This is a genomic window from Micromonospora sp. NPDC049102 (assembly GCF_043197485.1).
Lineage (GTDB): Bacteria > Actinomycetota > Actinomycetes > Mycobacteriales > Micromonosporaceae > Micromonospora.
This window is the reverse complement of record NZ_JBICTE010000011.1, coordinates 1-55934: the sequence shown is the minus strand read 5'-3', so window position 1 is coordinate 55934 and position 55934 is coordinate 1. Positions and strand designations below refer to the sequence as shown.

Below are 55934 nucleotides of genomic sequence, written 5' to 3'. Positions count from 1 at the left end.
TATCCGACCGAGGACATCGCCACCCTGCGTGGTCTCTGGGACAGCGAGTTCGTCGGCGACGTGGCCCAAGCCGGCGACGAGTCGTTGGAACCGCTCAAGATCGGCTTCACGGGGGAGTACTTCTTCGTCGTCGACGGTCACCGGCGGCTCAGCGCCGCCCTGCAGAACGGCTTCTCCCTGGTGCCGGCCCAGCTGGTCGCCGAGGTCGACGAGCCGGTGGTCGGCGGGATGAGCGCCGTGGACTACTTCGCCGCCCAGGTGCGGCCGGGCCTGGTCTACGACTGGGAAGCGGCCCACAAGATCCACATGCCGCTGCCGGAGCCGGCGCTGCTCCGCGGCGACGCCGTGCTCGCCGCGGACACCGGCGTCGGCGCCTGAACGCCCGCCAGGGCGGACTTGATGAGGAGCGGTATGCCTCAGAGGAATGATCATTCCTCTGAGGCATACCGCTCCTCGCCACATCAGCAGGGCGGCCAGCCGTGTGCCGGGCCGACGCACGTGTTGCGCGCCGGCCCGACTGTCAGCCTGATTGCCCCTTCACTCGGAAGGTGTCAGCCCAGGACGACTCCGGAGGCACCGACGCCGGCCATGCCGGAGAAGATGTCCTCGTAGTAGAACCGCCGGGCGCACACCCGTCCGGCGTTGACGTATCCGGTGCACGCCGTCGTCGTGTTGGTGTCGTCGATGGCGGTGTTGGTGCCGGTCGCCCACACCTGGAGGGTGTTCGCCGCGTTCACGATCTCCACCGGGCCGCCGCTGTCACCCTGGCCGACGCCGTTGGTGTGGGTGGTGTTCTCGGCCTGGACCTGCCCGCAGACCGTGCCGAAGTCCCGCACGTTGATGCACAGGTTGCGGGCCTTGACCTGGATCGAACACCGGGTGCCGGAGTACGCGCCCGAGCTGCACACCCAGTTGCCGACCTGGCTGGCCTGCGCGCCGATCACCTGGTTGCTGAACTCGCTGACCACCGCGCCGGCCGCGTCGGTGCTGTTGTTGAAGACCCGGCCGCCGCCGCTGCCCGAGATGAGCAGGGTGTCGCTGCTGGCGTTGCGGCTGATGACGGTGCCGATGGTCTGCCCGGTCGGGTCGGCCGCCACGACGTTGAGGTTGGCGCAGTGCGCGGCGGAGAGCACCCGCGACACCCCGCCCGCAAAGACGCCGAAGCCGTTCGAGCAGCCGCCACCGGTGGAGGTGTTGCGCCACGCGGCGCCACCCCACCAGGGCGGACTGTCGTCCCACCGGGTGGCGGGAGCGGCGGCGACGCTGGTCTGCACGGTCACCGGGACACCGGCGAGAGCCGTCGCCCCGAGCAGCCCGCTCTGCGTACCCACGAGCAGGCCCGCGCCGTCGGCGCGCGGCCCCACGGTGGTGATCTTGTCGCCGGCCTTGGCCCGCAGCTTGTCGGCCGCGACCATCAGCTCCCGCTGCGAGTACGCGGCGGGCAGCACCGTCGTGGCGACGGTGGCCCGGGCGTTGGCCACCAGGCGGGCCGGCGCCTCGCCCTTCCAGTAGACCTGGAGGTGACGGGTGGTGGGATCGGCGACGACACCGGCGAAGCCGGAGTTCGCGCTGCGCTGCGCGGCGTTGGTGATCTGGGCGGCGGCGGTGTTCATCCGCTGCTGCAACTGCAGCAGCTCCGACCAGGAGGCGAAGCCGCCGGGCACCGCGGTGCTGTCGACGAACGATCCGGTGGTGGTGGCCTTGCCCTTCGGCGCGGCGGTGGCCGACGTGGCGGTCACGCCCGTGACGAGCAGCGTGAGGCCGCAGGCGGCCACGGCGGTGCGACGCAGCATCGACGCGGACCGTCGGGCGTTCGGGTGTGGACGGATCATCTGTACCCCTTCCCCAGGGTTCGTGGCGCGGGCCGAACCCGCACCAGGGACGGTGGCACGCGACGTCCGATCCGTACGGCGATCCTGGACGGGACTGGACACGGTCGGACACCGGTGGACGCCGGTGGACTCGTGCGACCGGGAAAGGTCTGATGTGGAACTGCCAGACATCGGCGATCTCCTATCTGAGCGCCGGTGGCCGCAACTAGCCTGCCCGTGTCGGCATCCGGGGCGGCCGGGTGACCGGGAGGGGGTGGGGGCCGCATGTCCGACCAGTGGGTTGCTCCCGGCGTTCGTCCCAGGCCGCAGGAGTCGCCCGAGGCGTGCGAGGTGGCGCGCCGCGCCGTCGCGGCGCAGACCCTGCCGGACCTGGCCGCACTGCTGCGCCAACTGCGTCGCCGCGAAGCACGGCAGCAGGGCGAGACCCGGCTGACGTACCGGCAGTTGGCGGCCAAGACGGGCTGGTCACGCGGCATCATCGGGGAGTACTTCGCCGGCAACGTCCTGCCCCCGCCGGAGCGGTTCGACGCGCTCATCCGACTGCTCGGTGCGAGTCCCACCGAGCAGGGTGTGCTGGCCACCGCACGGGACCGGATCGAGGAGCACCGTCGACGCCCGACCCGGGACCAGGCGGCCAGCGCGCCGGCGGGCGTCGGGGCCGTACGCGCCAGGGGCGGTGACGCACGGGTCGCCTCGACGCCGAACCGTCTCCCCGTACCCCGTCAACTGCCGCCGGCGCTGCCCGGATTCGTCGGACGTACCGCCCAACTCGCCCAGCTCGACGCCGCCTGCGCCGCCGCGGGCACCTCCGGTGACGGCGGCCTGGCGCCCGCCACGGTGGTGACGCTGTCCGGCACGGCCGGGGTCGGCAAGACCACCCTGGCGGTGCACTGGGCGCACCGGGTCGCCGATCGGTTCCCGGACGGGCAGCTCTACGTCGACCTGCGCGGATTCGACTCCACCGGGACGGTCGTGACGGCTGCCGAGGGGGTCCGGGGCTTTCTCGAAGCCCTCGAGGTGCCGCCCGAACGGATTCCCACCCACCTGAGCGCGCAGGTGGGTCTCTACCGCAGCCTGCTCGCCAAACGCCGGATGCTGGTGCTGCTCGACAACGCCCGCGACGCCGAGCAGGTCCGGCCGCTCCTGGCCGGCAGTCCGACCTGTCTGGTCCTGGTCACCAGCCGCAACCGGCTGGCCGGCCTGGTCGCCGCCGAGGGCGCCCGGCCGGTCGGCGTGGAGCTGCTCAGCGCCGCCGAGGCGTGGCAGTTGCTGGCCCGCCGGCTCGGCGCGGACCGCCTGACCTCCCAACCGCAGGCCGTGGACGAGATCATCGAGCGGTGCGCACGGTTGCCGCTGGCGCTGGCGGTGCTCGCCGCGCGGGGGGCGGCGAAACCCGGGTTCGCCCTGTCCAGCCTGGCCGCGGAGCTGCGGGGAGCGCTCCGTCCGCTGGACTCGTTCGACGCCGGTGACGCCAGCACCGACGTACAGGCCGTCTTCTCCTGGTCGTACCAGAGCCTCACGCCCGCGGCCGCGCGGCTGTTCCGGTTGTTCGGCTGCCACCCGGGCCCGGACATCGGTGTGGCGGCGGCGGCCAGCCTCGCCGGGCTGCCCCGGGAGCAGGCGCCCCGGCTGCTGGCGGAACTGGCTCACGCACACCTCGTCACCGAGCACGCCCCCGGGCGCTTCGGCGCGCACGACCTGCTCCGGGCGTACGCCGCACAGCAGGTCGAACGATGCGAACCGGCGCGGACCCGGCGGGACGCGATCCGGCGCGGACTGGACCACTACCTGCACACCGCCCACGCGGCCGCGCTGCTGTTGCAGCCGGGCCGGGATCCGGTCACCCTGGCCCCGGCCCCACCCGGTGTGGTGCCCGAGGAGATCACCGACCACGGTCAGGCGCTCGCCTGGTTCACGGTCGAGTACCCGGTGCTCCTGGCGGCGGTCGCGCACGCCAACCGCGTCGGGTTCGACGGCCACGCCTGGCAGCTGGCGTGGACGCTGTGTGGACTTCCTGCAACGGCGAGGGCGGTGGCCGGACCTCGCCGCCGCCCAGCGGACCGCCCTGGCCGGTGCCCGGCGGGCGGGTGACCGACTCGGGCAGGCGAACGCCCACCGCGACCTCGCCCGGGTGCTGTCGCGGCTGGGCCGGGTGGACGAGGCGGCGAGCAACTACCGGCACGCCCTGGAGATCTTCGGGGCGTTGGGTGACCACACCGGGCAGGCGCGCACCCACCGGGCGTTCGGCGCGATGTTCGACGGTCTCGGCCGGCACGCCGAGGCGTTGGAGCACGGCCAGCGGGCGCTGGCGCTGTACCGCGACGCCGGCCACCTGGCCGGTGAGGCGAGCGCCCGCAACGCGGTCGGTTGGGCGCACGCCCAGCTCGGCCAGTACGCCCCGGCGCTCGCGCACTGCGGGCAGGCGTTGGAGTTGCTGCGCCGCACCGGCGACCGGCACGGCGAGGCGAACACCTGGGACAGCCTCGGCTTCGTCCACGCGCGGCTGGGTGACCACCGGGAGGCGATCCGCTGTTACGGCCGGGCGCTGCGGCTGTACCGGCGGATCAGCGACCGCTACGACGAGGCGGACACCCTGTCCCGGCTCGGCGAGAGCCGGCAGGCAGCGGGGGACGCGGTCGGCGCGGCGCGGACCTGGCAGCGTTCCCTGCGCATCCTCGACGACCTCGGCCATCCCCACGGCGAGCGGGTCCGGGCCCTGCTGGCCCGGACCGCGGTTTCCGGAGCCGGCTCGGTGACGCTGGGCACACCGCCGGTGGTCGATCGAGGTACGCCGGCCGGCGCGCTGCCGGGCACTCCGTAGACTGGTACGGCACCGCTCGCCCGTCCGACGAAGGAGCCGTCCCGCGTGACCGTCCAGCCCATCCGTCTGTTTGGGGATCCGGTGCTGCGCACGCCGGCCGATCCGGTGGTCAACTTCGACGCCGAGCTACGTCGCCTCGTCGCCGACCTCACCGACACGATGCGTGAGCAGAACGGCGCCGGTCTGGCCGCGCCGCAGCTCGGCGTGAGTCTGCGGGTGTTCACCTTCGACGTCGACGACGTGCTCGGGCACCTGATCAACCCCGTGCTGGAGTTCCCCGACGAGGAGGAACAGGACGGCCCGGAGGGCTGCCTGTCGATCCCCGGGCTCTACTTCGACACCAAGCGTCGGCAGAACGTCGTCGCCAAGGGCTTCAGCTCGTTCGGCGACCCGATGCAGATCGTCGGCAGCGGTCTGATGGCGCGCTGCGTGCAGCACGAGACCGACCACCTCGACGGGGTGCTCTTCCTGGACCGACTGGACGCACAGGGGCGCAAGGAGGCCATGAAGGCGATCCGCCAGGCCGAGTGGTACGACGGTTCGGCCCCGCCCACGGTCAAGCTGAGCCCGCACATCAGCGACCCCTTCGGTCTGGGGCGCTGACCCGGATGCGCGTGATCTTCGCCGGCACCCCGGCGGTGGCCGTACCGGCCCTGGCCGCCGTCGCGGCCTCCCAGCACGAACTGGTCGCCGTCGTCACCCGACCCGACGCGCCCGCCGGACGGGGGAGGGGCCTGTCCCGGTCCCCGGTCGGCACGTGGGCCGACGAACACGGCGTGGAGGTGCTGACGCCGGCCCGGCCCCGTGACCCGGAGTTCCTCGACCGGCTGCGCGAGCTCTCGCCGGACTGCGTGCCGGTGGTGGCCTACGGCGCGCTGGTGCCGCCGTCCGCGCTGGAGATCCCTCGCCACGGCTGGATCAATCTGCACTTCTCGCTATTGCCGGCCTGGCGGGGCGCGGCGCCCGTGCAGCACGCCGTCCTGCACGGCGACGAGCTGACCGGAGCCAGCGTCTTCCAACTGGAGCAGGGCCTGGACACCGGGCCCGTCTACGGCATCCTGACCGACGAGATCCGCCCCGGCGACACGTCCGGCGACCTGCTGGAACGGCTCGCCGACGCCGGCGCGGGGCTGCTGGTGGCGGTGCTCGACGCCATCGCCGACGGCACCGCCCGCGCGGAGCCGCAGCCCGCCGACGGGGTGACTCTGGCGCCGAAGCTGACGGTGGAGGACGCCCGGGTCCGCTGGAGTGACCCGGGCTTCGCGGTGGACCGGCGGATCCGTGCCTGCACCCCGGCCCCCGGCGCGTGGACGACCTTCCGCGACGAGCGGGTGAAGCTCGGTCCGGTCGTCCCGGTGCCCGACGGCCCCGAGCTGAAGCCGGGGGAGTTGCTGGTGGAGAAGACGCGGGTGCTGGCCGGCACGGCGACCGTGCCGGTGCGACTCGGCGAGGTCCGCGCCGCGGGCAAGCGGGCCATGGGCGCGACCGACTGGGCGCGCGGCGTCCGGGTGGGCACTGGAGAGGAATTCGCGTGACGGCACCGGAGGGGACCCGCCCGACGCGCTCCGGCTCGTGGGCCGATCGGGGCGGGGATCGTCGACCGGTCCGCCCACCGATGGACCGACCGCGCCGCGCCGCGTACGAGGCGGTGGCGGCGGTGCACCGCGACGACGCGTTCGCCAACCTGGTGCTGCCCATCATCCTGCGCGAGGAGGGGTTGTACGGCCGCGACGCCGCCTTCGCCACCGAGCTGACCTACGGCACGCTGCGCCACCTGGGCACGCTGGACGCGATCCTCAGCGACGCGTCCGGCCGGGACGTGGCCCGGATCGACCCGCCGGCGCGCGACGCGTTGCGGATCGGCGCGTACCAGTTGCTGCACACGCGGGTGCCCCCGCACGCCGCCGTGTCGTCGACCGTGGACCTGGTCCGCTCGGTCGCTCCGGGTGCCGCCGGGTTCGCCAACGCGGTGCTGCGCGAGGTGTCGACCCGCGACATCGACGCGTGGGTGGCCAAGCTCGCCCCGCCCATGGAGACCGACCCGGTCGGGCACCTCGCGCTGGCGTACAGCCACCCGCAGTGGATCGTGCGGGCGTTCTCCGAGGCGCTCGGCGGTGACCTCGGTGAGACGGCCCGACTCCTGATCGAGGACAACGAGCGCCCCCCGGTGCATCTGTGTGCCCGGCCCGGCCTGATCGACCCGGTCGAGTTGGCCGACGAGGTCGGCGGAGCGCCCGGTGCCTTCTCGCCGTACGCCGTCTATCTGCCCGGCGGGTCGCCGGGCGACATCCCGGCGGTGGTCGACGGCCGTGCCCACGTGCAGGACGAGGGCTCCCAGCTGGTGGCCACCGCGCTCGCCGACGCGCCGCTGGACGGCCCGGACGGACGCTGGCTGGACCTCTGCGCCGGCCCCGGCGGCAAGGCCGGACTGCTCGGCGCGCTGGCCGCTCAGCGGGGCGCCCGCCTGACCGCCGTGGAGGTGGCCGAGCACCGGGCCCGGCTGGTCTCCCTGGCGACCCGGGACCTGCCGGTGACCGTGCTGACGATGGACGGCCGTGAGGTCGGCGGCGACCCGAAGCTGCCGGAGGGCCACTTCGACCGGGTGCTGGTGGACGCGCCGTGCACCGGGCTGGGCTCGCTGCGTCGCCGGCCCGAGTCGCGCTGGCGTCGCCAGCCGTCGGACCTGCCGCCGTTGACCCGGTTGCAGCGCGAGCTGCTGGGCGCGGCGCTGCGGGCGGTCCGGCCGGGCGGACTGGTCGCGTACGTCACCTGTTCGCCGCACACCGTGGAGACGCACGTGACGGTCACCGAGGCGGCCCGTCGCAGCGGCGCCACGGTGGACTTCGTCGACGCCCGGCCGCTGCTGCCCGCCGGTATGCCCGGACTGGGTGACGGCCCGACGGTGCAGCTGTGGCCACACCGGCACGGCACCGACGCGATGTTCCTCGCCGTCCTGCGCAAGGGCTGACACGACGACGCCCCCGGCCCGGGACGGGGCCGGGGGCGGTACGACGGACGGGTCAGGTGACCGGGAGACCCTTGTTGCCGGCGTTGCGCATGGAGCGGGTCAGGTTCCGGTCGCTGATCCACAGGAAGCACTGCACGCCGCGGTTGCCGTTCTTCCACTCCTGCTCGTACGGCTGGTAGTAGATCGTCCCGGCGCGAAAGTCGAGCTTGGAGTCGTCCGGCACCTTGGCGTACTTGGCGGTGACCGACTGGCACGCTTGGTGGGTGCGCTTGGTGGTGCGGTTGAATTCCGCGTAGCTGATGTCGGGGGCCTGCCAGATCCCGACGAACTCGGCGTGGTGCTTCGCGGTGCAGGACACCGCGACCATCTCCTCGATCTTGTCCTTGACCAGCTTCGGGTTGAAGCAGCGGTACGCCAGCGGCGCCGCGCCGCTCAGCGCGCCCCGCAGGCTGCCGGTGCGCAGGTCGACGGCGGTGTCGTCGATGCTGGCGATCTCGGTGACGTCACAGCGGTACCAGCGGGCGCCGCCGGCCCAGGCGGGCGCGGACGGCAGCACGACGGTCAGTCCGAGGCGTCCGGAGCGCCAGTCGCCGCCGACCGCCTTGGTGACCTCCTTGTCGCAGCCGGACTGGGCGGCCCGCATGCCCTCCGAGCCCGGAGGCGGGGTCGTGCCGCGCTCCGCCCCGGGGCCGGTGAGCGTGCCGACGTGGACGGTCTCCACCCGGTGCGCCTCACTGCACTCCATCGGGTTGTAGCCGCTGAGGAAGCCGACCTGCTGGGAGGAGTGGTGGCAGACACCCGCGGCGGGGACGAACTGCTGCGCCGCCACCGGCGCCGGCCAGTCGTCGACGAGGTTCCGGTCGACTCCGGCGGGCGCGCCACAGCCGCTGAGCGCCAGCGCCACCGCCGCGCTCCCGGCAACCGCCGTCAACCACCGTCGCATCGTTCGACCTCCCGCCGCTGGTGACCTCCGGCCGGCCCCAGCCGGCCGGTAGCGCCACGGCGCAGCAGCATACGGCACCATGGCTCAGATGGCGGGCAGTCCCTCGGGGCCGGCGCCGCGCATCGAACGGGTGAGTTCGCGATCGTCGCTCCACAGGAAACAGCGCACCCCGCGGTCGCCCTCCTCCCACTCCCGCTGCGACGGTGGGTAGTAGATGGACCCGGCCCGGTACGGCAGCTCGCTGTTGTTGGGCACTGCCACGTACGCGGCGATCAAGGCCATGCAGCGCCGGTGGGCCTGCTCGCCCGCGCGGGAGAAGGCCGCCCAGTTCATGTCCTTCTCCTCGTAGACGCCGACGAACTCGGCGCGGTGCGGCTCGGTGCAGAGGACCGGGGCCATGTAGTTGAGGTTGTCGCCGATGAGCTTGGGATCGAAGCAGCGGTGTGTCAGCGGGCTGTCGCCGATCAACGCGCCGCGCAGGCTGCCGACCCGGTTCACCGGCCGGGTGTTGTCGATGCTGTCGGTCTCGCTGAGGTCGCAACGGAACCACCGTGCGCCTCCGGTCCAGGCCGGTGCCGTGGGCAGCGAGAGGGTCAGGGTGAGCCGCGCCGCGTGCCAGTCGCCGCCGAGCACCTCCCGGGCCCGCTGGTCGCACTCGGAGCGGGCCGCGCGCAACGCGGTCGTGCCGGGGCCCGGCCGAGCCCCGGCGCGCGCCGCCGGGCCGGTGAACGTGCCGACGTGGATCGCCTCGGCGAGGTGGCTGCGGGCGCAGTCCACGGTCTCGTACGTGCTGGCCTGCACGACCGAGGTGATCCGGGGCAGGCAGGTGTCGGTGGCCGGGGTGAAGGGTCGTGGAACCCGCAGCTCCGGCCAGTCGTCGGTGAGATCACCGTCCGCGCCCCGCGCCGGCGCGCAGCCGGACAGCAGCATCGTCGTGACGCCGACCAGCGCCAGCGCTGCAAGCCACCGTCGCATCGTCCGCCCTCCCGGGAGCTGGCGACCGGTCGCCGCGCCCCGCGGCGCGACCCCGGCGGGCGTGGAGCCTACGGCACCGTCCCGCTTGGAGTGTCGCCGCGTTTGGGTCGATCGGCCAGCCACTGATGTCTGTTCGTCCGGAATCGATGGCCCGGACCGGCTCATTCTGTACTACTGGTAACTGCTGGATCACAGCGTGTCGGAGTTGGTGCCGTGCTGCGGGCGGCGGGTGGCCGCGTTCGTACACTGGCCCCGTGACCGTACCGCCGCCGATCGTCGCGCCGAGCATCCTGGCCGCCGATTTCGCTCACCTCGCCGAAGAGGTCCGTGCCGTCGAGGACGCCGCGGACTGGTTGCACGTGGACGTGATGGACAACCATTTCGTGCCCAACCTGACCATCGGACTGCCCGTGGTGCAGAGCCTGCGGGCTGCCACCACGATGCCGTTCGACGTGCACCTGATGATCTCCGACCCGCGCCGCTGGGCGCCCGGGTACGCCGACGCCGGGGCGTACAACGTCACCTTCCACGCGGAGGCGGCCGACGACCCGGTGGCCCTGGCCAAGGACCTGCGCTCGGCCGGCGCGAAGGCCGGACTGGCCATCGACCGGGACACCCCGATCGAGCCGTACCTGGACCTGCTGCCCAGCTTCGACACCCTGCTGATCATGACGATCAAGGCGGGCTTCGGCGGTCAGCGGTTCATCCCGCAACTGCTAAACAAGGTCCGCGCCGCCCGCCGGCACGTGAACGCCGGGCACCTGGAGCTGCGCATCGAGGTGGACGGGGGGATCGCCGCCGACACCATCGAGCAGGCGGCCGCCGCCGGTGCCGACGCGTTCGTGGCCGGGACCGCCGTCTACGGTGCCGCCGACCCGGCGGAGGCGGTCCGGCACCTGCGGGCACTGGCGGAACGCGCGGCGCCCGAGGCCTGAGGTGGAGCCCGAGGTCGATCGCAAGGACGTGATCCTCGTCGTGGACGACGACGAGGACATCGCCCGGTTCGTCGAGTTCAACCTGCGGTTGCACGGCTTCGAGGTGATCCACGCCAGCGACGGTCAGGAGGCGCTGGAGGTCATCGAGCGGCAACGGCCGGACCTCGCGGTGGTCGACCTTATGATGCCCCGTGTCGACGGTCTGGAACTGACCCGGCGGCTGCGTGCCGACCCGATGACCTCCGCCCTGCCGGTGATCATGTTGACCGCCAAGGGAATGACCGTGGACAAGGTCCACGGGCTCAGCGCGGGCGCGGACGACTACCTGGTCAAGCCCTTCGACACCGCCGAGTTGGTGGCCCGGGTCTCCTCGACGCTGCGGCGCAACAAGGAGTTCCGGGAGGTCTCCCCGCTCACCGGACTGCCCGGCAACAGCCGCATCCGTCGGGAGATCAGCGACCGGGTCCGCCAGGGGGTCGACTACGCGGTCGGCTACATCGACATCGACCGGTTCAAGAGCGTCAACGACCGGTACGGCTTCGTCCGGGGCGACGACTTCATCTCCGCGCTGGCCCGCAGCCTGCACCGTGCGGTGGTGGCGGTGGGTCTGCCGCCGGCCTTCCTCGGCCACGTCGGCGGCGACGACTTCGTGATCGTCTGCGCACCCGACCAGGTCCGCCCGCTCACCTCCCGGGCGGTGGTCGACTTCGAGAAGTCCGCCGACACGCTCTACGACCCGACCGACCGCGAGCGCGGATTCGTCGAGTTGAAGGACCGCCGCGGCAACATCCGCCGGGCGGCCCTGGTCACGCTCTCGATCGGCGTCTCCCTGTCCGACGCCGGCAAGCGCTTCACCGACCCGCTCGAGGCCATCGCGGTGGCCTCGGAGATGAAGACGGTCGCCAAGAGCCAGCCGGGGTCGTACGTCGCCGTGGACCGGCGGCGCGGTGTCCCCTGAGGCGTGATCCCGCTGTGAAGTAGCTCGCCTCGATAACGACACACCGGGTTCGGCGTGTAAGACTGCGAAGTACCCACCACGCGCTGGCGGGACTCGGTGAAATTCCGAACCGGCGGTGATCCACGGTCAGACCGTGGTCAGCCCGCGACCCGGACGGCTTCGGCCGCACGGTGGACCTGGTGAGAATCCGGGGCCGACGGTTGGGAGCGGTTGGTCCGCGCCCAGACAGTCCGGATGGGAGACAGCGCGCGGGACGGACGGGTCCGAGCCGGCCGCTGGCTTCAGCGTGCCTGCCGCCCTTCCCGGGGCGGCTGTGCCGTACCCGGAATCCGCCGCCGCCTGCCCGCGGTCCATGCCGCCTCCCCGACCCGCCCGCGCGCACCGGCGAGTGAGAGGGCAGGGCAGGGCGATGGCCAGCGTCTCCGTCGACGAGGCGATGCGACGTGCGATCGAGCTGGCGGCACGCGGGCTGGGTACCACCAGCCCGAACCCGGTTGTCGGGTGCGTGCTGCTCGACGAGGACGGCCAGGTCGTGGGCGAGGGCTTCCACGCCTACGCCGGCGGGCCGCACGCCGAGATCGTCGCCCTGGCGCAGGCCGGGCGGCGCGCGAAGGGCAGCACCGCGGTCGTCACTCTGGAACCCTGCGACCACACCGGCCGCACCGGCCCCTGTAGCACCGCGCTGGTCCAGGCCGGGGTGGCCCGCGTGGTCATCGCCGTGCCGGATCCGAACCCGGTGGCCTCCGGCGGCGCCGCCACCTTGCGCTCCGCCGGGGTCCAGGTGGACCTGGGGGTACGCGGTGACGAGGCCGAGGCCGGAAACGTGGCCTGGTTGACCTCGATGCGCCGGGGCTGGCCGTACGTCATCTGGAAGTACGCCGCCACCCTCGACGGCCGGTCCGCCGCAGCGGACGGCACCAGCATGTGGATCACCTCGGAGGCGGCCCGGATCGACGTGCACGCCCTGCGCGGCACTGTCGACGCGGTCATCGCCGGGGTGGGCACCGTGCTCGCCGACGACCCCCGCCTGACCGCCCGGAATCTGCGCGACGGCAGCCTCGCCATCCGGCAGCCGCTGCGGGTGGTGGTGGACAGCTCGGGACGTACCCCGGTCGACGCCCGGGTCCGCGACGGCGCCGCGCGGACGTGGATCGCGACCGCCGCCGAGGTCGGCGCGGGTCCGGACGGCCGGGTCGACCTGCCGGCGCTGCTCGCGGCGCTGCACCAGCGCGGCGTCCGCGCGGTGCTGCTGGAGGGTGGGCCACGGCTGGCCGGCGCGTTCCTCGCCGCCGGGCTGGTGGACAAGATCGTCGGGTACGTCGCGCCGCGGCTGCTCGGCGCCGGCCCCACCGCCCTCATCGACGCGGGAGTGACGACCATCGCCGAGGCCATCGATCTGGAGTTCGTCGACGTTACGCAGGTCGGTCCGGATCTCCGGATCACCGCTTTGCCCCGTAAGAGGGAGGCCTGACATGTTCACCGGCATTGTCGAGGAATTGGGCGAGATCGTGCGCGTCACGGCCACGGCGGGCGATTCGGCGCTTCTCGCCGTGCGCGGGCCGTTGGTCACGTCCGACGCCCGCCACGGTGATTCCATCGCCGTCAACGGTGTCTGCCTGACCGTCGTGGACGCGACGGACGGCGTCTTCACCGCCGACGTCATGGGCGAGACCCTGCGCCGCTCCGCGCTGGGCGCGCTGCGCCCCGGCGACCCGGTCAACCTGGAGCGGGCCGCGGCGCTGGGCAGCCGCCTCGGAGGGCACCTCGTGCAGGGCCACGTCGACGGCGTCGGCGAACTGATCTCCCGGGAGCCGGCCGAGCAGTGGGAGACCGTGCGGTTCCGGCTCCCCGCCGGCCTGTCCCGCTACGTCGTGGAAAAGGGCTCGATCACCATCGACGGCGTCTCGTTGACCGTCGCCGAGGTGGGCACGGACGAGTTCGCCGTCGGCTTGATCCCGACCACCCTGAAGCTGACCACCCTCGGTGCGAAGCACGTCGGCGACCCGGTCAACCTCGAGGTCGACGTGCTGGCCAAGTACGTCGAGCGGCTGCTCGGCGCCCGGCTCGCCGACGAGGCGTCCGGGGCGGCCCCGAGCAACGGTGAGGTGGTCTGATGGGCCCCCTCGGCTGGCTGCTCGACGCCCAGGTGCAGGTGTTCGGCTCGCCGGTGCTGGTCCGGGAGATCGTCGGCAACGCGTTCGGGCTGGTCTCCGCGCTGCTCGGGCTGCGCCGGCTGGTCTGGGCGTGGCCGGTCGGCATGATCGGCAACGCGCTGCTGTTCACCGTCTTCCTCGGCGGGGTGTTCGCCACCCCGCAGGCCCACGACCTGTACGGGCAGGCCGGCCGGCAGGTGTTCTTCTTCGCCGTCAGCGTCTACGGCTGGTGGCGGTGGCGACGCAACAGCCGCGTCGACGCCGACCACGCCGCGGTGCTGCCACGCTGGGCCACCGGCCGGGAGCGGCTGATCCTGCTGCTGGCCGCCGTGGTCGGCACCGCCGCCGCGTACCCGGTGCTCAAGGCGCTGGGCTCCTGGGGTCCGCTGCCGGACGCCTGGATCCTCACCGGCAGCCTGCTCGCCACCTACGGCATGGCCCGCGGCTGGGTCGAGTTCTGGCTGGTGTGGATCGCGGTGGACGCCGTCGGCGTGCCGCTGCTGCTGCGCGGCGGGTTCTACCCGTCGGCGGCCATGTACCTGGTCTACGGCGCGTTCTGCGCCTGGGGCTTCGCCGCCTGGTGGCGCACGTCGCGCGCCACCCGGCCGGCCACCGCACTCCCACCCACCTACACGGAGGCCGTCGCATGAGCGAGCCCAGCGAGCGAATCATCAGGTCAAGCGCCATGGTGCCTCATGACGCCACTGCTCACGGTCCGACCCCCGGCCGAGGCCGCGTGGCCCTCCCGGGCCAGACCGACCCGGCCGGGGCTCGGACCGTTCGGCGAAGCGGAGTGGCGGCATGAGCAGCTTCGCCGACATCGAGCAGGCGGTCGCCCAGATCGCGGCCGGACGGCCCGTCGTCGTGGTCGACGACGCGGACCGGGAGAACGAGGGCGACCTGATCTTCGCGGCCGAGCTGGCCACGCCGGAACTGATGGCGTTCATGGTGCGCTACACCTCGGGGTACGTCTGCGTGCCGTTGACCGAGAGCGAGGCCGACCGGCTCGACCTGCCGCCGATGCACCACACCAACCAGGACCGGCGCGGCACCGCGTACACGGTGACCGTGGACGCCCGGGAGGGGATCAGCACCGGCATCTCGGCGGCCGACCGGGCGCAGACGATCCGGCTGCTCGCCGCCGCCGCCACCGACCCGACCGACCTGGCGCGCCCCGGTCACGTCGTGCCGCTGCGCGCCCGCGAGGGTGGGGTGCTGCGCCGGCCCGGGCACACCGAGGCGGCGATCGACCTGACCCGGCTCGCCGGCCTGCGCCCGGCAGGCGTGCTCTGCGAGCTGGTCAACGACGACGGCACCATGATGCGGTTGCCGGATCTGGAGAAGTTCTCCGCCGAACACGGCCTCGTGCTGATCACCATCGCCGACCTGATCGCCTACCGGCGGCGTACCGAGAAGCAGGTCGAGCGGGTGGCCGAGGCGCGGATGCCCACCCGGCACGGGGTGTTCCGGGCGCTCGGCTACCGCGCCGAGCACGACCCGGCCGAGCACGTCGCCATGGTCATCGGTGACCTCGGCGACGGCCAGGACGTGCTGGTCCGGGTGCACTCCGAGTGCCTGACCGGGGACGTGTTCGGCTCGCTGCGCTGCGACTGCGGACCACAGTTGGACGCCGCGCTGGCCCGGGTCGCCCGCGAGGGCCGGGGCGTGGTCCTGTACGTGCGCGGCCACGAGGGGCGCGGCATCGGGCTGCTGCACAAGCTCCAGGCGTACCAGTTGCAGGACCAGGGCCGGGACACCGTCGACGCCAACCTGGACCTGGGTCTGCCGGCCGACGCGCGCGACTACGGCACCGGTGCGCAGATCCTCTACGACCTGGGCGTGCGCTCGATGCGGCTGTTGACCAACAACCCGGCCAAGCGGGCCGGGCTGGAGGGCTACGGGCTGACCATCACCGGCCGTGAGGGTCTGCCGGCCGGCGCGCACCCGGAGAACCTGCGCTACCTGCGCACCAAGCGGGACCGGATGGGTCACCTGCTGGACGAGTTGGACGAGATGTCCGAGGCGCCGCTGGGGCGTCCGGTCGCCAACGACGAGATCGGAGCATGACGATGGCGGGTTTCGGTGAGCCGGGAGTCGACGCGGTGGACGCCGCGGGGCTGACCGTCGGCGTGGTGGCCGCGCGCTGGCACGGCGACCTGACCGACCACATGCTGGAGCGCGCGGTCGCGGCCGCCGAGGCGTGCGGCGCGCGATCCGTGGTCGCCCGCGTCGCCGGCTCGGTCGAGCTGCCCGTCGTCGCCCAGGCTCTCGCGCGCCGCTGCGACGTGGTGGTCGCGCTCGGCGTGGTCGTGCGCGGCGCGACCGCCCACTTCGACTACGTGTGCCGTTCGGTCACCGACGGGCTGACCCGGGTGGCATTGGACGAGGGCAAGCCGGTCGCGCACGGTGTACTCACCGTGGAGACCATCGAGCAGGCCCGGGACCGGGCGGGGCTGCCCGGCTCGGCGGAGGACAAGGGCTGGGCGGCGACCGTCGCAGCGCTCGACGCCGCGCTGGCCGTGCGTACGGTCGCCGCCGGCAACGCCCAGCGGGTCGGTTTCGGCGGCTGACCGCCCCTCGGTCGGCCGTCCGCTCTCCGGCGGTGGCCGGGTCTTCGGCGGTGGCCGGGCTTGGGCGGTGGCCGGGCCTTCGGTGGCCGGCTCGTCAGAGTCGGCCGGCCTCGATGATCCGGCGCAGGAACTGGCGGGTCCGGGGCTGCGTCGGCTCGCCGAGCACCTGCTCCGGCGGGCCGCTCTCGACGACGTGCCCGGCGTCGAGGAAACATACCTCGTCGGCGACCTCGCGCGCGAAGCCCATCTCGTGGGTGGCCAGCACCATGGTCATGCCGTCGGCCTTCAGATCCCGGATCATCGTCAGCACCTCGCCGACGAGTTCCGGGTCCAACGCCGAGGTGACCTCGTCGAGCAGCATCAGCCGGGGCGAGTTGGCCAGCGCCCGGACGATCGCCACCCGCTGCTGCTGCCCACCGGAGAGCCCGTCCGGATAGGCGTGCGCCTTCGCGCCCAGACCCACCCGGTCGAGCAGGTCGCGGGCCTGGGCCTCGGCTTCGGCACGGGAACGTCGGTGCACGCGCCGGGGCGCGAGGGTGATGTTGTCCAGCACGCTCAGGTGCGGAAACAGGTTGTACGCCTGGAACACCATGCCGATCCGTCGACGTACCCGGTCGGCGTCGACACGCGGGTCGGAGATGTCCTCCCCATCCAGCTCGATGGTGCCGTCGTCCACCTCGTCGAGGAGGTTCACGCACCGCAGGAGAGTCGACTTGCCCGACCCGGACGCCCCGATCAGGGCCACCACCCGGTGCTCGGCTACCGTCAGGTCGAGCCCGTCCAGCACGACGTGGCCCCCGTACTCCTTGCGCAAGCCACGACAGCGCAGCAGCGTCACGGTCAGCCTCCCGACTGCCGACGGGCCGAGCGCAGCGTCACCCAGTCGGTGACCGCGATCAGCGGGATCGCGAGCAACACGAACAGCACGCCCGCCACGACGTACGGGGTGTAGTTGAACGACTGGGCGGTCGCGATCTGGGCGGCGCGTACCGCGTCGATCGGACCGGCGAGCGAGACCAGCCCGACGTCCTTCTGTAGGGCCACCACGTCGTTGAGCAGCGGTGGCGCCACCCGGCGGACGGCCTGCGGCAGCACCACGTGCCGCATCGTCTGCCGGTAGGTCAGACCCAGCGAACGAGCTGCGGCGAGTTGGCTGGGGTGCACCGACTCGATGCCGGCCCGGAACACCTCGGCCAGGTAGCCGCCGTAGGTGAGCACCAGCGCGATTCCGCCCAGCACCAGCACCGACGGCATGCCCCGCAGCCGCAACCCGGGCACGCCGAGGGTGAGCAGGTAGAGCACGATGATCAACGGCAGGCCGCGGAACGTGTACGTGTAGCCGGCGGCCAGCGCCCGTACCGGAAAGAAGATCGGGCCGCGCAGCGTCCGCAGCACGGCGATCACCAGCCCGAGCAGCAGCGCGCCGGCCGCGCAGCAGACCAGCAGCCGTACGTTGAGCCAGAGTCCGTCCAGTACGGCCGGCAACGCGTCGGCGGCGATCCTCGGGTCCAGGAACGATCGCCGTACCCGGCCCCAGCCCGGCGCGCCGGTCACCGCGACCACCAGCAACGTGCCGAGCGCCGCCGTGGAGGAGGCCGCGATCAGCACGCTGTAGATGGTCTGTCGACGCCGGTACGCCGACCGCCGCACCTGCGCCGCGGAGGGGGTGTGGTCCCGCGGCGTCACGTCAGCTCGGCCGCCCCCGCCACCTGCGCGAGCCACTTCTGTTCCAACTCCCTCAGCGTGCCGGCCTCGCTGAGCTGACCGACCGCGCCGCTCACACAGCGGGTCAGCGGTGAGTTCTTGTCCAGCAGCAGCCCGAACACCTCCGGCACGCCCACCTGCGGCACCTGCCCGACGATCACCGCGTCGGTGATCTCCACGCCGGTGATGTAGAAGGCCGTCGGCAGGTCCACCACGAGCCCGTCGATCTGCCCGTTCTGCAGGGCCTTCTTGGCGTCGTCGTTGCTGTTGTAGACCTGCGGCTTCGCCGTCGGCTTGATCACCTCGGTGATCGCCTGGTAGCTGGTCGTGCCCACCTGGGCGCCGAGCTTGGCGCCGCGCAGGTCGGCCAGGGAGGTCTTGCCGGCGATCTTCGACGACTTGAGCGCGATGACGGTCTGCCGTACCAGGTAGTACGGCGCGGAGAAGTCCACCGCCTGCTTGCGTTCCTCCGTGACGGAGAACTGGTTGATGTCGAAGTCGAAGGTCTTCGGACCGGGCGCGATCGCGGTGTCGAACTTGACCCGGGTCCAGGTGACGTCGCCCCGGGCGTAGCCCAGCTTCTCGGCCACCGCGTACGCGACGGCGGCCTCGAAGCCCTCCCCGTTGTCCGGCTTGTCCTGCCGGAACCACGGCTCGTAGGCCGGCTGGTCGGTGGCGATGGTGAGCTTGCCCGGCGTGCGGGTGGGCAGGCTGTCCTTGGCGCAGGACGGAGCGGCGGTGACGGTGGGGGTCGGTTCGTCCTGCGGCGCGCATCCGGCGATGGCGGCGACGACGGTGCCGGCGAGGGTGAGCGCGATGAGACGCGAGCGGCTGGCCATGGCGGACAGCGTAAAGCTCAACGCGCATCGATCGAAGATCTTCCCACCGCGATGGTAGGGAATTGTCCGCCTGCTGGGTTGGTCGGACCCGGACTCGGGGTGCCGGCCCTGCGGCTGGAAGAATCGTTCCCCGTGAAGACGTTCGAGGAGTTGTTCGCCGAGCTGCAGGCCAAGGCCGCCGCCGGCACCCCGGGCTCGGGCACCGTCGCCGCGCTGGACAAGGGCGTGCACTTCATCGGCAAGAAGGTCGTCGAAGAGGCGGCCGAGTCGTGGATGGCCGCCGAGCACGAGGGGCCCGAGCGCACCGCCGAGGAGATCTCCCAACTGCTCTACCAGGTCCAGGTGCTGATGCTCGCCAGCGGTCTCGAGTTGAAGGACGTCTACCGACATCTGTGAGTGCGCCCCGTCGTTGATCAGAATCGATCGAAGGAGCACTCCGTCATGTTGCGTGTCGCCATCCCCAACAAGGGCACCCTCGCCGAGCCGGCCGCCCAGATGCTGCGCGAGGCGGGCTACCGCCAGCGCACCGACCCCAAGGACCTCGTCTGCCGCGACGAGGGCAACGACGTCGAATTCTTCTACCTGCGTCCCAAGGACATCGCCACCTACGTCGGCTCCGGTGACCTCGACCTCGGCATCACCGGCCGCGATCTGCTGATCGACTCGGCCGCACCCGCCGAGGAGGTCGTCGACCTCGCCTTCGGCCGGGCCACCTTCCGCTTCGCCGCCCGCCCCGACGACATCGCCTCCGTGCAGGAGCTCGGGGGGCACCGGATCGCCACCGCGTACCCGGGGCTCGTCGAGCGGCACCTCGACGAGGCGGGCGTCAAGGCCGAGGTCATCCGCCTCGACGGCGCGGTGGAGAACGCCGTACGCCTCGGTGTCGCCGACGTGATCGCGGACGTGGTGGAGACCGGCGCGACGCTGCGTCAGGCGGGCCTCGTGGTGTTCGGCGAGCCGCTGCTGCTCTCGTCGGCGGTGCTGGTCCGCCGTGCCGGCGCGCCCGCCCACGCCCAGGCCGAGCAGCTGATGCGCCGCCTGCACGGCGTGCTGGTGGCCCGCCGCTACGTGATGCTCGCCTACGACGTGCCGGCCGGTCTGCTGGACCGGGCCAGTGGGCTGACCCCCGGCATCGAGTCACCCACCGTCTCGCCGCTGCACCGCGAGGGCTGGGTGGCCGTGCAGGCCATGGTGCTCAGCGACGACGTGCACCGGATCATGGACGAGCTGTACGACCTCGGGGCCCGCGCCATCCTGGTGACCAACATCCACGCCTGCCGCCTCTGACGGGTATCACCGCGGCCTCGGCGGGTGGTACGTCGGTGGAGCGGACGTGAGTGGCAGACTGATGGGGTGAGTGACACCGAACTGGTCCGCCTCAAGCCTCGCCGCATCCGGGTGGTGTGCTGGTCGGCGGCGATCGTGTTGGTGGTGGTGTTCGCCCTGGTGGCCACCTCGCTGACCGGGTCGACCGGCGACGGGTACGGCAGCTTCCAGCGCGGTGACCAGATCGCCATGATCGGCCTCGGCGTCTTCGGCGCGCTGGGTTTCCTGTTGTTCACCCGCCCCCGCGTGGAAGCGGACGGGCGGGGCATCCGGGTGCGTAACGTCATCAGCTCCTACGAGTTGCCCTGGGAGGTCGTCCGGGGCGTTCGCTTCGATCGTGGCGCGCCGTGGGCCAGTCTCGAGCTGTACGACGACGACCTGCTGCCGCTGGTCGCGCTCCAGGCGGCCGACAAGGAGTTGGCCGTCGACGGGGTGCGCGCCCTGCGCCGGCTGCACGAGGCCCACCTGGCCCGCCTCGCCGAACGCGCCGTCGGCACCTGAGCCGTCCCTCGCGCCCACGCCGCGCCGATTTCTCGCTCGGAGGCAGCAACTTCCCGGAATTTGCTGCCTCCGGCCGTCGGGAAGCAGCAACTTCCGGGAATCTGTGCAGATCTTGGGGTGCCAACGCAGGGTCACGAGCCCAGCGTGGCCCGAGCATCGTCGGCTGGGCGATGCCGGGTGGGTGTCCGGTTTGGGAGTGGGCGGGGCGACGGTGTAGTGTTGTCGAGTCGACCAGGCTGTCTCCGCGTGCGAGCAGGCAGCCTCGAAAGCGGAGCGCCTGCTCCCACCCGAGTCGCCGCTACGGTGGCCGGGTCCGGTCACCGGTTCCGGGCATGTCTCGGTCCCGGATGCGCGATCCTGTGATCGTGCCGACCGGTCGAGCGGGCCCTGGCATATGCCGGGGCCTTCTGTTTTCCGGGTCGGTTCCCATCCGGGAGCCGCAGGGGTCGGCACCTGAGCAGAAACGACTCGAGGAGGCCCCATCAGCGTCGAACCACGCGTGAACGAGCAGATCCGGGCACGTGAGGTCCGACTGGTCGGTCCCGAGGGTGAGCAGGTGGGCATCGTCCCGCTGGAGCGCGCCCTTCAGCTGGCCGCGGACGTCGATCTGGACCTGGTCGAGGTTGCGCCGATGGCGCGCCCGCCGGTGTGCAAGCTCATGGACTTCGGCAAGTTCAAGTACGAGAGCGCACTCAAGGCGCGCGAAGCGCGGCGTAACCAGCAGCAGACCGTCATCAAGGAAATGAAGCTTCGGCCGAAGATCGACCCGCACGACTACGAGACCAAGAAGGGTCACGTGGTGCGGTTCCTCAAGGCGGGCGACAAGGTCAAGGTGACGATCATGTTCCGCGGTCGCGAGCAGAGTCGCCCGGAGTTGGGTTACCGGCTCCTGCGTCGGCTCGAATCCGAGATCACGGACCTGGGATACGTCGAGGCCGCTCCGAAGCAGGACGGCCGAAACATGATCATGGTTCTCGCTCCGCTTCGGGCCGTCAAGGCCTCCGCGGTCGCCGCCACGGCGTCCCGCGGTGCACCTCGGGACCGGGCAGCGGACGAGTCGGCCGTTTCGGCAGCCGATGAGTCCGCGGCGGTCGGCGAGACCGCAACGGCCGGCGAGACCGCAACGGCCGGCGAGACCGCAACGGCCGGTGACACCGGCACCGCCGCCGAAACCAGCGGCAAGTAACAGGGAGAAGACGTTCCACATGCCGAAGATGAAGAGCCACACGGGTATGGGCAAGCGGGTCAAGGTGACCGGCCGTGGCAAGATCGTGGCCGAGCAGGCTGGCAAGCGCCACCTGCTGGAGGGTAAGTCCTCCACCCGTACGCGCCGGTTGACCGGCACGGTCGAGGTGGCCAAGGCTGACGTCAAGCGCATCAAGAAGCTGCTCGGCCGCTGACGCGCGCCACCTTACCTAACTAGGAGTTGAGATGGCACGCGTCAAGCGGGCTGTAAACGCCCAGAAGAAGCGTCGTACCCTGCTGGAGACCGCGAGTGGTTACCGCGGTCAGCGCTCCCGGCTGTACCGCAAGGCCAAGGAGCAGGTGCTGCACTCGATGCAGTACGCCTACCGGGACCGTCGCGACCGCAAGGGCGACTTCCGGCAGCTGTGGATCCAGCGGATCAACGCGGGCGCCCGGGCCAACGGGATGACCTACAACCGTCTGATCCAGGGCCTGCGTCTGGCCGGCATCGAGGTCGACCGCAAGATCCTGGCCGACATGGCCGTCAACGACGCCGCCTCGTTCGCGGCGATCGTCGAGCTGGCCCGGGCCGCGGTCACGGCCGAGGGCACCGGTGGCGCGGCGGCTCAGGCCGCCTGATCCCCACGCACCAGAGCGAGGCGTCTCCCGCGTCGGCACCGCCGTCCGGGGGGCGCCTCGATCGTGCCGAAGGAGCGCACATCATGGCCTTCACCCCGCGTACCCCCAGGGTTGTCGCCGCCCGCCGTCTGCAACGCCGCCGGGACCGCGATGCCAGCGGCCGTTTCCTGGCCGAGGGCCCGCAGGCGGTCCGCGAGGCCCTGGCGCGGCCGGGTGTGGTCACCGAACTCTTCGGTACGCCCGCAGCGCTGGACCGGCATCCGGAGTTGGCCGCCACGGCGGCCCGGGCCGACGTGCCGGTCTCCGAGGTGACCGATGACGCGGTCGCCGCGTTGGCCGAGACCGTCGCCCCGCAGGGGCTGGTCGCTGTCTGCCGGCACCTCGACGTGTCGTTGGAGCAGGCCCTCTCGGGTGCTCCCCGGCTGGTGGCGGTGCTCGCCGAGATCCGCGACCCGGGTAACGCCGGCACCGTGCTGCGCACCGCCGACGCCGCCGGCGCGGGTGCGGTGGTCTTCGCCGGGGACGCCGTCGACCCGTACAACGGCAAGTGTGTCCGCGCCTCGGCCGGCAGCCTGTTCCACGTCGACGTGGTCCGCGCGCCCGACCCGCTCGCGGTGGTCGACGCGCTCCGGGCCGCCGGCCTGTCGATCTTCGCCACCACCGGGTACGGCGACAGCGACCTGGACGACCTGACCGATTACGGTCGGCTCGTCGGGCCCACCGCCTGGCTGTTCGGTTCCGAGGCGCACGGGCTGCCCGAGGCGTTGACCGCCGCCGCCGACGCCCGGGTGCGGGTGCCGCTGTACGGGCGCGCGGAGAGCCTCAACCTGGCTGCCGCAGCGGCCGTCTGCCTGTACGCTTCAGCGAGAGCGCAGCGCTGAGGGTGTCCACACCCGGCGCGACTGACAGCAGGGGAGATTGTCCGTCCATGAACGCGCCACGGCGTTCGTTTAGCCAGCCCGCCGGTGTCGGCGGGCGGCGGGCCTGACCTGCTTCCTGCGCAACTCCTACCGGCGGGCTGCGGCACAGCCGCGCGTCCGTAGACTCGCTTCGCCGCCCCGATGAGGGCTGGCGCCGCCGTGAGGGAGTGCCCGTACGCCATGAGCTACCGCAACGATCCGTACGACCCGAAGCAGGTCGCCCTGCTCGACCCCGCCGCCCTGGCCGAGGCCGTCGCGGACGCCACGAAGGCGTTCGAGTCCGCTGCCGATCCGGACGCGTTGACCGCGCTGCGATCCGTGCACCTCGGTGACCGGTCCCCGGTCTCCCTCGCACGCCGGGAGATCGGCGCGTTGCCGCCGGCCGCGAAGTCCGACGCCGGCAAGCGGGTCAACGAGGCCCGCCGGGCGGTCGAGTCCGCGTACGCCGAGCGCGCCGAGGTGGTGGAGCGCGAGCAGGCCGAGCGGGTGCTGGTCGAGGAGCGGGTGGACGTCACCCTGCCGTACGACAGGCGTCCCCGGGGTGCCCGGCATCCGCTGAGCACCCTGATGGAGTCGATAAGCGACCTGTTCGTCGGGATGGGCTACGAGGTGGCCGAGGGGCCCGAGGTCGACCTGGAGTGGGTCAACTTCGACGCGTTGAACATTCCCGCCGACCACCCGGCGCGGGGTCTGATGGACACGTTCCACATCGCGCCGGAGGGCTCCGGCCTTGTCCTACGAACGCACACCTCGACGGTGCAGACCCGCACGATGCTCAGCCGCAAGCCGCCGATCTACGTGATCGTCCCCGGCCGGGTCTACCGCACCGACGAGATCGACGCCACGCACAGCCCGGTGTTCCACCAGGCCGAGGGGCTCGTCGTCGACAAGGGCATCACGATGGCGCACCTGCGGGGCACCCTCGACCACTTCGCGCGGGCGATGTTCGGCCCGGAGGCGAAGACCCGGTGGCGTCCGCACTACTTTCCGTTCACCGAGCCGTCGGCGGAGTTCGACGTGTGGTTCCCGGAGCACCGCGACGGCCCGCAGTGGGTCGAGTGGGGTGGCTGCGGGATGGTCAACCCGCGGGTGCTGCGCGCCTGCGGCGTCGATCCGGAGGTCTACTCCGGCTTCGCCTTCGGGATGGGTATCGACCGGACCCTGATGGTCCGGCACGGGGTCAGCGACATCCGCCATCTCTTCGAGGGCGACGTGCGGTTCAGCCGCGCGCTCGGGACCGGGGCGTAGGCGATGCGGGTACGAGACACGGGAACGGTGGTCTGACGTCATGCGAGTTTCTGTCAGTTGGCTGCGGGAGTACGTCGATCTCCCCGCCGACCTGCCCACCGGTGACCTGGAGCAGGCACTCGTCGACCTCGGCATCGAGGTCGAGTCCGTGGTGGACCTGCGCGAGAGCGTCACCGGTCAGCTCGTCGTCGGCGAGGTACGCGAGATCGAGGAGCTGACCGGCTTCAAGAAGCCGATCCGGTTCTGCCGGGTGGACGTGGGTGCCGCCAACGGCACCGGCGAGCCACAGGAGATCGTCTGCGGGGCGCGTAACTTCGCCGTCGGTGACCGGGTGGTGGTGATCCTGCCCGGTGGTGTGCTGCCCGGTGGCTTCGCGATCGGCGCCCGCAAGACGTACGGGCACAACTCGGCCGGCATGATCTGCTCGGCGAAGGAGCTGGGCCTGGGCGACGACCACTCGGGCATCATCGTGCTGCCGCCGGACGGGGCCGCCAAGCCGGGTGACGACGCGCGGCCCGTCGTGGGCCTCGACGACGTCGTGTTCGAGCTGGAGATCACCCCCGACCGGGGGTACGCGCTGAGCCTGCGCGGCCTGGCCCGGGAGTTGTCGCACGCGTTCGACGTGCCGCTGCGTGACCCCGCCCTGGTGCCTGCTCCGAGTGGCACCGAGGCCCCGGCGTACCCGGTCCAGGTCCGCGACACGGTCGGCTGCGACCGGTTCACCGCCCGCCTGGTCCGCGGCGTCGACCCGGCCGCGCCCACGCCGTCGTGGATGGCCCAGCGGCTCGTCACCGCCGGCATCCGTAGCATCTCGCTGCCGGTCGACATCACCAACTACGTGATGTTGGAGCTGGGTCAGCCGATGCACGCCTTCGACGCCGACCGGATCGTCGGGCCGTTGGTGGTCCGGCGTGCCGAGGCGGGGGAGAAGCTGACCACCCTGGACGGGGTCAACCGCGTCCTCACCGCCGACGACATGGTCATCTGCGACGCTGGGTTGGACAACCCCCTCGCGGGCGAGGGCGCCGGCGTCCCCATCTCGCTCGCGGCGGTGATGGGTGGCGAGACCAGCGAGGTCGTCACCGGCGTCACCACCACCGTGCTCTTCGAGGCGGCCCACTGGGACCCGGCGATGGTCGGGCGCACGGCCCGCCGGCACAAGCTGTTCAGCGAGGCCGCGAAGCGCTGGGAGCGGGGTGTGGACCCGGCCGTGGCGTTGGTCGCGCTGGAGCGTGCCGTTCGGTTGCTCACCGAGCACGGTGGCGGAACCCCGAGCGCGGAGATCCTGGACATCGACAACGTCCGGCCGCGTACCCCCATCACCCTGCCGGCGGACCTGCCGACCCGGCGGGTCGGCGTCGAGTACCCGCCGGCACGGGTCGTCGCTCTGTTGGAGCAGGTGGGTTGCACGGTCGCGCAGGGCGCGGACCGGTTGTCCGAGGACCCGGGCGCGGTCGGCGCGGCCAGCGGCGCCGGGACGGTGCTCAGCGTCACCCCGCCGAGCTGGCGGCCCGACCTGACCGACCCGGCCGACCTGGTCGAGGAGGTCGTCCGCCTCGACGGGTACGACAGGGTGCCGTCGGTGCTGCCGACCGCGCCGCCCGGGAGTGGCCTGACCCCGCGCCAGCGTCGCCGACGGGCCGTGGCGGTGTCGCTGGCGGAGCGCGGATACGTGGAGGTGCTCGCGCACCCGTTCGTGTCGCCGGAGCTGGCCGACCAGCTCGGCCTGCCCGCCGACGACACGCGCCGGACCGCGGTGCGCCTCGCCAACCCACTGTCCGAGGAGGAGCCGCTGCTGCGCACCACGCTGCTCGGCCCGCTGCTGGGCATCCTCAAGCGCAACCTCGGGCGGGGTCATCGCGACCTGGCCCTCTACGAGATCGGGGCGGTCTTCCACCCGCGCCCCGACGCCGGCAGCCCGCCGGCGATGGGCGTGGACCGGCGACCCACCGACGAGGAGTTCGCCGCCGCCGACGCGGTGGTGCCGGCGCAGCCGGTGCACGTCGCGGCGGTGCTGGCCGGTGATCTCGACCCCGCCGGCTGGTGGGGCGCCGGCCGGCCGGCCGGCTGGGCGGACGCCATCGAGGCGGCCCGCGACGTGCTGGCCGCCGCCGGTGTCCCCGACGAGCGGGTCGAGGTCCGCGCCGCCGAGTACGCGCCGTGGCACCCGGGCCGCTGCGCCGAGCTGCGGGTCGACGACACAGTGGTCGGCTACGCCGGTGAGCTGCACCCGGCGGCGGTGGCGGCGTTGGAGTTGCCCCGCCGCACCTGCGCGATGGAGCTGAACCTCGACGTGTTGCCGCCGGTGCCGGTGACGCCCGCACCGACGGTGTCCGGGTTCCCGCCGGCGCTCATCGACGTGGCGTTGGTGGTGGACGACGCGGTCCCGGCCGAGCAGGTGCGCCGGGCGCTGGAGGCGGGTGCCGGCGAGCTGCTGGAGGACGTGCGGCTGTTCGACGTGTACTCCGGCGCGCAGCTCGGCGAGGGGCGTCGGTCGCTGGCGTACAAGCTGACGTTCCGCGCGCCGGACCGGACGCTCACCGTCGAGGAGGCGCTCGCCGCCCGGGACGCGGCGGTCGCGGTCGCGGCGGAGCGCTTCGGCGCGACCCTGCGCGGCGCCTGACCATGCCGGTGCTGGGATGGCTCGCGGTGGCCGCCGTGCTCGCGGTGGCCACCGCCGGCCTGCTCTGGGCCCGCCGGCACCTGCTGCTGGTCGCGGTCGTGGGCCGGAGCATGGAGCCGACCCTGCGCTCCGGCGACCGGGTGCTGGCCCGACGGCTGCCGCTGGCCCGGGTCCGTCCCGGCGACGTGGTCGTGGTGGTGGCCCCGGCGGCGATGACCGCCGGCCACCCCGCCCGCCCCGACGCGGCCGGCCCCGGCCTGCTGATCAAGCGGGCGTACGCGGTCCCCGGCGACCCGGTGCCGGTGGACCGGGTGCCGCTGCTGGGTGGGGGCGGTGAACAGGTCGTACCGGCGGGTCGGCTGGTGGTGCTCGGCGACAACCCGTCGCACAGCTACGACTCCCGCGAGTGCGGTTACATTCCCGAGCCGGACGTGCTCGGTGTGCTGGTCCGGCAGCGACCGCGCGCGGACTGACCGGCCGCGCCGCCACGCGGACGGCGTGCCGCCCGACCGAAGCCGGACGGCACCCCGTGACCGCTCAGCAGAGGGCGGTCATCGTGCTCGCACCTGCGCTGCAGGCACCGCCGCAGCCGCCGCAGTACACCTTGCAGGCACCGTTGTAGCTGCACCGCTTCAGGTAACACGTGGCGCAGACGGCGCACCACGGGTCCGGCGGACAGCCGGCCGCGGCCGTCACCTTCGGTACGAACGCGCCGAGCATCCGCTCGCCCAGGGTCTCCAGTCGACGGAACATCCGTTCACCTCCTCTCGATACTGATCGGTGTCCGGACGCTACGGCGGCCCGCTACACCGTCCGTACAGCCGGACAACCCATCGCTGGCCGTAGATGTATTTGCGATGTATCCCCCGCTCCTAGCCTGGGCCTCCCGGCAAGGAGGTGGCGTAGCGATGCGAGCCCTGGAGTTGACCGCGCGGCTGTTGCTGGCCCTGGTATTCGTCGTCGCGGTGATCGGCAAGCTGCGCAGCCGGACGGTTTTCGCGGAGTTCGTCGGGTCGGTCCGCCAGTTCGGCGTGCCGGCCCGCTGGGCACCGTCGACCGCCCACGTCGCGGTCGCCGTAGAGGCGGCCGTCGTGATCCTGCTCGCCGTTCCTCGTACCGTGCCCGCCGGGCTGCTGCTCGCCGCCGGGCTGCTCGGCGTGCTCACCGCCGCGATCGTCGGCGCGCTGCGACGGGGGGCCCGGCCGGCGTGCCGCTGCTTCGGCGCCGGCGATGCCCCGGTCGGCGGTCGGCATGTCGCCCGCAACCTCGCTCTCGCCACTGTGGCGTTGCTCGGCCTGCTGGGCTGGGCCACCGGCACCGGCACCGGGCCGCCGCCGTCGGCGCCGACAGTGCTGTTCGCCGTCGGCGTCGCGGTCCCCCTCGCCGCCGTGGTGATCCGTCTCGACGACCTGGTCGCGCTGTTCACACCCAGTCCGTCCCGGGCGCCCCGCCCGGCCCGCCGGTCCTGATCCCGGTCCGTACCCCCGCACCCGAAGGAGTTCTCATGGCGCTGCTGACCGTGGCCGTCGTCCTCGTCGCCGCTCTCGGCCTGCTCAACCTCATCCTGATGCTCGGCGTGATCCGACGGCTTCGTGAGCACACCGAGCTGCTCAGCGAGCAGCAGAGCGCGCCGCCCGCGGTGATGTTGGAGGTGGGCTCGATCCCGGGTGACTTCGTCTCGACCACCGTGGATGGTCGAGTGCTCGATCGGTCTGACATCCCGCCGATGACCATGGTCGCGTTCCTCTCGCCGAGCTGCGAGCACTGCGAGGAGCAACTGCCGCTGCTGATGGACCGCGCGCGGAGCATGCCCGGCGGTGCCGAGCACGTCTGGATCGTGGTGGTCGGCAAGGGCCCGGACACCCAGCCGTACGCCGAGCGGTTCGCCGGCCTGGCGACCGTCTTCGTCGAGCCCGGGAACGGGGCGCTGCCGCTCGCGTTCGGGGTCAAGGGGTACCCGGCGTTCGGCCTGCTCGACGAACGCGGAATCGTCGGGGCGACGGCGTTCGGCATCGCCCGGTTGGACCTTCCGGTGGCGCGGTGAGCGGCCTGCGGCTGACTCCTCGACGGGCCGCCCGGTACGCCCGGGCGGCCCTCGGCCTGACCTGGCGTGCGGCGCCGGGGGGCACCGCGGCGGACCTGGTCCTCGCGGTGCTGGCCGGGCTCACGCCGGTGCTCGTCGCCGCGCTGACCAAGCTGCTGCTGGACCGTCTCACGAGCGCCGGCTCGGTCGAGGTGGGGTTGGCCGCGCTCGCTGCCGGCCTTGCTGTCGCCGCCGCGCTCAATGCGGTCCTGCCGCATCTGCGCACCTACGTGGCGGCCGAACGGTCAAGGGCGGTGTCCCGCCTGGTGCGCCGCCGCTTGCACGACGCGGTGCAGCGACTGGTGGGGCTGGTCCGACTCGAGGACCCGGAGTTCCAGGACCGGTTGCAGGCCGCCCAACAGACCGGGCATCTCGGCCCGACCCAACTGACCGCCAACACGCTCGGCGCGGTGCAGAGCATCCTGGCGATGGGCGGCTTCGTCGGCATCCTGCTGATGCTCAACCCCCTGATCGGGGCGCTGGTGCTCCTGGCCGCGCTGCCCACCCTGTGGATGCAGTTGCGGCTGAACCGGGCCCGCGCGGCGATGGTGCTCCGCCTGGAGCACTTCCAACGACGGGACATGTTCTTCGCCCAGTTGCTCGTGGGTGTGCCAGCGGCGAAGGAGGTGCGGCTGTTCGGCCTGGGCCGCTTCTTCGGTGACCGGATGCTCGACGAGCTGCGTGGCATGCACCGGGTCGAGCAGCGACTCGACCGTCGGGAGGTACGCGCCCAGGCGGTGCTCGGCCTGCTCGGCGCGGCGGTGGCCGGCATCGGCGTGGTCTACACCGTGTCGGTGGCCCGCGCCGGTGGGCTGACCCCGGGCGACGTGGTCATCTACCTGGCAGCCGTGCCCGGTGTGCAGGGCGCGTTGGGCAGCCTGGTCAGTCAGCTCGGCGCGATTCACCAGGCACTGCTCCTCTTCGACCACTACGACCAGGTAGCGCACGTCGAGCGGGACCTGCCCGTGTCGACCGCCCCACTGCCGATGCCGCCGCTGACCGAGGGCATCGAGCTGCGCGACGTGTGGTTCCGCTACTCGCCGGAGCACCCGTGGGTGCTGCGCGGCGTGAACCTGCACCTGCCGGCCGGCGGCACGACCGCGTTGGTCGGCCTCAACGGCGCCGGCAAGAGCACCCTGGTCAAGCTCCTCTGCCGCTTCTACGACCCGGAGCGCGGCAGCATCCGGTGGGACGGGGTCGACCTGCGCGACCTCGACCCGGCGGCGCTGCGTGAGCGGTTGGGCGCGGTGTTCCAGGACTTCATGCCGTACGACCTGAGCGCCGCGGAGAACATCGCGCTCGGCGACCTGAGCGCGCGCGACGACCCGGAGCGACTGCGTACCGCTGCCCGGCACGCCGGCATCGACGACGCGCTGGCCGCGCTGCCCCGTGGCTACGACACCCTGCTGACCCGGATCTTCTTCGACGGCCCCGACCGGGACGACCCGCAGGCCGGGGTGGTGCTCTCCGGCGGCCAGTGGCAGCGGGTCGCGCTGGCCCGGGGTTTCCTGCGCGCCGACCGGGACCTGCTGATCCTCGACGAGCCCAGCTCGGGCCTGGACGCGGAGGCCGAACACGACCTCAACCAGCGGCTGCGCGAGTTGCGACGGGGTCGGACCAGCCTGCTCATCTCGCACCGGCTCAACGCGGTGCGGGACGCGGACACCATCGTGGTGCTCGCCGACGGGCAGGTCGTCGAGTGCGGGGACCACGCCCGGCTGATGGCCGCCGACGGCGGTTACGCCCGACTGTTCACCCTCCAGGCTCGGGGCTACCGCCAGGACGCGCCGGCCCCGGCCTGACCGTTGCGGTCCCCACCCGCCTCGTCGGCGGCGAGTTCGGCGGCGTAGAGCCGGACGAGGTCACCGATGTGGAAGCGTCCCGGGCCGGCCGGTTCGGCGAGCTGCGCGGCGACCAGACAGTCCAGCGCCCGCGCCGCGTCCTCGGGCGGCGCTCCGCTCAGCGCGGCGGTCAGCTCCGCGGTGACCGGCCCCGGGTGGGCCCGGCCGAGCCGCCGGAAGATCGGAGCCGCCGCGCCGAGCCGCCGGTAGCTCGCGCCGAGCCGTGGGCCCAGCCCGGTCTCGGCGAGCCGGTACCGCTCGTCGCGCAGCACCCGTGCCAACCGGCTCAACGACCAGTGCGGCCCCTCGGTGAGCCGACCGGACGCGGTACGCAGCGCGAGCGGTAGCCGCTCGCAGAGGCTGACCACCGCCGAGGCTGCCTCCGGCTCGTCGTCCACCGGGCGGTCGCCGGCGGTGGCGCGCAACAGCGCCAACGCGTCGGCGGCCGGCAGCGGCTCCAGCCGCAGCGTCGGCGCGTCGCTCGTGATCGGCGTGCGGCTGGTCACCAGCAGGGCGCATCCCCCGCGCACCGGGAGCAGGCCGTCGACCTGGGCGGCGTCGGTGGCGTTGTCGAGCACGAGCAGCACCCGGCGGTCGAACAGCAGGGACCGGACGCGGGCCCGGGCCTCCGCGATGCCCGACGGCGCCGGCTCGTCGGTGCCCGGGTGCAGGGCCCGCAGTACGCGTGCGGCGACCTGTAAGGGCGGCGGCGGGGTGCCCGCCACCGACCCACCGAGGTCGAGGTGGAGCTGGCCGTCGGGGAAAGCGTCCAGCGCCTCGGCGGCGGCGCGCAGGGCCAGGGCAGACTTGCCGGTGCCGGCCATGCCGAAGAGCGCGACGGTGACCGGCTGCCGCCGGCCATCGACCAGGGCCTCGCCTAGACGGGCCAGCTCGGCGCGACGGCCGACGAACGGGGCCGTGGGACAGGGCAGCTCGTGCGGTACGCGTGGCCCGTGCGGCTCGACCGCACGGTCACGGCTGTCCGCACGGTCACGGGTGTGCGAGGCGGCGCGGCGCCGCGCCGGGACCGCTGGCCGAGGCGCGTGCCGGCGAACCTCGCGGTACAGCTCGGTCAGTTCCGGCCCGGGCGCGACGCCCAGCTCCCCGTCCAGAGCCCGGCACGCCGCCTGGTAGGTCCGCACCGCGCCGGTCTGATCGCCGGCGCGGTGCAGGGCGGTCATCAGCAGCGCCCACGCCGGCTCACGCAGCGGGTGCTCGGTGACGTGGTCGTGCAGCAGGGCCAGCAACGCCGGCGTCCCCGGGTCACCCAGGTCCAGCCGGCAGGCCGCGTACGTCTCCCGGGCGGCGGCCCGCCGCTCGCGCAGCCGGTCGAAGGCGTCCGCGGTGGTCGGCCCGTACGCCGGGGACGGGTCGGTCGACGACCACAGCCCCAGCGCACGGCCCAGCAGGGTCGCGGCCAGCTCGGGCTCTCCATCGATCCGGGCGGCGTGTCCCTCGGTGGCGAGCCGTTCGAACTCGGCGGCGTCCAGCTCACCCGGCTCGACGCGCAGCAGGTAACCGCCGTGCTCGGCGTGCAGCCGAGCGGGACGACCGGGGGAGTCGAGCAGGTGGCGTAGCTGGCTGGCGTGGCTGCGCAGGTTCGCCACCGCCGAGGCCGGCGGACACCTGCCCCACAGCTCTTCGCGAAGTCGTTCGACGGGCACGGGCGCGCCGGCGTGCAGCAGCAGGGTGACCAGCAGAGCGGCGGGTCGACCGGCCGGCACCCGTTGGGGCTGGCCGTCGCGTTGGACGCGGACCGGACCGAGGATCTCGAACGACAGCCCCACCGCGCCTCCGTCAGGTGCCCCCACGCGGACCGGACAGCCGGCCCACCACCGTCGGAACGATGCTAGTCGATTGAGTGGCCACTCAGTCGACTCGTTTTCGACAACCGCTCACGACATGGTGGTCGCCGTCGTGGCGGAGCGCTTCGGCGCGATCTTGCGCCGGGTGGCCTGGGAGAGTGGACGGGTTCGTTACCTCATCGCGGCGGAGAGCACCCGTCAGTCGTCGCTGGGGTTCAGATCACCGAGCTTGCGCAGGCCCGACAGGTCGCGGACCGTGATCCGCCGGTAGTCGGTGTCGACCAACCCGTCCGTCCGCAGCTCTCGAAGCACCTTCTGGATGGAGGTCTCGGAGGCGCCGCAGATCGTGGCCAGGTCGGGCTGCGTGAGACGGACGTCGATGACGATGCCGTCCATGCCCTGTCGACCATGGGTACGGCAGAGTTCGGCGATCACTCGGGCGACGCGGGGTTTCACCGGGTACGAGGTGAAGTCGATCCGGCGTCGGTTGGACCAGCGCAGCCGGTCGGACACCATCGCGGCGAGTTCGAGAGCAGCGTCGGGATGTTCCTTCAGGAACCTCTTGAACCGGTCCGGCTGGATCACGCTGTATCTCGCCGGGCCGCAGGTCGTCACAGTGGCGGAGCGGGGCTCGTTGTTCAGTGCCGACATCTCACCGACAAGGTCTCCTCCGACCCGCAGTGACAGCAGCGCGGATCGACCGTCCGGCAGTGTGGCGGTGACCTTGGTCAGCCCCTCCTCGAGTAGAACGAGGTGAGCTTCGCGCAGGCCCTCGTGGATGACGATCTGCCCGGCGGGGACCTGACGACGAACCCCCAGCCCCAGTAGCGTCATCCGTACCGGCGGCGTGAGCCGCTGCAGGAAGGTGCCGTACGGCCATTCGTGACTGGACAGCTCGCGTGGTCGTCGCACCCGCAGCCTCCTTCTCGATGGGTGGCTGCCGAAGCGTAGCCGTTCCTGTGCGTAGCGCGATGCCCCTGTTCGGCCCAAGGCGTCGACCAGCAGGTGGACGGCTGTCAGTGCCAGCACCGCCGCCGGCGACCATCCGAGGGTGAGCAACAGGTCGAGCAGATCCGTCCTCATGCGACAAGCACATGACGTGGCTGTGCGAGGGACCCGCCAGCAAGACGGGATGACGGGTTTTCGACTGGCTCACGGGATGCCGTAGTTCTACGGGATCCCGGTCCGCACGCGCCGGTTCGATGGCTCCTGCGGCGCTTGCCCGTAGGGCGAGCCGGACGACGAAGGGCGGGAGCTGGATGCAACATCCCGAGCGGCGATTGTTGATCTCCGTGGACATGGAGCGGTACAGCAGGCGCAGCAACCTCCAACAGTATGAGGCGCAGCGGCACTTTCGTGAGTTGCTGCACGAGGCAGCCAATGCTGTCGGTCTCGATCGGGTGGCCTGGATGACTCAGCAGGCGGGCGATGGTGAGTTGGCGATCGTGCCGCGTGAGGTGTCCGAATCTCGCGTCATCGGCAAGTTCATTCCGGAACTGAACCGACGGTTGCGTAGCCACAACAGCAGCCTTCTCCCGGCCGCCCGAATCCGGCTCAGGGTGGCGGTGCACCAGGGGTTGGTGCACCTTGACGGTGCGAACGGCTTTCCCGGCAACGCCGTGGTGTATGTCTGTCGGCTGTGCGACGCCGACCCGGTCAAGAAGGCACTGGCCGCATTTCCTGATGCCGGCGTCGCGCTTGTCGTCTCGACCGAGATCTTTCGTGACGTGGTCACCGAGTATCCGGAGGAGATGCGACCGGAGCGCTTCGTGCGTATCGAGGTGGCACACCCGGACAAGGAGTTTCGCGAGTACGCCTGGCTCTGCGTGGTGGACGAGGATCTTTCCGGCGCCGGGATCCGGGCCGTCTCGCCGACCGCCGACGACAGCCCGGGGCAGGCGGCGGAGAGGTCGACGGAGGCCGAGGAGGCGAGAGCGCCTAACCGATCGACGGACCACGGCGGAATTCGCACCGGCGAAATTCGTGTCAACGGACAGAACGCCATCGGTCAGGGTGCGACCGCGATCGGCTCGGTTGGCCGCGACGCGAACTTCGGCACGGGTAGAGGCGATCCGCGATGAGCGGTCGGTACACCCCTGTCCCCGCCGGTGGTCCGGGGGACCTGGACAGCCTCTTGCGCGACGTGTTCGAGGATGAGGATGCCTCTGGCGATGACCTACTCGGTGACGTGGAGGATGGTGCGGCTCGCGGACCCCGGGACGGATCACCAGTAGCAGCGGAGTCCTTCGACGGCGAGGATGAGCTGGCCCCTCCCGCGGAGCCGACCGAGGAGCCACCGGAGGAGGACGACCCGGAAGACCTCCTGGATCCCGGGGACGTGCTGCGCCAGCTGGCTGGCCTGCTGGGCGGCTCGACGATCGACGTCGGCGATGTTCGGGTCCAGGGACAGAACGCCACCGGCCCTGGCGCCGTCGCCATCGGAACGGTCAACGTCACCGCCGGACGATCCGACGGCGCCGGGCGTGTCTGGTTCCAGACCCTGGTCGAGGCCAGTGTTCGTGCGACTGCCGGCAGGTACGCCTACGCGCCGAGTGATCGCCGGCTCGACCACCAACTCCAGCGTCACCACCTGGTCTGCCTCTCCGGTCCGGTCGGAAGCGGACGGTTCACGTCGGCCATCCTGGCTCTGGCCCGGAGACACGGGTCCGAGCGGGTTCGCGTACTCGGTGTGGACCGATTGGCCGATCTGCTCGGCGTGGATGCGCCGTTGCCCGCCGGGCACGGTTACGTGCTCCGGCTGAATGAGGTGGCGCTTCGCGAGGTGGACGGGTTCACGCTCGTAGCGCTGGCCGCCAGGGCCGAGACCTCCGGCACCACGCTGATTCTGATTGGGGACTTCTCCCGACGAAAGCACGACCTCGTCGGCCACATCGTCGAACACCATTCGGCGCCGGCGGCCGAGGTGTTTAGGGCGCAGCTCCGCCAACAGCTCACAGGGCAGTGCGTCGGCTGGTGCACGGGCACGTGCGACAGCCGTTGCGTAGAGCGATACGTGGATGAGGACTGCGCCAGGCATCCACTGCTGTCGGCCTACCTGGCCAGCGAGCCTCGGCCCGGTGAGGTCTTCGAGATCGTCGCAACGATCGCTCGGACGGTCCCGAAGGGCGGAGCACTGGCCGAGCGGCTGGAGCAGTTTCTGCCGCTTCAACTACGGGAGCGCGCGTCCGAGATCCTCGACGTGCGACGCGGCGGCGAAGAGGTCGACGCGTTCCCGCACGATGAGGTGCGGGCCTTTCGCTTGTCATGCGCCGTCCTTGCCGGGCAGCCGGTGACCGAGATACACCGGGCAGCTCAGCGTCTGGCCCGGTTCGACTTCCAGGAACCCGCATGGACCAGTGCCCCTTTTCGGGGTTCGATGCTCGACGCGCTGTTGGGATCGACACTGGGCCAAGCCGTCAATCGGCTGAACGACGCGCGCGTGCCAGGTGGGTGCCGGATCGACTTCTCACCCGGCGCCGAGCCACTGCGGTCGGCGTTACTGGACGTCGCGTGGACAGAGTGGTGGTCGCCCAAACAACTGCTCGACTGGTTGGCGGACCTGATCCGCGGAGACCTTCCGGCGGTCCGACAGGCAGCAGCGGGTGCGATCGGTTGGTCGGCGACCCGGGACGTGCAGTCAGCCCTCGACGTCGTGGGAGAACTGGCCCGGGAACGGCGGGCAGGGGTTCGGCAGGCCGCAGCGATCGTCCTGGTCGCCATGGCGATGCAGCCTGGGTTGCGTACTCGGATTCGGACCGAACTCGATCAGTGGGCAGCCGGTCAGGCGGCTCACCTACGGGACACCGTGGCGCGTGCGCACAGCCTCGGTCTGGCCCGGCTCTGGCCGGAGTCGGCGCTGGCCCAGTTGCGCCAGGTTGCGCAGGCCCGGATGCAGCGGCGGAACAACTCGGTTGTCCGGGGGTTGCTCGAGGTGTACCGCAACGGTCACGCGGCGAGCGTCGTGCCGGCGCTGGTGGAGTGGACTGAGTCCGTCGACCCCGAGGTGCAGCTTCACGCGGCGCGGACCCTGCGGGTACTCGCAGACCGCTGGAGTGAACCGCCCAGGGAGCACTGGCCGGAGCTGCTGCATCTGGTGGACCAGCGAACGATCGACCTGGCCGACCTGGCCGTCCTTTGGGCGACCGCCCTCAGTCTGCCGAAGACGGCGTACCGATCGTGGCGGACCCTCGGTTTCTGGCTGGACCGAGCGGATCAGCAGCCAGCCGTCGCCGAGCACTGCCTCGACCTCCTGCGGCACATGATCGCTGGACAGCCGGCCCTGCACCATCGCCTGGACCACCAACTCCATCACGTGTGGCGTCCCGTGATGCCCCACCACGACCTGCTCGACGACGTACAACGGCTGATCGATGAGGAGACGCGATGACCATGGGCCCCGCCGGTGGTCCCGGCACGAGAGCACCCATCCCTGGGCAGGTGGAACGCCGTCGTTGGTGGCATGCGTTCATCCCGCCGGCCGAGCCCCTGCTTCCCCCGGCCCCACCGGCGCCGATCGTCCCCGCCACCGTGACGTTCCGTCAGGACGTCCCGGCGCCGATCCTGGTGCCGGCGAAGGGGGACGCCTTCGACTTCCGCCTGCACGCTGTCTACAACTGGACGGCGCAGAACATGACGTACGAGGAGCTTCGGCTCCGCGCCGAGCGCTATCTGGGGTGGGCTGGCGGAATTGTCCGGGAGCGGGCGGTGGACCTGGCGCGTGAACACGAGCCCCACCGTTCGCACGACCTGGAGCGTGCGCTCAACAACCGCCTCTCTGGCCAACGGTGGCCTCGTGAAGGTGCCGTGCCGTACTTCAGCGTGCTCATCCGCGTCAGCCCGGACGAACGGGTCCGGGAGCGGCTCCGGCCGTACTGGGAGGATCGCATCCGGCTTGAGTGCGATCACGAGTTGCAGAAGATCCGAGCGACCCAGGCGGATGAGCTGACTCGTCGCTGGTGCGCGGTGCTGCAGAATCTTGAGGACGATCCGGTCACCGCGCATGCGGCACGGTTGACCGGTGAGCAGTTCGCCGAGGTGTTCCGTCGGTACGTGGAGGAGCGTCGGGAGACCGTGCCCGATCTCGTGAAACTGCTGCGCGAGGCGGTCCGGGGACACGGCGATCTGGGTATGGGTCCGAGTGAGTACACGGAGGCGTGGGACGCCGCCCTGAGGACGTATGAGCGACAGCACGGATTGTCCGAGCAAGTGAACTGACAGCGGGGCGTCCTCCGTCGTTGCGGTGGAGGGCGCCCCCTGGGCCGACTGCCTCAGGTGTTCATCACCATGCAGTAGACCGTATTAACTTGCAGGAAACAATCACGCTTGCTAGTCTCCTCTGCATAGTCATGCGGAGGTAGGTATGGGGATTCGAGTCGCGGTCGCCGGGGCGAGTGGGTACGCCGGTGGTGAGTTGCTGCGCCTGGTCGCCGGGCACCCGGAGTTCGACCTGGTCGCCGCCACCGCGCACCGCCAGGCCGGCCACCGCGTCGACGTGGTGCATCCGCAGCTCACCGGGCTCGACCTGGTGCTCGGCCAGACCGACTCGTCCACGCTCGCCGACGCCGACCTGGTATTCCTGGCGCTGCCGCACGGTGAGTCGGCGACCCTCGCGGCCCAGCTCCCGTCCGAGGTGCGCGTCGTCGACCTGGGTGCCGACCACCGGCTCGCCGACCCCTACGCCTGGGCGCAGTACTACGGCGGCACGCACGCCGGCCAGTGGACGTACGGCCTGCCCGAGCTGCCCGGCCAGCGGGAGTTGATCGCCGACTCCACCCGGGTCGCCAACACCGGCTGCTACGCCGCCGCGATCACCCTCGCGCTCGCGCCGCTGATCGCCGACGGCGCGGCCAGCCCCGCCGACGTGGTGGTGGTCGCCGCCTCCGGCACCTCCGGCGCGGGCCGGGCGGCGAAGCCGCACCTGCTGGGCAGCGAGGTGATGGGCGACCTGTCGCCGTACCGGGTCGGCACCCACCAGCACGTACCCGAGATCAAGCAGGCCTCCGGAGCGACCGGCCTGTCGTTCACCCCGGTCCTCGCGCCGATGCCGCGCGGCATCCTCGCCACGGTCACGGCCGTGCCCGCCCGTGGCGTCGACCCGCAGCAGGTGCTGGCGCAGGCGTACGCCGACGCGCCGTTCGTGCACGTGCTGCCGGAGGGGAGCTGGCCCCACACGGCCGCCACGCTGGGCTCCAACTCCTGCCACCTCCAGGCGACCGTCGACGTCGACTCGGGTCGACTGATCGTGCTCAGCGCGCTGGACAACCTCGGCAAGGGCGCCGCCGGCCAGGCCGTACAGAACGCCAACCTGATGCTCGGCCTGCCGGAGACGACGGGCCTGTCGATCTGGGGAGTCAGCCCGTGAGCGCGAGGAGCGCAGCGCAGCGGAGCCCCGCAGTCGCGAACGAAAGGCCAGTCGCATGAGTGTCACCACCCCTCGGGGCTTCCGGGCGGCCGGAGTGGCCGCCGGTCTGAAGACCAGCGGTGGCGCGGACGTCGCGCTGGTGGTCAACGACGGCCCGGACGCCGGTGTCGCCGGTGTCTTCACCACCAACCGGGTCAAGGCCGCGCCGGTGCTCTGGAGCCAGCAGGTCGTGCAGGGCGGTGTGGTTCGCGCCGTCGTGCTCAACTCCGGTGGCGCCAACGCCTGCACCGGCCAGGCCGGCTTCCAGGACACGCACGCCACGGCCGAGCACACCGCATCGGCGCTGAGCGCGGTCAGCCCACGGCTGCTCCTCGGGGCTGGCGAGGTGGCGGTCTGCTCCACCGGGCTGATCGGTGAGCGGTTGCCGATGGACAAGCTGCTGCCGGGGGTCCGTGCCGCCATCCGGCAGCTCTCACGCGACGGCGGCCCGGCGGCCGCCGAGGCCATCATGACGACCGACACCCGGCCGAAGACCACGGTGGCCCGGGGCAGCGGTTGGACGGTCGGTGGGATGGCCAAGGGCTCCGGCATGCTCGCGCCCGGGATGGCGACCATGCTCTGCGTGCTCACCACCGACGCGGTGGCGGGGCCGGCGGCGCTGGACGAGGCGCTGCGCGCGGCCACCCGCGTGACCTTCGACCGGGTCGACTCCGACGGCTGCATGTCCACCAACGACACCGTGCTGCTGCTGTCCAGCGGCGCGAGTGGCATCGAGCCGACCCCTGCCGAGCTGGCCGCCGCGGTCACGACGGCCTGTCACGACCTGGCGCAGCAGCTCATCGCCGACGCGGAGGGCGCCACCAAGCAGGTCGCCATCGACGTGGTGGGGGCCGCGACCGAGGACGACGCGGTCGAGGTGGGCCGCTCGGTCGCCCGCAGCAACCTGGTCAAGACCGCCCTGTTCGGCAACGACCCGAACTGGGGTCGGATTCTCGCCTCGGTCGGCACCACCACGGCCGCCTTCGAGCCGGACGAGGTGGACGTCGCCGTCAACGGGGTGTGGGTGTGCCGGGGCGGCGCCGGAGCCGAGGACCGTTCGAAGGCCGACCTCAGCGGACGGGACGTCACCATCCGGATCGACCTGCACGCGGGCGGTTCGGCCGCGACGATCTGGACCAACGACCTGTCGCACGCGTACGTACACGAGAATTCGGCCTACTCCTCGTGAGCGCGAGGAACGCAGCGAAGCGGAGTCCCGCAGTCGCGAACGAAAGGCCGGCACGGTGAGCCTGAGTGGTGATCTGACCCGTGCCCAGGTCAAGGCGGAGACGCTGATCGAGGCGCTGCCCTGGCTGGCGCGTTTCTCCGGCTCGACGGTGGTGGTCAAGTACGGCGGTAACGCCATGACCGAGCCGGAGCTGCAACGGGCGTTCGCCGCCGACATGGTCTTCCTGCGGTACGCAGGTCTGAAGCCTGTCGTGGTGCACGGCGGCGGTCCACAGATCTCGGCCATGCTGGGCCGGCTCGGTATCGCCAGCGAGTTCCGGGGCGGCCTGCGGGTGACGACCGCCGAGGCGATGGACGTGGTCCGCATGGTGCTCGTCGGACAGGTGGGTCGGGAGCTGGTCGGGTTGATCAACTCGCACGGCCCGTTCGCCGTCGGCCTCTCCGGCGAGGACGCGCGACTGTTCACGGCGGTGCGCCGCCCGGCGTACGTCGACGGACAGCCGGTCGACGTCGGTCAGGTCGGTGACGTCGAGTCGGTGGACACCTCGGCGGTGACCGACCTCATCGACGCCGGTCGGATTCCGGTGATCTCGACGGTCGCGCCGGACGCGGACGGTGTCCTGCACAACCTCAACGCGGACACGGCCGCCGCCGCGCTCGCCGTCGCGTTGCAGGCCCGCAAGCTTGTCGTCCTCACCGATGTCGCCGGCCTGTACGCCGACTGGCCGGACACCAGCAGCCTGGTCTCCGAGATCACCGCTGACGACCTGGCCAAGCTGTTGCCCGGGTTGGAGTCGGGGATGGTGCCGAAGATGGAGGCGTGCCTGCGGGCCGTGCGGGGTGGGGTGCCCGCCGCGCACGTCGTCGACGGCCGGGTGGCGCACTCCACGTTGCTCGAGGTGTTCACGTCGGAAGGGTTCGGAACGATGGTGGTGCCGCAGGACGGGACGGTCGGGGCATGAGCAGCCTGGTGCAACGGTGGACGCAGTCCATGATGGACAACTACGGCACGCCGCCGCTGGCGCTGGTCTCCGGCGCGGGCGCCGTGGTGGTCGACGAGGCCGGCCGGGAGTACGTGGACCTGGTCGGCGGGATCGCGGTGAACGCCCTCGGTCACGCCCACCCGGCGGTGGTGGCCGCAGTGTCGAAGCAGGTGGCAACGCTCGGGCACGTCTCCAACCTCTTCGTCGCCGAACCGCCGGTGGCTCTCGCGGAGCTGCTGCTGGCGCTCGCCGGCAGCCGACCCGGCCGGGTCTTCTTCGCCAACTCCGGCGCGGAGGCGAACGAGGCCGCGTTCAAGCTGTCCCGGCGCACCGGGCGCAGCCACGTGGTGGCCACCAACGGCGGCTTCCACGGTCGCACCATGGGCGCCCTCGCGCTGACCGGGCAGCCCGCCAAGTCTGATCCGTTCCGCCCGCTGCCGGGCGAGGTGACCCACGTCGACTACGGCGACGTGAGCGCCCTCGATGCGGCGGTCACCGACGCCACCGCCATGGTGATCCTGGAGCCCATCCAGGGTGAGAACGGCGTCGTCGTGCCACCGCCCGGCTACCTCACGGCGGCTCGGCGGATCACCGCCCGGCACGGGGCGCTGCTGGTGCTCGACGAGGTGCAGACCGGCATCGGCCGTACCGGGCACTGGTTCGCCCACCAGGCCGAGAGCGTGGAGCCCGACGTGGTGACCCTGGCCAAGGGGTTGGGTGGCGGGCTGCCGCTGGGTGCGACGCTCGCCTTCGGCCGGGCCGCCGACCTGCTCACCCCCGGCTCGCACGGTACGACCTTCGGCGGCAACCCGGTGAGCTGCGCCGCCGCGCTCGCCGTGGTGGCCACCATCGCCAACGAGGGGCTGCTCGACCACGTCAAGCGCGTCGGCGAGCGGCTGCGTCGGGGCATCGAGGCGCTGGGCCACCCGCTCGTCACCGACGTACGCGGGGCCGGGCTGCTGCTCGGCGTTGCGCTCGCCGCCCCGGTGGCGCCGGTCCTCGCCGAAGCACTGCGGGAGGCCGGCTTCCTGACCAACCCGGTGCAGCCGGGCGTACTCCGGCTCGCTCCTCCGTTGATCCTCACCACCGCGCAGGCCGACGCCTTCCTCGCCGCGCTCCCGGCGGCCCTCGACGCGACGGTCCCGGCCGCCGCGGGCACGAGCGCCCCGGCGGCTGCCGGCACGAGCGCTCCCGCCACCATCGAGCTCTCCACCCAGCCCACCACGACGGGGACGATCGCATGATCCGGCACTTCCTGCGCGACGACGACCTCTCGCCGGCCGAACAGTCCAGCGTGCTCGACCTGGCGGCCCGGATGAAGGCCGACCGGTTCGGCCACCAGCCGCTGTCCGGCCCCCGTTCGGTGGCGGTGCTCTTCGACAAGCAGAGCCTGCGCACCCGGATCTCGTTCGACGCCGGCATCGCCGAGCTGGGCGGCCATCCGCTCGTCGTGGACACCCAGGTCACCCACTTCGGCCGGGGCGAGTCGCTAGCCGACGCGGGACGGGTGCTGTCCCGCTACGTGGCGGCCATCGTCCTGCGTACCCACGGCGACGACCGGATCGCCGAGGTCGCCGGCGGCGCGACCGTCCCGGTGGTCAACGCGCTCACCGACGGGTTCCACCCCTGTCAACTGCTGGCCGACCTGCTGACCATCCGGGAGCGGTGCGGCGGCACGACCGGCCGGACCCTGACGTACGTGGGCGACGGCGCCAACAACATGGCGCAGTCGTACCTGCTGGCGGGGGCTACGGCCGGGATGCACGTGCGGATCGCCGGTCCGACCGGGTTCGCGCCGGACCCCGTCGTGGTCGCACGGGCCGCCGAGATCGCCGCCGGCACCGGCGGGTCGGTACGGGTGCTGACCGACCCGGCGCAGGCGGTCCGCGACGCCGACGTGCTGGCCACCGACACCTGGACCTCGATGGGCCAGGAGGCCGACGGGCTGGACCGGGTCACCCCGTTCCTGCCGTACCAGGTCGACAAGGAGCTGCTGGGTCACGCCGCGCCGGACGCGATCGTGCTGCACTGCCTGCCCGCCCACCGGGGCGAGGAGATCACCGACGAGGTTCTCGACGGTCCGCAGAGCGCGGTGTTCGACCAGGCGGAGAACCGGCTGCACGCCCAGAAGGCGCTGCTGACGTTCCTGCTGACGACGACCGGGGAGCCGCGATGACCGCACCGCTGACCCGCACGGCCCGGCACGCCCGGATCGTCGAGCTGATCCGGGAGCGGCCCGTCCGCTCGCAGACCGAGCTGGCCGACCTGCTCGCCGCCGACGGCGTCGGCGTCACCCAGGCGACCCTCTCGCGTGACCTGGAGGAGCTGGGCGCGGTCAAGGTGCGCGGCGGCGACGGCCCGGCCGTCTACCTGATCCCCGAGGACGGCAAGCGGCCGCTGCGCGACGCCGAGGCGGCGCCGGCCCGGCTGGTACGGCTGTTGCGGGAACTGCTCAACGGCGTCGACGCCAGCGGCAACATCGCCGTGCTGCGCACCCCGCCGGGCGCGGCCCAGTACCTGGCCAGCGCGTTGGACCGGGCGGGCCTGCCCGAGATCGTCGGCACCATCGCCGGCGACGACACCATCCTCGTCGTGGCCCGCGAGGCCGTCGGCGGAGCCGCGCTCGGTGACAAGCTCGCCGGCTGGGCCCGCCGGGAAGACAGCGTCGAAGGGAACACCGCACCATGACCGCACGGGTCACGACATCCCACCTGGCAACGCCGACCGTCCGCCCGTGGGCGCGGGCCTGCGGCGCGACCAGCGACGCCCGGATGGGTGGCTGACGAGCATGGGGACCACAATGGGCGACGTGGACGACAAGAGCCTCACCGAGAACAGCGCCGGCACCAACCGGACGAGCCTGTGGGGTGGCCGGTTCGCCGGCGGCCCCGCCGAGGCGCTCGCCCGCCTGTCGGTGAGCGTGCAGTTCGACTGGCGCCTGGCCCCGTACGACATCGCGGGTTCCCGGGCGCACGCCCGGGTCCTGGCCGGCGCGGGCCTGCTCGACCCGGAGGAGCTGGGCCGCATCCTGGCGGCCCTGGACGACCTGGAGGCGGCCTGCGCGTCGGGGGCGTTCCGGCCCACCGTCGACGACGAGGACGTGCACACGGCGTTGGAGCGAGGGTTGCTGGAGCGCCTGGGCAGCCTCGGTGGCAAGTTGCGCGCCGGCCGGTCCCGCAACGATCAGGTCGCCACCGACCTGCGGCTCTACCTGCGCGATCACGCGCGCGGTGTGGCCAGCCGCGTCGTGGAGCTGGCCGAGGCGCTCGTCGAGCAGGCCGAACGGCACATCGACACCGCCGCGCCGGGCATGACCCACCTTCAGCACGCCCAGCCGGTCACCTTCGGGCACTGGTTGCTGGCGCACGTGCAGCCGCTGCTGCGCGACCTGGAACGGCTGCGGGACTGGGACCACCGGACGGCGATCAGCCCGCTCGGCGCGGGCGCGCTCGCCGGTTCGGGGCTTCCGCTGGACCCGGTGGCCGTCGCCAAGGAGTTGGGTTTCCGGACGTCGTTCGCCAACTCGATGGACGCGGTCGCCGACCGGGACTTCGTGGCCGAGTTCCTCTTCACCACCGCGCTGATCGGGGTGCACCTGTCCCGCCTCGGCGAGGAGGTGGTGCTGTGGACGTCGCACGAGTTCGGCTGGGTGGAGCTGGACGACGCGTTCGCCACCGGTTCGTCGATCATGCCGCAGAAGAAGAACGCGGACATCGCCGAGTTGGCCCGGGGCAAGTCCGGCCGGCTGGTCGGCGGCCTGATGACGGTGCTGACCATGCTCAAGGGTCTGCCGATGACGTACGACCGGGACATGCAGGAGGACAAGGAGCCCGCGTTCGACGCGGTCGACACCCTGGAACTGCTGCTGCCGGCCCTGGCCGGGATGATCTCCACGATGACCGTCCGGGTGGACCGGCTCGTCGCCGCCGCTCCGGTCGGCTTCTCTCTCGCCACCGAGGTCGCCGACTGGCTGGTCCGGCGCAACGTGCCGTTCCGTGACGCGCACGAGATCACCGGCCGGCTGGTGGCGCTCTGCGCGGTGCGCGAGTGCGAGCTGGAGGACGTCTCGGACGCCGACCTGGCCGCGGTCAGCGAGCACCTCGACCCGTCCGTGCGCGACGTGCTCTCGGTGCGCTCGGCCCTCGCGGCCCGGACCACGCCCGGCTCGACCGGCCCCGGCCCGGTCGCCGACCAGCTCGCCGCCGCTGCGGACCGGCTGGCCGGCTGGCGGGAGTGGGCCACCGAGCGGGTCGTACCGCGCTGACGTCAGGCGTGGCGTCGGCGCGAGCCGCCGGCGCCACGAGGGTTCAGGCCGTCGGGCGCTCCCGCTTCGGGAGCTTGGCGACCACCATGTCGTACGACGAGTCGACCGCCTCGGTCAGCTCGTCGGTGTCGATCCCGCCGTCGAGGCGCAGCGTGTTCCACCCGGACCGGCCGATGTACGGCATCGGGCACGCGTCGACGGGGTGGCGGTGCAGCCACTCGTCGGCGATTTCGCGGGTCGCGCCGCACTTGACGCCGACCGTGGGCTCCCGGTCCCCGTTGCCGAGAAACGCGAAGATCCGGCTGCCCACCTTCACCACCTCGTCGTTCTCCCACGGCCGGTCCAACCACGCCCCCGGCTTGCCCAGGCAGTACGACAACATCTCCCCACGTTCCACAAGCACCTCCTGGTCAAAGCCCACCCCGCGAACCCCGCGCCCCATTCCGCGCCGATCTTGCAGTTTCTGTTGTCGATGTGCGCGGCAAGGTCCGTTATGTCGCCACAGTAAGTGCAAGATCGGCGCGGGGATCAGGTGGTCTGCTCCGTGGAGCGGGCGGCTACCCGTTCGTAGCGTTGGCGGGCTGCTTGTGCGCTGCCCAGGCCCAGGCCGTGGGCGATGGACTGCCAGGTGAGGCCCCGGTCGCGGGCGAGGGTGAGCAGCCCCGCCTCCAGGGCGTCCAGTTCGGCGCGGACGTGTGGGAGCAGGGTCAGCGCGGCGGTGAGGTCGGCCGCGTCGACCGGCTCCTCGGCGGGCTCCCGCTCGGCGCCACCGGCGGCGAGGGCGGTGACCAGCGCGACCGCCTCCCACGGGTCCAGCACGTACGGGTGGGCCCAGCGCCCTCGCCGGGCGTCGGAGCCGGCGTGCCGCTCGCTTATCCGCTGCAACGCCTCGTGGGTGCGGTGGGCGCGGGCGCGACCCGGGTCGGGTGTGGTGAAGAGATCCTGGCTGGTCATGCCTCCGAGCACACCGCATCAACAAGGCGTTGTCAACAGAATGTTCAAATGACGGGGGATCGTCGGGATGACCGGGCACCCCGCTGGGTACCGTTCGGTCCATGGATCTCGTGCCGGACGCCTGCCCCGCCGATGCCGCTTCGGCGGAGCTGGCGGACCTGCTCGCCGGTCCGCTGCTGCCGGCCGCTCGGGGCCTGCTGGGCTGCCGCCTGAGCGCCGGCGGTGTCACCGTCCGGATCGCCGAGGTCGAGGCGTACGCCGGTATGGCCGGTGACCCCGCCTCGCACGCCCACCGGGGCCGCACCCCCCGCAACGCGGTGATGTTCGGCCCCGCCGGGTACGCCTACGTCTACTTCACCTACGGGATGCACTGGTGCGTGAACGTGGTCACCGGTCACGAGGAGGAGGCCGCCGCCGTGCTGCTGCGCGCCGGCGCGGTCGTCGACGGCCTGACCACGGCTCGGGAGCGCCGGCCCGCCGTGCGGCGCGACCTGGACCTCGCCCGTGGGCCGGCCCGGCTCTGCGCCACCCTCGGCATCGACCGCGCGGCGTACGGCGCGTACCTGCTCGGTGACGGCCCGGTCCGGTTGCGACCGCCAGTCGAGCCGGTGCCGCAGGAGGCGGTGGTGGCGGGGCCACGCGTCGGCGTGACGGGCGCGCACGATCTGCCGTGGCGGTTCTGGCTCGACGGCGATCCCACGGTCAGCGCGTACCGCAGGCACGTGCCCCGCGTCCGGCACTGAGGGGCACCGTCCGGCGTGTGGCCGCCGGAGTCTGTCGGGGGGTATGGCCATAATCACCGGACCTGCTCACCGACGGTATCGGAGGACGTCATGGCAACGCTGCTCGCGATCGGCACCGCCAAGGGTCTGTTTCTCGCCAGCAGCGCCGACGACCGGCGCAGTTGGGAGATCACCGGTCCGCACTTTCCGATGACCGGTGTCTATTCGGTGGCGGTGGACACCCGCCGTCCGACCCCGCGACTGCTCGCCGGCATGACCAGCTCGCACTTCGGCCCCAGTGTCGCCACCAGCGACGACCTCGGCGCCACCTGGGACGAGCCCGAGCAGGCGCCGGTCGCGTTCCCGGCCGACACCGGCGTCTCCCTCGGGCGGGTCTGGCAGCTGACGCCGGCTGGCCCGGACGAGCCGGACGTCGTCTGGGCGGGCACCGAGCCCTCGGCGTTGTTCAAGTCCACCGACGGCGGCCGCAGCTTCGAGCTGGTCCGTTCCCTCTGGGACCACCCGCACCGCCCCCGGTGGGAGGCCGGGTTCGGCGGTCAGGCCGTGCACACCGTGCTGCCCCACCCGCGTGACCCGGCTCGACTGCTGGTCGCCATGTCCACCGGCGGGGTCTACCGCTCGGAGGACGCCGGGGCGAGCTGGGCGCCGGGCAACACGGGCATCCGCGCCTACTTCATGCCCGACGAGTGGCCGGAGTTCGGCCAGTGCGTGCACAAGGTCGCCCGGGACGCCGCCAACCCCGAGCGGCTGTACGCGCAGAACCACCACGGCGTCTACCGGTCCGATGACGACGGCCGCACCTGGTCCTCGATCGCCGACGGGCTGCCCAGCGACTTCGGCTTCCCGATGGTGGCCCACCCCGGGCGCGGCGGCACGGTGTGGACCTTCCCGCTGGTGGCCGACAGCGAGCGCTTTCCGGCCGAGCACCGCTGCCGGGTGTTCCGTTCCGTCGACGCCGGCGGCAAGTGGGAGGCGCAGTCGGTGGGGCTGCCCGAGGGACCGTTCTATCCGGCGGTGCTGCGCGACGCGATGTGCGCCGATGACGCGACCCCGGGTGGGGTCTACTTCGGCACCCGCTCCGGCTCGGTCTTCGCCAGCCGCGACGAGGGCGACTCCTGGTCGTCGGTCGCCGCACACCTGCCCGACGTGCTCTGCGTCCGCGCCGCGGAGGTCTGAGCGTGGTCACCGTGCTGCTGCCCGGCCCGTTGCGCGGCGAGGCCGGGGGCGCGAGTCGACTGAACGTCACCGCCGCCGGGACGCTGCGGGCGGTCCTCGACGAGGTGGCCGTCGCGTATCCCCGGCTGGCCCGGCGCATCCGCGACGAGCGCGGCGAGTTGCGCCGCTACGTGAACGTCTTCGTCGACGGGGAGGACTGCCGGCATTCCGGAGGTCTGGCCACGACGGTCGTGGACGGCGCGGAGGTGCAGGTGTTGCCCTCGGTGGCGGGCGGCTGAGCGAGCCGCCAGGAAGGGCGCCCTCGACCCGGTTGTCGGGTTCCCGAGGGTGACCGGTGCCACTGCCGAGCACACTGCCGACGGAATAGTTGACTCGTCAAATAAGTTGTCAGCTGCGTCCGGGTACCACGACGGCATCCGGTTGACACGCGAGGAGCTGGTCATGCAGTTCGGAGTCTTCACCGTCGGTGATGTCACGGTCGATCCGACCACCGGTCGGGAGCCGACCGAGCATGAGCGGATCAAGGCGATGGTCGCCATCGCACTGAAGGCCGAAGAGGTCGGGCTCGACGTCTTCGCCGCCGGTGAGCACCACAACCCGCCGTTCGTTCCCTCGTCCCCGACCACCATGCTCGGTCACATCGCGGCCCGCACCGAGCGGCTGCTGCTGTCCACCGCGACCACGCTGATCACCACCAACGACCCGGTGAAGATCGCCGAGGACTACGCGATGCTCCAGCACCTGTCCGACGGCCGGGTGGACCTGATGATGGGCCGGGGCAACACCGGCCCGGTCTACCCGTGGTTCGGCAAGGACATCCGCGCCGGAATCCCCCTCGCCATCGAGAACTACGACCTGCTGCACCGGCTGTGGCGCGAGGACGTGGTCGACTGGAAGGGCAAGTACCGCACGCCGTTGCAGTCGTTCACCTCGACGCCGCGTCCGCTCGACGGGGTACCGCCGTTCGTCTGGCACGGCTCGATCCGCAGCCCGGAGATCGCCGAGCAGGCCGCGTACTACGGCGACGGCTTCTTCGCCAACCACATCTTCTGGCCCAAGGAGCACACCCAGCGGATGGTCGGCCTCTACCGCCAGCGCTACGCCCACTACGGCCACGGCTCCGCCGACCAGGCCATCGTCGGCCTCGGCGGCCAGGTCTTCATGCGCCGCAACTCGCAGGACGCCGTCCGGGAGTTCCGGCCGTACTTCGACAACGCCCCGGTCTACGGGCACGGGCCGTCGCTGGAGGAGTTCACCCGGGAGACCCCGCTGACCGTCGGCAGCCCGCAGCAGGTCATCGACCGCACGCTCGGCTTCCGTGAGTACGTCGGCGACTACCAGCGGCAGCTCTTCCTGATGGACCACGCCGGTCTGCCGCTCAAGACGGTGCTGGAGCAACTCGACCTGCTCGGCGAGGAGGTCGTGCCGGTGTTGCGCAAGGAGTTCGACTCGCTGCGCCCGGCGCACGTGCCGGCGGCCCCCACGCACGCCTCTCTGGTCGCCGCGGCCGGTGGCGCGAAGGACAGCACCGTGCACGCCGTCGACGACGTGACGGGCAAGGCGCCGGAGGGGGCGACCCGATGACCCGCCGTACGCTGGCCGTCGTGTCGGCGGGGCTCAGCCAGCCCTCGTCCACCCGGCTGCTCGCCGACCAGCTCGCCGGGGCGACCCGCGACGAGCTGGTCCGGCGCGGCCACGACGCGGACCTGCGCGTGGTCGACCTGCGCGAGTACGCCCACGACGTGGTCAACAACATGCTCACCGGATTCCCGCCGGCCGCGCTGCGCGAGGCAATCGACAGGGTGACGGGGGCGGACGGCATCATCGCCGTCACCCCGATCTTCAGCGCCTCGTACAACGGGCTGTTCAAGTCGTTCTTCGACGTCCTGGACGCGGGGTCCCTGGTCGACCGGCCGGTGCTGATCGGGGCCACCGGCGGCACCGCCCGGCACTCGCTCGCCCTGGAGCACGCCGTACGCCCGATGTTCAGCTACCTGCGGGCGGTGGTGGTCCCCACGGCGGTCTTCGCCGCGCCGGAGGACTGGTCCGACGGCACCGCGGACGGCGCGTTGCGGGGGCGGATCCGGCGCGCGGCCGGGGAGTTGGCTGACCAGGTCGAGCGCCGTCCGCCCACCAGCGGCCCGGCGGACCCGTTCGCCCTCACCACCGACTTCCTGCAGATGCTCGGCCGAGAGGGCGACACTCCGGTCAGGTGACCAGCAGCGACCGGGACCACCCCACTCCGGAGCCGATCTTGCAGATTCTGTTGCGGGAATGTCCTTTTGATGGGCTGATGCCGCAGCAGGAAGTGCAAGATCGGCGGGGGAGGGGACGTCGGGGGTGGGGCGTACCCTCCCCGGGATGACCTCTGATGTGCGGCTGCGGCCGGTGCGCGAGGACGACCTCGTGGAGTTCTTCCTGCACCAGCAGGACCCCGAAGCCAACCGCATGGCCGCGTTCGGTCCGGTCGATCCGTCGGACCACCGTGAGTTCGCCCGCCACTGGGCACGGGTGCTCACCAACCCGGCGAACCGGGTCCGCACCGTCGAGGCCGACGGCGAGGTGGTCGGCTACGTGAGCGCCTTCCCGGTCGACGAGCAGACCGAGGTCAGCTACTGGATCGACCCGACCCGGTGGGGCCGCGGCCACGCCACCGCGGCCCTGGCCGCCCTGCTGCGCGAGCTGCCCCGGCCGGTGCACGCCCGGGCCGCGAAGGACAACGCCGCCTCTCTCGCGGTGCTGCGCAAGTGCGGGTTCGTCGTGGTCGGTGAGGACTCGGGGTACGCCAACGGGCGCGGCACGGAGGTCGAAGAGTGGCTGCTGGAGCTGCCCGCCGACGCCCCTGACCTGGGCGGGCACTAGTCTCGCGGGGTGAATTGGTTGGATCTGGTCGGCTGGGCCGGCTCCGCGGTCCTGGTGTGGTCGCTGCTGCAGTCGCGCATCCTGCGGCTGCGCGCCCTCAACCTCGTCGGCTGTTTCGTGCTGATCGGCTACAACGCCGCCATCGAGGTCTGGCCCATGGTCGGCCTCAACGTCGTCCTCGCGGTGATCAACATCTGGTATCTGCGGGGGATGCTCGCCACCCGCCACGACGAGCAGACGTACCAGGTGGTCCAGGTCGGTGTCGACGACCAGTTCCTGGCCCACACGCTGCGGGTGCACGGGCCGGACATCGCCCGCTTCAATCCCCACTTCCACTGGGACCCGGCCACCGCCGACCGCTCGGCCTTCCTGGTGGTCACCGCCGACGAGGTGGTCGGGGTGGTGCTGTCACACGCCGAGGCACGCGGGGTCGCCCAGATCGACCTGGACTACGTGACCCCGAAATTCCGTGACTTCACCCCCGGCGAGTTCGTCTACCGCCGCAGCCGCCTCTTCACCGAGCGCGGCTTCCACCGGGTCGTCAGCCCACCCGGCATGATCGCCCCCTACTACCACCGGCTCGGTTTCCGGCCGGAGGGCGACTCGTACGTCCTCGACCTGTCCGCGTCACCCGCAGCCGAATCGGCGTAGCGTCACCCCGGCAGGATTCGGCCGAGGCCGCACGGGGCACAGAAGCGCGTACGCCGGGCGGGCTCGTCGACCGGCGGGCGCCGTGCGTACCGGCCGGCGTCACCATCGCAGAGGGAGCGAACCGGGCGTGCAGAGCTACGGGAGCCAACTGGCCCTGGTCGGGATCCTGATCGTGATCAACGCGCTCTTCGCCGGCAGCGAGATGGCGCTCGTGTCACTGCGGGACAGCCAGATCCAGCGGTTGGAGCGCACCAGCCGGGCCGGAGGCGTGCTCGCCCGGCTCGCCAAGGACCCGAACCGCTTCCTCGCCACCATCCAGATCGGCATCACCCTCGCCGGCTTCCTGGCCTCCGCCGCGGCGGCGGTCTCCCTCGCCAAGCCCCTCGTGCCGCTGCTCGGGATGTTCGGCAACGCCGCCGAGACGGTGGCGATCGTGGTGGTGACCCTCGCGCTGACCTTCGTCACCCTGGTCTTCGGCGAGCTGGCCCCCAAGCGGATCGCCATGCAGTCCGCCGAGCGGTGGGCCCTGTTGGTGGCCCGCCCGCTCGACGTGCTCGCCAGCCTGACCCGGCCGGCCGTCTGGGCGCTCGGCGCGACCAGCGACCTGGTCGTCCGCCTGTTCGGGCTCAACCCGAAGCACGAGCCCGAGGAGATCGGCCCGGACGAGCTGCGCGACATCGTCGCCGGCAACCACGGCTTCACCAAGGAACAGCGCACCATCATCGCCGGGGCGGTGGAGATCGCCGACCGGCGGTTGCGGGCTGTCCTCGTACCCCGGTTGCAGGTCTTCACGCTCGACAGCGGGACCACCGCGGAGGCCGCGCGGCTCGTGCTGGCCGCCACCGGGCACTCCCGCGCGCCGGTGGTGCGCCACGGCGGCCTGGACGACACCGTCGGTGTGATCCACCTGCGCGACCTGGTCGGCGTGCCCGACGACAGGCCGATCGACGAGATCGCCCGCCCGCCGATGCTGCTGCCCGACTCGCTGCCGGTGGTGGACGCGCTGCGTCAGTTCAAGGCCGAGCGCCAACACATCGCGCTCGTGGTGGACGAGCGTGGCGCCGTCGACGGCATCGTGACCCTGGAGGACATCCTGGAGGAGATCGTCGGCGAGATCTACGACGAGACCGACCGGGACGGCTACTCGGTCCGGCGCGAACCGGACGGCGCGATGGTGCTGCCCGGTACCTTCCCGGTGCACGACCTGCCGGACATCGGCGTCGAGCTGCCCTCGCGGCCGGCCGGCGACTACACCACCGTCGCCGGGCTGGTGCTGGCCCGACTCGGGCACATCCCGACCGTCGCCGGGGAGGACGTCACCCTGGACGGCTGGGTACTGACGGTGGCCGACATCGACCACCGGGCCATCACCGAGGTACGTCTGAGTCAGGTCCCCGCCGACGACGGTGACGACGCCGACGAGGCGGTCGAGCCGGTGCTGGACGAGGCTCGTAGCTGACCGGCCCCGGCGTCGCCCGGCCGGTCAGTCCCGGGAGAGGTTCTGCAACCGGACCTGACCGCGGGCGACCAGGCGCTCCTTGGCGTCGGTGATCTCCACCTGCCAGAGTTGCTGGCTGCGCCCCCGGTGCACGGGGGTGCCGACAGCCCGCAGCTCGCCATCGGGCACGGCCCGCAGGAAGTCGGTCTGGTTCGACACCCCGACCACCGTTCCGCGGTCGGCCAGCCAGAGCGAACCCCCGACGCTTCCCGCCGTCTCCACGACCGAGCAGTACACCCCGCCGTGCTGGATGCCGAACGGCTGGTGCAGCTCCGGGCGGACCTGCCAGCTGATGACGACGCGGTCGGGGGTCGCCTCCTCGAATGTCAGGCCGAGCAGGTTGACGAAACCACCCGTCAGATCCGGCATCTCCACGACAGAACCCTCCTGAAAACAGTGGGGCGCAAGCGTAACCGGGCGCGTTGCCCCAAACCCGGTACGGGTCGATGCCGCCGATGGGGGAGAATCGGTGACCGTGACCGACAGCAACCTCCCGCCGTCCGGGCCGGACTCCCTGACCGACGACCTGCTCTGGCGTGGCCTCATCCAGGACTCGACAGGCCTCGACGAGCTGCGCGAGCTGCTCGACGGTGGGAGCGCCGCCACCTACTACGTGGGCTTCGACCCCACCGCGCCGAGCCTGCACGTCGGCAACCTCATGCAGGTGCTCATGGCGCGTCGGCTGCAACTCGCCGGCCACCGCCCGTTGCTGCTGGTCGGCGGGGCGACCGGGCAGATCGGTGACCCGAAGGAGAGCGCCGAGCGGGCGCTGAACCCGACCGAGGTGATCGCCGGGTGGGTCGAGAGGATCCGCGAACAGCTCGCGCCCTTCGTGTCGTACACCGGGGACAACGCGGCACAGCTGGTCAACAACCTGGACTGGACCGGTGAGATGTCGGTGGTCGACTTCCTCCGGGACGTCGGCAAGCACTTCCCGGTCAACAAGATGCTGGCGCGGGAGGTGGTGCGGGCCCGGTTGGAGACGGGCATCAGCTTCACCGAGTTCAGCTACCAGCTGCTGCAGGCGAACGACTTCTTCGAACTGCACCGCCGGCACGGTTGCCAGCTTCAGTTCGGCGGCTCCGACCAGTGGGGCAACATCACCGCCGGCGTCGACTACGTACGCCGGCGGGGCATGGGACCGGTGCAGGCGTTCACCACCCCGCTGGTCACCAAGGCCGACGGCACCAAGTTCGGCAAGAGCGAGGGCGGCTCCGTCTGGCTCGACCCGACCATGACCAGCCCGTACGCGTTCTACCAGTTCTGGGTCAACGTCGACGACCGCGAGGTCGACCGCTACCTGCGGTACTTCAGCTTCCGTACCCGCGACGGGTTGGAGGAGCTGGCGAAGGCGACGGCCGAACGACCCGCGGCCCGGCTGGCCCAGCGGGCGTTGGCTGAGGAGCTGACCACGCTGGTGCACGGCCCCGAGGAGACCCGGCAGGCGATCGCCGCCAGTCAGGCGCTGTTCGGGCGGGGCTCGCTCGACGATCTGGCCCCGGAGACTCTGCGCGCGGCGCTCACCGAGGCCGGACTGGTGCACCTCACCGGCGAGCTGCCGGACGTGGCGGGTCTGCTGCGGGACTCCGGGCTCGTGAGCGGCCTCAAGGAGGCCCGTCGCGTCATCACCGAGGGCGGGGCGTACGTGAACAACACCAGGGTGACCGAGGTGGACGCCACGGTGTCGACAGGCGACCTGCTGCATGGTCGCTACCTGGTGCTGCGTCGGGGAAAGCGGTCGTTCGCCGGCGTTGAACTGGGCGGATAGTCGACCGTCGACGATGTGACGGGGGACGCGTCCGGCGGATTTGACGATCATCGGGCCGGACGCGTAACTTTCTCTCTGCCAGCGCGGAACGGACGAAACAGGCGAAAGCCTGAAAGCGGCCGGAGCGCGGTGACGGCCTCGGGGGTCGGGCGGTTCTGCCGCCAGATCGTCGACCGGGTGGTGCCGACAGAACGCCGCGAGGCGGATTTGGTGCGGCGGAACCGACCGGGTAAGGTAGTCAGCCGGCAGGGAAACGGACGAGCAAGCGGGAGACCGCTGCGGCCGGCCTGCCACCCCATGAAGCGCACGGCGCAAGCCGGTCGAGTCGTGGTGCCCGCAACACGGTGAAAGTACGACGAACCGCGAAACACCGGTTTGACACGGCGGAAACCGGCGGGTAACGTAGTAAAAGTGCCTGGCGCTGAAAGCGCCTGACACGCGGTACGAAAAACCCCGGGATGGGGGCCCACTGGTTGGGTCTTTTGATCGGTGTGTGGTTGTTCTTTGAGAACTCAACAGGGTGCTTGTAAAGCCAGTGCCAATTATGATTTATACCCCGGACTGGCAGCCTGCTTTTG

At 72.0% G+C, this 55934-nt stretch carries 58 protein-coding genes (1 of these 58 running past the window's edge); 45 read left to right on the top strand and 13 right to left on the bottom strand.

Translation table 11 applies throughout. The features are described from left to right. Positions 1-378, top strand: the 3' portion of a protein-coding gene (locus tag ACGFH9_RS13905; RefSeq protein WP_393218466.1) for an AAA family ATPase. It extends 606 nt beyond the left edge of the window; 378 of the gene's 984 nt are visible here — the last part of the coding sequence; the start codon falls outside the window, past its left edge; its stop codon occupies positions 376-378. Positions 379-551: 173 nt separating this feature from the next. Here the strand turns inward: ACGFH9_RS13905 and ACGFH9_RS13900 are convergent, their stop codons facing one another. Beyond that, the gene (locus ACGFH9_RS13900; protein ID WP_393218463.1) at positions 552-1832 is read right to left on the bottom strand and encodes a hypothetical protein; all 1281 of its coding nucleotides are present in this window, start codon (positions 1830-1832) and stop codon (positions 552-554) included. A 264-nt stretch (positions 1833-2096) separates the two neighbouring features. Between ACGFH9_RS13900 and ACGFH9_RS13895 the strand changes: the two genes are divergently transcribed. The 5 genes from ACGFH9_RS13895 to ACGFH9_RS13875 are packed head-to-tail and all read left to right on the top strand — an operon-like array spanning position 2097 to position 7621. After that, positions 2097-3923 (top strand): NB-ARC domain-containing protein, encoded by a 1827-nt coding sequence (locus ACGFH9_RS13895; RefSeq protein WP_393218461.1) that lies wholly within the window; start codon positions 2097-2099, stop codon positions 3921-3923. After that, positions 3838-4653: a tetratricopeptide repeat protein gene (locus ACGFH9_RS13890; protein WP_393218459.1), complete on the top strand. Its 816-nt coding sequence runs from the start codon at positions 3838-3840 to the stop codon at positions 4651-4653. The genes ACGFH9_RS13895 and ACGFH9_RS13890 overlap by 86 nt, the downstream gene beginning before the upstream one ends. Before the next feature lie 45 nt (positions 4654-4698). Next, positions 4699-5256, top strand: a complete 558-nt coding sequence (gene def, locus ACGFH9_RS13885; protein WP_355243190.1) for a peptide deformylase — start codon at positions 4699-4701, stop codon at positions 5254-5256. A gap of 5 nt (positions 5257-5261) precedes the next feature. Continuing rightward, on the top strand, positions 5262-6188 hold the full coding sequence (fmt, locus tag ACGFH9_RS13880; protein WP_393218456.1) for a methionyl-tRNA formyltransferase: 927 nt from the start codon (positions 5262-5264) through the stop codon (positions 6186-6188). Then, entirely contained in the window at positions 6179-7621 is a 1443-nt protein-coding gene (locus ACGFH9_RS13875; protein WP_393218682.1) for an RsmB/NOP family class I SAM-dependent RNA methyltransferase, read from the top strand. Before fmt ends, ACGFH9_RS13875 begins: the two co-directional genes overlap by 10 nt. Before the next feature lie 52 nt (positions 7622-7673). Here ACGFH9_RS13875 and ACGFH9_RS13870 read toward each other — a convergent pair whose 3' ends face one another. Together ACGFH9_RS13870 and ACGFH9_RS13865 are read right to left on the bottom strand one after the other, a co-directional pair. Then, a complete protein-coding gene (locus ACGFH9_RS13870; RefSeq protein ID WP_355243199.1) occupies positions 7674-8564 on the bottom strand; it encodes a septum formation family protein in 891 nt (296 codons plus the stop codon). Between the two features lie 84 nt (positions 8565-8648). Continuing rightward, positions 8649-9539 (bottom strand): septum formation family protein, encoded by an 891-nt coding sequence (locus tag ACGFH9_RS13865; protein WP_393218453.1) that lies wholly within the window; start codon positions 9537-9539, stop codon positions 8649-8651. Positions 9540-9793: 254 nt separating this feature from the next. Between ACGFH9_RS13865 and rpe the strand changes: the two genes are divergently transcribed. The 7 genes from rpe to ribH all read left to right on the top strand — a co-directional run bounded on the left by rpe (position 9794) and on the right by ribH (position 16155). After that, the gene (gene rpe / locus ACGFH9_RS13860) at positions 9794-10474 is read left to right on the top strand and encodes a ribulose-phosphate 3-epimerase (RefSeq protein ID WP_393218451.1); all 681 of its coding nucleotides are present in this window, start codon (positions 9794-9796) and stop codon (positions 10472-10474) included. Continuing rightward, positions 10404-11432, top strand: coding sequence for a response regulator (locus tag ACGFH9_RS13855; protein WP_393218448.1), 1029 nt, complete (start codon positions 10404-10406; stop codon positions 11430-11432). Before rpe ends, ACGFH9_RS13855 begins: the two co-directional genes overlap by 71 nt. Before the next feature lie 409 nt (positions 11433-11841). After that, positions 11842-12903 (top strand): bifunctional diaminohydroxyphosphoribosylaminopyrimidine deaminase/5-amino-6-(5-phosphoribosylamino)uracil reductase RibD, encoded by a 1062-nt coding sequence (gene ribD, locus ACGFH9_RS13850; protein WP_393218446.1) that lies wholly within the window; start codon positions 11842-11844, stop codon positions 12901-12903. 1 nt (position 12904) lies between these two features. After that, positions 12905-13546 carry a riboflavin synthase gene (locus ACGFH9_RS13845; RefSeq protein WP_393218443.1) on the top strand — a complete coding sequence of 214 codons (642 nt, stop codon included), beginning with the start codon at positions 12905-12907 and terminating at the stop codon, positions 13544-13546. Next, positions 13546-14235 carry a nicotinamide riboside transporter PnuC gene (gene pnuC, locus ACGFH9_RS13840; protein WP_393218441.1) on the top strand — a complete coding sequence of 230 codons (690 nt, stop codon included), beginning with the start codon at positions 13546-13548 and terminating at the stop codon, positions 14233-14235. Before ACGFH9_RS13845 ends, pnuC begins: the two co-directional genes overlap by 1 nt. Positions 14236-14386: 151 nt before the next feature. Further along, entirely contained in the window at positions 14387-15652 is a 1266-nt protein-coding gene (locus tag ACGFH9_RS13835; protein ID WP_393218438.1) for a bifunctional 3,4-dihydroxy-2-butanone-4-phosphate synthase/GTP cyclohydrolase II, read from the top strand. 2 nt (positions 15653-15654) lie between these two features. Next, entirely contained in the window at positions 15655-16155 is a 501-nt protein-coding gene (gene ribH, locus ACGFH9_RS13830) for a 6,7-dimethyl-8-ribityllumazine synthase (RefSeq protein WP_151487814.1), read from the top strand. Positions 16156-16249: 94 nt separating this feature from the next. Here ribH and ACGFH9_RS13825 read toward each other — a convergent pair whose 3' ends face one another. The 3 genes from ACGFH9_RS13825 to ACGFH9_RS13815 are packed head-to-tail and all read right to left on the bottom strand — an operon-like array spanning position 16250 to position 18698. Then, a complete protein-coding gene (locus tag ACGFH9_RS13825; protein WP_393218435.1) occupies positions 16250-16993 on the bottom strand; it encodes an amino acid ABC transporter ATP-binding protein in 744 nt (247 codons plus the stop codon). Positions 16994-16995: 2 nt separating this feature from the next. Next, positions 16996-17841: an amino acid ABC transporter permease gene (locus ACGFH9_RS13820; RefSeq protein ID WP_393218432.1), complete on the bottom strand. Its 846-nt coding sequence runs from the start codon at positions 17839-17841 to the stop codon at positions 16996-16998. Further along, positions 17838-18698, bottom strand: a complete 861-nt coding sequence (locus ACGFH9_RS13815; protein ID WP_393218429.1) for an ABC transporter substrate-binding protein — start codon at positions 18696-18698, stop codon at positions 17838-17840. The genes ACGFH9_RS13820 and ACGFH9_RS13815 overlap by 4 nt, the downstream gene beginning before the upstream one ends. 132 nt (positions 18699-18830) lie before the next feature. Between ACGFH9_RS13815 and ACGFH9_RS13810 the strand changes: the two genes are divergently transcribed. From ACGFH9_RS13810 to ACGFH9_RS13765, 10 genes are all read left to right on the top strand, one after another. Further along, complete coding sequence (locus tag ACGFH9_RS13810; RefSeq protein WP_030335709.1) at positions 18831-19094, top strand: phosphoribosyl-ATP diphosphatase; 264 nt, start codon at positions 18831-18833, stop codon at positions 19092-19094. Between the two features lie 45 nt (positions 19095-19139). After that, positions 19140-19985, top strand: a complete 846-nt coding sequence (gene hisG / locus ACGFH9_RS13805; protein ID WP_355243233.1) for an ATP phosphoribosyltransferase — start codon at positions 19140-19142, stop codon at positions 19983-19985. A 66-nt stretch (positions 19986-20051) separates the two neighbouring features. Continuing rightward, a complete protein-coding gene (locus ACGFH9_RS13800) occupies positions 20052-20525 on the top strand; it encodes a PH domain-containing protein (protein WP_393218425.1) in 474 nt (157 codons plus the stop codon). Positions 20526-21024: 499 nt separating this feature from the next. Beyond that, the gene (gene infC / locus ACGFH9_RS13795; protein WP_393218422.1) at positions 21025-21711 is read left to right on the top strand and encodes a translation initiation factor IF-3; all 687 of its coding nucleotides are present in this window, start codon (positions 21025-21027) and stop codon (positions 21709-21711) included. A 19-nt stretch (positions 21712-21730) separates the two neighbouring features. Then, complete coding sequence (gene rpmI, locus ACGFH9_RS13790; RefSeq protein WP_110566082.1) at positions 21731-21925, top strand: 50S ribosomal protein L35; 195 nt, start codon at positions 21731-21733, stop codon at positions 21923-21925. Positions 21926-21956: 31 nt separating this feature from the next. Then, a complete protein-coding gene (rplT, locus tag ACGFH9_RS13785) occupies positions 21957-22349 on the top strand; it encodes a 50S ribosomal protein L20 (RefSeq protein WP_007458417.1) in 393 nt (130 codons plus the stop codon). A gap of 83 nt (positions 22350-22432) precedes the next feature. Continuing rightward, the gene (locus tag ACGFH9_RS13780) at positions 22433-23230 is read left to right on the top strand and encodes a TrmH family RNA methyltransferase (RefSeq protein WP_393218418.1); all 798 of its coding nucleotides are present in this window, start codon (positions 22433-22435) and stop codon (positions 23228-23230) included. Between the two features lie 219 nt (positions 23231-23449). Continuing rightward, positions 23450-24517: a phenylalanine--tRNA ligase subunit alpha gene (gene pheS, locus ACGFH9_RS13775; protein WP_393218416.1), complete on the top strand. Its 1068-nt coding sequence runs from the start codon at positions 23450-23452 to the stop codon at positions 24515-24517. A 40-nt stretch (positions 24518-24557) separates the two neighbouring features. Beyond that, complete coding sequence (gene pheT / locus ACGFH9_RS13770; RefSeq protein WP_393218414.1) at positions 24558-27140, top strand: phenylalanine--tRNA ligase subunit beta; 2583 nt, start codon at positions 24558-24560, stop codon at positions 27138-27140. Between the two features lie 2 nt (positions 27141-27142). Then, entirely contained in the window at positions 27143-27613 is a 471-nt protein-coding gene (locus ACGFH9_RS13765; RefSeq protein WP_393218411.1) for a S26 family signal peptidase, read from the top strand. A gap of 64 nt (positions 27614-27677) precedes the next feature. Here ACGFH9_RS13765 and ACGFH9_RS13760 read toward each other — a convergent pair whose 3' ends face one another. Further along, positions 27678-27893: a hypothetical protein gene (locus ACGFH9_RS13760; RefSeq protein WP_393218408.1), complete on the bottom strand. Its 216-nt coding sequence runs from the start codon at positions 27891-27893 to the stop codon at positions 27678-27680. A gap of 155 nt (positions 27894-28048) precedes the next feature. Here ACGFH9_RS13760 and ACGFH9_RS13755 point away from each other — a divergent pair, with 155 nt between their 5' ends. Genes ACGFH9_RS13755 through ACGFH9_RS13745 form a run of 3 tightly spaced genes read left to right on the top strand, consistent with a single transcriptional unit; the run spans position 28049 to position 31025 of the window. After that, positions 28049-28609 carry a MauE/DoxX family redox-associated membrane protein gene (locus ACGFH9_RS13755; protein WP_393218406.1) on the top strand — a complete coding sequence of 187 codons (561 nt, stop codon included), beginning with the start codon at positions 28049-28051 and terminating at the stop codon, positions 28607-28609. A gap of 35 nt (positions 28610-28644) precedes the next feature. Then, positions 28645-29184 carry a TlpA family protein disulfide reductase gene (locus ACGFH9_RS13750; protein ID WP_393218404.1) on the top strand — a complete coding sequence of 180 codons (540 nt, stop codon included), beginning with the start codon at positions 28645-28647 and terminating at the stop codon, positions 29182-29184. Continuing rightward, a complete protein-coding gene (locus ACGFH9_RS13745; RefSeq protein ID WP_393218401.1) occupies positions 29181-31025 on the top strand; it encodes an ABC transporter ATP-binding protein in 1845 nt (614 codons plus the stop codon). Before ACGFH9_RS13750 ends, ACGFH9_RS13745 begins: the two co-directional genes overlap by 4 nt. Here the strand turns inward: ACGFH9_RS13745 and ACGFH9_RS13740 are convergent. Both ACGFH9_RS13740 and ACGFH9_RS13735 read right to left on the bottom strand, forming a co-directional pair. Then, positions 30995-32851, bottom strand: a complete 1857-nt coding sequence (locus ACGFH9_RS13740) for a BTAD domain-containing putative transcriptional regulator (RefSeq protein WP_393218400.1) — start codon at positions 32849-32851, stop codon at positions 30995-30997. The genes ACGFH9_RS13745 and ACGFH9_RS13740 overlap by 31 nt on opposite strands. Positions 32852-33067: 216 nt before the next feature. Continuing rightward, positions 33068-33952, bottom strand: a complete 885-nt coding sequence (locus ACGFH9_RS13735; RefSeq protein WP_393218398.1) for a Crp/Fnr family transcriptional regulator — start codon at positions 33950-33952, stop codon at positions 33068-33070. Positions 33953-34128: 176 nt separating this feature from the next. Between ACGFH9_RS13735 and ACGFH9_RS13730 the strand changes: the two genes are divergently transcribed. Beyond that, on the top strand, positions 34129-34950 hold the full coding sequence (locus tag ACGFH9_RS13730; RefSeq protein ID WP_393218396.1) for a hypothetical protein: 822 nt from the start codon (positions 34129-34131) through the stop codon (positions 34948-34950). Between the two features lie 143 nt (positions 34951-35093). Here ACGFH9_RS13730 and ACGFH9_RS13725 read toward each other — a convergent pair whose 3' ends face one another. Beyond that, positions 35094-35456 carry a hypothetical protein gene (locus tag ACGFH9_RS13725; RefSeq protein WP_393218393.1) on the bottom strand — a complete coding sequence of 121 codons (363 nt, stop codon included), beginning with the start codon at positions 35454-35456 and terminating at the stop codon, positions 35094-35096. Positions 35457-35567: 111 nt separating this feature from the next. Between ACGFH9_RS13725 and ACGFH9_RS13720 the strand changes: the two genes are divergently transcribed. From ACGFH9_RS13720 to argH, 9 genes are all read left to right on the top strand, one after another. Beyond that, positions 35568-37256, top strand: a complete 1689-nt coding sequence (locus ACGFH9_RS13720; RefSeq protein WP_393218390.1) for a hypothetical protein — start codon at positions 35568-35570, stop codon at positions 37254-37256. Further along, positions 37253-38083: a hypothetical protein gene (locus ACGFH9_RS13715; RefSeq protein WP_393218388.1), complete on the top strand. Its 831-nt coding sequence runs from the start codon at positions 37253-37255 to the stop codon at positions 38081-38083. Before ACGFH9_RS13720 ends, ACGFH9_RS13715 begins: the two co-directional genes overlap by 4 nt. 145 nt (positions 38084-38228) lie before the next feature. Continuing rightward, complete coding sequence (argC, locus tag ACGFH9_RS13710; protein WP_393218385.1) at positions 38229-39230, top strand: N-acetyl-gamma-glutamyl-phosphate reductase; 1002 nt, start codon at positions 38229-38231, stop codon at positions 39228-39230. A gap of 55 nt (positions 39231-39285) precedes the next feature. Beyond that, the gene (gene argJ, locus ACGFH9_RS13705) at positions 39286-40458 is read left to right on the top strand and encodes a bifunctional glutamate N-acetyltransferase/amino-acid acetyltransferase ArgJ (protein ID WP_393218383.1); all 1173 of its coding nucleotides are present in this window, start codon (positions 39286-39288) and stop codon (positions 40456-40458) included. Between the two features lie 55 nt (positions 40459-40513). Next, positions 40514-41419, top strand: coding sequence for an acetylglutamate kinase (argB, locus tag ACGFH9_RS13700; protein WP_393218380.1), 906 nt, complete (start codon positions 40514-40516; stop codon positions 41417-41419). Beyond that, positions 41416-42684: an acetylornithine transaminase gene (locus tag ACGFH9_RS13695; RefSeq protein ID WP_393218377.1), complete on the top strand. Its 1269-nt coding sequence runs from the start codon at positions 41416-41418 to the stop codon at positions 42682-42684. The genes argB and ACGFH9_RS13695 overlap by 4 nt, the downstream gene beginning before the upstream one ends. Continuing rightward, the gene (argF, locus tag ACGFH9_RS13690; RefSeq protein ID WP_393218374.1) at positions 42681-43616 is read left to right on the top strand and encodes an ornithine carbamoyltransferase; all 936 of its coding nucleotides are present in this window, start codon (positions 42681-42683) and stop codon (positions 43614-43616) included. The genes ACGFH9_RS13695 and argF overlap by 4 nt, the downstream gene beginning before the upstream one ends. After that, the gene (locus tag ACGFH9_RS13685) at positions 43613-44128 is read left to right on the top strand and encodes an arginine repressor (RefSeq protein WP_355243287.1); all 516 of its coding nucleotides are present in this window, start codon (positions 43613-43615) and stop codon (positions 44126-44128) included. Before argF ends, ACGFH9_RS13685 begins: the two co-directional genes overlap by 4 nt. A gap of 112 nt (positions 44129-44240) precedes the next feature. Beyond that, complete coding sequence (gene argH / locus ACGFH9_RS13680) at positions 44241-45704, top strand: argininosuccinate lyase (RefSeq protein ID WP_355243334.1); 1464 nt, start codon at positions 44241-44243, stop codon at positions 45702-45704. 43 nt (positions 45705-45747) lie between these two features. Here argH and ACGFH9_RS13675 read toward each other — a convergent pair whose 3' ends face one another. Together ACGFH9_RS13675 and ACGFH9_RS13670 are read right to left on the bottom strand one after the other, a co-directional pair. Next, positions 45748-46125, bottom strand: coding sequence for an MmcQ/YjbR family DNA-binding protein (locus tag ACGFH9_RS13675; protein ID WP_393218371.1), 378 nt, complete (start codon positions 46123-46125; stop codon positions 45748-45750). A gap of 107 nt (positions 46126-46232) precedes the next feature. Continuing rightward, positions 46233-46658 (bottom strand): DNA-binding protein, encoded by a 426-nt coding sequence (locus ACGFH9_RS13670; RefSeq protein WP_355243292.1) that lies wholly within the window; start codon positions 46656-46658, stop codon positions 46233-46235. Between the two features lie 101 nt (positions 46659-46759). Between ACGFH9_RS13670 and ACGFH9_RS13665 the strand changes: the two genes are divergently transcribed. The 8 genes from ACGFH9_RS13665 to ACGFH9_RS13630 all read left to right on the top strand — a co-directional run bounded on the left by ACGFH9_RS13665 (position 46760) and on the right by ACGFH9_RS13630 (position 53549). Further along, on the top strand, positions 46760-47401 hold the full coding sequence (locus ACGFH9_RS13665; RefSeq protein WP_393218369.1) for a DNA-3-methyladenine glycosylase: 642 nt from the start codon (positions 46760-46762) through the stop codon (positions 47399-47401). Between the two features lie 90 nt (positions 47402-47491). Continuing rightward, positions 47492-48577, top strand: coding sequence for a WD40/YVTN/BNR-like repeat-containing protein (locus ACGFH9_RS13660; RefSeq protein WP_393218367.1), 1086 nt, complete (start codon positions 47492-47494; stop codon positions 48575-48577). A gap of 2 nt (positions 48578-48579) precedes the next feature. Then, positions 48580-48855, top strand: a complete 276-nt coding sequence (locus ACGFH9_RS13655; RefSeq protein ID WP_393218364.1) for a ubiquitin-like small modifier protein 1 — start codon at positions 48580-48582, stop codon at positions 48853-48855. Positions 48856-49018: 163 nt separating this feature from the next. Continuing rightward, entirely contained in the window at positions 49019-50161 is a 1143-nt protein-coding gene (locus ACGFH9_RS13650; RefSeq protein WP_393218362.1) for an LLM class flavin-dependent oxidoreductase, read from the top strand. Beyond that, on the top strand, positions 50158-50793 hold the full coding sequence (locus ACGFH9_RS13645; RefSeq protein WP_393218361.1) for an FMN reductase: 636 nt from the start codon (positions 50158-50160) through the stop codon (positions 50791-50793). Before ACGFH9_RS13650 ends, ACGFH9_RS13645 begins: the two co-directional genes overlap by 4 nt. A gap of 145 nt (positions 50794-50938) precedes the next feature. Then, positions 50939-51439: a GNAT family N-acetyltransferase gene (locus tag ACGFH9_RS13640; RefSeq protein ID WP_393218359.1), complete on the top strand. Its 501-nt coding sequence runs from the start codon at positions 50939-50941 to the stop codon at positions 51437-51439. 9 nt (positions 51440-51448) lie between these two features. Next, complete coding sequence (locus tag ACGFH9_RS13635) at positions 51449-52090, top strand: hypothetical protein (RefSeq protein ID WP_393218356.1); 642 nt, start codon at positions 51449-51451, stop codon at positions 52088-52090. A 127-nt stretch (positions 52091-52217) separates the two neighbouring features. Beyond that, on the top strand, positions 52218-53549 hold the full coding sequence (locus ACGFH9_RS13630; protein WP_393218355.1) for a hemolysin family protein: 1332 nt from the start codon (positions 52218-52220) through the stop codon (positions 53547-53549). A gap of 24 nt (positions 53550-53573) precedes the next feature. Here the strand turns inward: ACGFH9_RS13630 and ACGFH9_RS13625 are convergent, their stop codons facing one another. Next, positions 53574-53957: a PaaI family thioesterase gene (locus ACGFH9_RS13625; RefSeq protein ID WP_355243337.1), complete on the bottom strand. Its 384-nt coding sequence runs from the start codon at positions 53955-53957 to the stop codon at positions 53574-53576. A 106-nt stretch (positions 53958-54063) separates the two neighbouring features. On the opposite strand from ACGFH9_RS13625, the gene tyrS reads away from it, so the two are divergent. After that, on the top strand, positions 54064-55356 hold the full coding sequence (gene tyrS / locus ACGFH9_RS13620) for a tyrosine--tRNA ligase (RefSeq protein ID WP_393218679.1): 1293 nt from the start codon (positions 54064-54066) through the stop codon (positions 55354-55356). Positions 55357-55934: the final 578 nt, after the last annotated feature.

Bases quoted from the DNA above. Each gene is read 5' to 3' on its own strand.
- hisG (WP_355243233.1), top strand. From the start codon at position 19,140: ATGTTGCGTGTCGCCATCCCCAACAAGGGCACCCTCGCCGAGCCGGCC.
- ACGFH9_RS13900 (WP_393218463.1), bottom strand. From the start codon at position 1,832: ATGATCCGTCCACACCCGAACGCCCGACGGTCCGCGTCGATGCTGCGT.
- argJ (WP_393218383.1), top strand. From the start codon at position 39,286: ATGAGTGTCACCACCCCTCGGGGCTTCCGGGCGGCCGGAGTGGCCGCC.
- argH (WP_355243334.1), top strand. From the start codon at position 44,241: ATGGGCGACGTGGACGACAAGAGCCTCACCGAGAACAGCGCCGGCACC.
- ACGFH9_RS13765 (WP_393218411.1), top strand. From the start codon at position 27,143: ATGCCGGTGCTGGGATGGCTCGCGGTGGCCGCCGTGCTCGCGGTGGCC.
- ACGFH9_RS13640 (WP_393218359.1), top strand. From the start codon at position 50,939: ATGACCTCTGATGTGCGGCTGCGGCCGGTGCGCGAGGACGACCTCGTG.
- ACGFH9_RS13670 (WP_355243292.1), bottom strand. From the start codon at position 46,658: ATGACCAGCCAGGATCTCTTCACCACACCCGACCCGGGTCGCGCCCGC.
- ACGFH9_RS13865 (WP_393218453.1), bottom strand. From the start codon at position 9,539: ATGCGACGGTGGCTTGCAGCGCTGGCGCTGGTCGGCGTCACGACGATG.
- argF (WP_393218374.1), top strand. From the start codon at position 42,681: ATGATCCGGCACTTCCTGCGCGACGACGACCTCTCGCCGGCCGAACAG.
- rpmI (WP_110566082.1), top strand. From the start codon at position 21,731: ATGCCGAAGATGAAGAGCCACACGGGTATGGGCAAGCGGGTCAAGGTG.
- argC (WP_393218385.1), top strand. From the start codon at position 38,229: ATGGGGATTCGAGTCGCGGTCGCCGGGGCGAGTGGGTACGCCGGTGGT.
- ACGFH9_RS13835 (WP_393218438.1), top strand. From the start codon at position 14,387: ATGAGCAGCTTCGCCGACATCGAGCAGGCGGTCGCCCAGATCGCGGCC.
- ACGFH9_RS13815 (WP_393218429.1), bottom strand. From the start codon at position 18,698: ATGGCCAGCCGCTCGCGTCTCATCGCGCTCACCCTCGCCGGCACCGTC.
- ACGFH9_RS13845 (WP_393218443.1), top strand. From the start codon at position 12,905: ATGTTCACCGGCATTGTCGAGGAATTGGGCGAGATCGTGCGCGTCACG.
- ACGFH9_RS13755 (WP_393218406.1), top strand. From the start codon at position 28,049: ATGCGAGCCCTGGAGTTGACCGCGCGGCTGTTGCTGGCCCTGGTATTC.
- ribD (WP_393218446.1), top strand. From the start codon at position 11,842: ATGGCCAGCGTCTCCGTCGACGAGGCGATGCGACGTGCGATCGAGCTG.
- ACGFH9_RS13760 (WP_393218408.1), bottom strand. From the start codon at position 27,893: ATGTTCCGTCGACTGGAGACCCTGGGCGAGCGGATGCTCGGCGCGTTC.
- ACGFH9_RS13625 (WP_355243337.1), bottom strand. From the start codon at position 53,957: ATGCCGGATCTGACGGGTGGTTTCGTCAACCTGCTCGGCCTGACATTC.
- fmt (WP_393218456.1), top strand. From the start codon at position 5,262: ATGCGCGTGATCTTCGCCGGCACCCCGGCGGTGGCCGTACCGGCCCTG.
- ACGFH9_RS13750 (WP_393218404.1), top strand. From the start codon at position 28,645: ATGGCGCTGCTGACCGTGGCCGTCGTCCTCGTCGCCGCTCTCGGCCTG.
- pheT (WP_393218414.1), top strand. From the start codon at position 24,558: ATGCGAGTTTCTGTCAGTTGGCTGCGGGAGTACGTCGATCTCCCCGCC.
- ACGFH9_RS13715 (WP_393218388.1), top strand. From the start codon at position 37,253: ATGACCATGGGCCCCGCCGGTGGTCCCGGCACGAGAGCACCCATCCCT.
- ACGFH9_RS13735 (WP_393218398.1), bottom strand. From the start codon at position 33,952: ATGAGGACGGATCTGCTCGACCTGTTGCTCACCCTCGGATGGTCGCCG.
- ACGFH9_RS13650 (WP_393218362.1), top strand. From the start codon at position 49,019: ATGCAGTTCGGAGTCTTCACCGTCGGTGATGTCACGGTCGATCCGACC.
- rplT (WP_007458417.1), top strand. From the start codon at position 21,957: ATGGCACGCGTCAAGCGGGCTGTAAACGCCCAGAAGAAGCGTCGTACC.
- ACGFH9_RS13665 (WP_393218369.1), top strand. From the start codon at position 46,760: ATGGATCTCGTGCCGGACGCCTGCCCCGCCGATGCCGCTTCGGCGGAG.
- ACGFH9_RS13870 (WP_355243199.1), bottom strand. From the start codon at position 8,564: ATGCGACGGTGGTTGACGGCGGTTGCCGGGAGCGCGGCGGTGGCGCTG.
- pnuC (WP_393218441.1), top strand. From the start codon at position 13,546: ATGGGCCCCCTCGGCTGGCTGCTCGACGCCCAGGTGCAGGTGTTCGGC.
- ACGFH9_RS13685 (WP_355243287.1), top strand. From the start codon at position 43,613: ATGACCGCACCGCTGACCCGCACGGCCCGGCACGCCCGGATCGTCGAG.
- ACGFH9_RS13730 (WP_393218396.1), top strand. From the start codon at position 34,129: ATGCAACATCCCGAGCGGCGATTGTTGATCTCCGTGGACATGGAGCGG.
- pheS (WP_393218416.1), top strand. From the start codon at position 23,450: ATGAGCTACCGCAACGATCCGTACGACCCGAAGCAGGTCGCCCTGCTC.
- ACGFH9_RS13695 (WP_393218377.1), top strand. From the start codon at position 41,416: ATGAGCAGCCTGGTGCAACGGTGGACGCAGTCCATGATGGACAACTAC.
- ACGFH9_RS13660 (WP_393218367.1), top strand. From the start codon at position 47,492: ATGGCAACGCTGCTCGCGATCGGCACCGCCAAGGGTCTGTTTCTCGCC.
- ACGFH9_RS13780 (WP_393218418.1), top strand. From the start codon at position 22,433: ATGGCCTTCACCCCGCGTACCCCCAGGGTTGTCGCCGCCCGCCGTCTG.
- ribH (WP_151487814.1), top strand. From the start codon at position 15,655: ATGGCGGGTTTCGGTGAGCCGGGAGTCGACGCGGTGGACGCCGCGGGG.
- ACGFH9_RS13645 (WP_393218361.1), top strand. From the start codon at position 50,158: ATGACCCGCCGTACGCTGGCCGTCGTGTCGGCGGGGCTCAGCCAGCCC.
- ACGFH9_RS13895 (WP_393218461.1), top strand. From the start codon at position 2,097: ATGTCCGACCAGTGGGTTGCTCCCGGCGTTCGTCCCAGGCCGCAGGAG.